Genomic DNA, 57,671 nt, shown 5'->3' on the forward strand with positions numbered 1-57,671 from the left:
GCTGGGGCCGTTCAGCCCCATGCCCAGCCAGAAGGACCGGTCTCCGGGCAGCTCGAAGCTGAATTGCTCCCGAAAGGTCCCCATCTTGTAGCTGGTCCAATGCCGGTACTCCACCCAAAGCAGACCGGCCAGCCGGTCAAGCACCCCCTGTCCCGCCCGGTACTTCACAGCGAAGTCCAGGAGTAGCTTGTCAATGCTGTAGGTGCTGCCGTCCTTCGCCGTGGTTTTCCAGGTGTAGACCAGCGCCCCCAAGGGGGCCTTTTTCTCTTCCTTGATGTACATTTGTACACAAGACAAGCCCTATTAGATATTGGGCTTGTCCGGCCAAATCAGGCGGGGGCGGAGCCGTCCATCCCGCTCAGTGAGTCCCACCTGCACAACATCACCGGCAGCACACTCCCGGTTCGAATACAGGTAGCCCACGTGCCCCTGTTCATCGGCCATGTAGACCCGCCACATGACGGTATCTTTGCGGCCCGGCTCCTTTGCGCGGAACACCTCTCGGCTCACACTCAGCACAGTTTTCTCCATCATAGCGATCACCTTTCTGGGGTATGAAAAAACCCCCTCAAATTCTGAGGGGGGTAACGCTATGGAGACTGGCGTACCGTATTTCCCTAAATCGTCCTTTTTGCAAAGCGCGGCGCGCTTCGCAAAAGTCCTGTATTTTGCGAAATACTATGTGAGCCAAAAATATGGGCCCCTGCCCTGCATCTCTCGCAGGCTCTGGCCCGTCGCTGTCTTTAACCATACTTGCTGTCAGTCCCTCAAGTTTCTAAATTGATTTTTGTTTCAGTGGCGCCGGCAATACATATCTGCATTCCGGCGCCGCTGATTCTTTTTGTTATTTAATTGCCTGAATGGCATCCCGGATATACGAAACGCCGACCAGCTCCATATCCGAAAACTCGCTGAGCTCCAGCTGCTTCAAGCTGTGCTTCGGCACGATGGCTTTTGTGAAGCCGATTCGCTGTGCCTCTCTCAGCCGGTTTTCCAGAAACGTTACGTTGCGGATTTCTCCGGCCAGACCAACCTCGCCGATGGCGATGGTCTTGTCCCCGATGGGCTTGTCCATCAGCGCCGAAGCCATTGCCAGACAGACCGCAAGATCACAGGCCGTTTCATTCAGATCCAAACCGCCCACAATATTGATGTAGACGTCCAGATTCGCAAAGAAGTACCCTGCCCGCTTTTCCAGTACCGCAAGCAACAGATTTGTCCGGTTGAAATCAAAGCCACTGGCGGCACGGCGCGGCGTGCCGAATCCGCTTTTCGTTACAAGGGCCTGTACCTCGCTCAGAATGGGCCTGGTGCCTTCCATGGTACAGGCAACGCAGTTTCCGCTGATGCCCAACGGACGGCCATCCAGAAGCAGCTGAGAGGGGTTCTCGATCTCAGTCAGACCGGTTCCCGTCATATCAAACATACCGATCTCGTTAGTGGAGCCATAGCGGTTTTTTACGCCCCGCAGAATTCGATACGGAAGGGTCTTATCCCCTTCGAAATATAGCACGGTATCCACGATGTGTTCCATGACCTTGGGGCCTGCAATTGCGCCATCCTTGTTTACGTGACCCACAATGAAAGTCGGGATCTCGCAGCTCTTTGCCACAGCCAGCAATCTGGCGGAGCATTCCTTCACCTGAGAAACACTGCCCGCAGACGAAGATACATCTGAGCAGTGCATTGTCTGGATGGAGTCGATCACCACCAGATCCGGACGCATCTGTTCGATCAGCCCACAAATCTCATCAATCTCTGTCTCTGCCACCAGACTGATGTTTTCCTGGGCAACACGCAGCCGGTTGGCACGCAGCTTGATCTGGCGGGTGGATTCCTCGCCGGTCACATACAAAACATGGTGGCTGCCAGAAATCGCACCGCACAGCTGCAGGAGCAAAGTGGATTTACCCGCGCCGGGCTCACCGCCCAGCAGAACCACACTGCCCAGAACGATACCACCGCCCAGAACCCGGTCCAGCTCATGAATTCCGGTTACAATGCGGCTTTTTTCCTCATCGGTGCTGATATCCGCCAGGCGGTCCGCCTTGAGGGAGGTTTGTCCCTGCACACGGCCGGTCGCCACACTTGCGCTTCGCTTTGACGCTGTGGATTTGCTTTCCACCATGACCACATCCTCGGTCATGGTATTCCATTCACCGCAGGAGGGGCAGCGCCCCATCCAGCGGGGACTGGTTTCCCCACAGTTGGAGCAGACATAAATGGATTTCAGTTTACCATCCTTCATTTGCCGGTATTCCCTCTCTGCTTAATATCCGAACACACCTTCCAGGGATTCATCCTGATCGATCCAGTCCTGCACCTCAATCACCCGATATTCATCCTTGGTGTCACGAATATAGACCCGCTCAATGCCCGCGTTGATGATCATTCGCTTACACATGGAACAACTGTTAGCGCTTTGTACATAGTCTTTGGTGGCCATATCGATGCCCACCAGATACAGCTGACTGCCCAGCATCTTATCGCGAGGCGCACTGATGATCGCGTTCGCTTCCGCATGTACACTGCGGCAGACCTCATAGCGCTCTCCACGGGGAATCTGAAGCTTCTGGCGGATGCACACGTTCAGATCGCTGCAGTTCTTTCTGCCTCGGGGAGCACCCACATAACCGGTGGAGATCACCTCGTCGTTTTTTACGATCACTGCACCGTAATTCCGACGCAGGCAGGTCCCTCGCTGCAAAACGATCTCTGCAAGATCCAGATAGTAATTGATTTTATCGCGGCGCTCCATTGGCAACCCCTCCCCAATTTATTTAATAGTAGTATTATAGCATAGCTGCCAGTCGGTTAAAAGCACCGGCAGACCAAACCTCTTTTTGCAGGCAACAAAAAATCCCGGCTGCAACTGCAACCGGGATCTCCTGGAGGTGCTGACCAGATTTGAACTGGTGAATGAAGGTTTTGCAGACCTTTGCCTTACCACTTGGCCACAGCACCAAAAAAATGGAGCGGCTTACGAGGCTCGAACTCGCTACCTCCACCTTGGCAAGGTGGCGCTCTACCAGATGAGCTAAAGCCGCTTATAAATGGTGCCTCCGATCGGAATCGAACCAATGACACGGGGATTTTCAGTCCCCTGCTCTACCAACTGAGCTACAGAGGCAAAATTGGCGACCCGGATGGGGCTCGAACCCACGACCTCTAGCGTGACAGGCTAGCGTTCTAACCAACTGAACTACCGGGCCACATGGTGGAAGTTACAGGGCTCGAACCTGTGACCCTCTGCTTGTAAGGCAGATGCTCTCCCAGCTGAGCTAAACTTCCAGACAAAAAAATGGAGCGGCTTACGAGGCTCGAACTCGCTACCTCCACCTTGGCAAGGTGGCGCTCTACCAGATGAGCTAAAGCCGCTTAACGATGTGGTTTTTGTGCCGCTGTCTCTCAGCGACGTTGTTTATTTTACCGCATCTTTCTTCTTTTGTCAACAGGTTTTTGAAAAAATTTTTCGTATTTTTATTATGCCCCGCCGGGCCTTTTCCGGTTGGCCTCGGCGGGGCAATTCTACAATAGAAAACAGCTGTTGCAGCCTGAATCAATCCAGGCTTTTCAGAAGCTTGTTCACATCCACATGATATTTCTTATCGCAGAACTGGCAGTTCACTTCCACCACAGGCTCCTCTGCCGCCAGCTTTTCCAGTTCGGCACGACCCATGCTGATCAGCGCGCGCTCAACACGTTGCTCAGTGCAGTCGCAGCGATATTCCACGTCATACTCATCCAGTACCTGCGGATCAAAGCCCTGCATGACCATTCCCATGATATCCTGCATGGTCTTCCCCTGCTGCAGCAGAGTAGTCACACTGGGAACATTGGCGATGTTCTTTTCCAGCATGGTGATCTCTTCCTCGGTGGCACCAGGCAGCAGCTGAAGCAGATAACCACCCGCGCAGGAAATGGACAGATCGGGATCTACCAGAACACCCAAGGCGCACACCGTGGGGATCTGCTCACTGGTTGCGTAATAGCTGGTGATATCCTCCGCAATCTCGCCGGATACCAGAGGAATCTGGCCCACATAAGGCTCTTTCAGTCCCAGATCGCGCACAATGCTCAGGGTACCATCCCGGCCCACTGCGCCGCCCACATTCAGCTTTCCGTCCGGGCGCAGAGGAATCTCCACCACGGGATTCTCCACATAGCCCTTTACGCAGCCCATGCCGTCTGCCACAGCCAGAACAGTACCCGCCGGGCCTCCGCCGTTTACCCGCAGGGTAATGGAATCCTTACTGTTTTTCAGCATGATTCCCATAATGGACGCTGCAGTCAGCAAACGGCCCAGAGCCGCACTGGTTACCGCGCTGGTTTTGTGAATCTGTTCCATAGTGCGAACCAGATTGGTGGAATCTACACCACAGAAGATCACGCCGCCATTCTCCGAAATGCCGCGAATCATATTTCCCATAATTATCGTTTCTCCATCTGTGTATATTCTTTGATTGCCGTGATGATATAGCGCTGGCTTTCCTCGGTAAGGGGCCCAAATGTCTCCCCGTCACACACGGTTTCCATCCGCAAGCCATAACGCCGGAGTACATCTTCCACATATTCCAGAGGATAGGTATACTCCTTGAAATGCTCCTCAAAGTGTTCGTCGGTATCCAGATAATGAATGCCGATCTGAATATCCACTGTCTGCTCTGTTTCGTCGTAATGGTTTTTCCAGCAACAGGTAGCATCCGGCCCCTCCAGATCGAACACATTGTCTGCCAGCACTTCCTTGTGCTTGTAAGGCGTATTCAGATCAAACAGGAAGATGCCGTCCTTTTCCATGAAAAAAGCCGCCTTTTCAATGGCCTTTTCAAAATTCTCCTTCGGACCAATGTGATTATAGGTATCAAAGGTGGAGATGGCCGCACGGATCGTGCCATACAGGTCCAGATTCAGGATATCCTGCCGCAGGAGCAGCAGACGCTCTGAAATTTCCAGCTCGTCTGCCTTTTCCCGCAAAACAGCCAGCATTTCCTCGGACTGGTCCACACCGATCATATCGTAGCCTGCTTGGGTAAGCATCAAAGTCAACTCACCGGTACCGCAGCCCAGATCGACCACGATTCCGTCCAGGATGCCGTTCTTCTCCAGCTGGCTTTTCACATACAGATACAGCGCATCATAGTCCGCCGCGCCATTCAGCTCATCATAGAAGTAGGCAAACTCATTATACGCCATCTTCCGCTTCCCCCTGCTGAAGGCATTGCTCGAACAGAGCCTGCAGCTCGGGGATTCCTGTTCCCTTTTCGCTGCTGGTCAGAATCACCGCACTGCAGCCATAGCCTTCACAAAGCTCTGCAAACCTCTGCTTTGTGGGCTCGATCTCACTTTTCTTCAGTTTATCCGCCTTGGTGAGCGCCACCACAAAAGGAATCTGCCGGTATTGCAGATACTCCAGCATCTGCATATCATCCGCCGAGGGCATATGGCGGCTGTCCAGCAGCTGCACCAGCAGCATCCGATTGCGCTCTGCATCAAAATAGCTGTTGATCAGCTCATCCCAGCGACGGCGGTCTGCATTGGATACCTTGGCGTAGCCGTATCCGGGCAGGTCCACAAAGTAGGCAGTATCCACCGTATAAAAATTGATGGTAGCTGTTTTGCCAGGGGTAGCACTTACCCGCGCCAGATTCTTCCGGTTGCACAGCTTGTTGATCAGGCTGGACTTGCCCACATTGGACCGGCCGGAAAACACAAACTCCGGCCGGTCGCTGTCCGGCAGCTGGCTGGACAGACCGTAGGACGCCTGAAAGTCCGCCTTATTATAATTCAGCATTTGCACATTCTCTCCTTACTGCTGCACCACATTTTCCATCGGATCGTTTCGGTCTCCACCTGCAATGGGTGCCGCCGCTTTTTTCGAACGGCTCTTCTTTTCCGCAGCCTTCGGCCACACCAGCGCAGCCTTTAAAACCTGGCCCAGATTGCTCATGAGCAGGAACTCCACTGCCTTCTTCACTTCCTCATCCACTTCGTACAGATCACTCACATTGTCCTTGGGAATCAGAACCGTTTTGATTCCTTCCCGGTATGCGGCCATGCTCTTTTCCTTCAGACCGCCAATGGGGAGCACATTGCCGTGCAGGGTGATCTCACCGGTCATTGCCACATCCGCCCGTACCGGCATACCGGACAGGCAGGACACCAGAGCAGTGGTAAGGGTAACACCGGCAGAAGGGCCGTCCTTGGGAACCGCACCCTCCGGCGCATGAATATGGATATCCGCATTCTTGAGCACCGCCGGGTCAATGTGATATTCCGCACCGTGGACCCGCACATAGCTTACCGCCAGCTTGGCGCTTTCCTTCATTACATCGCCCAGAGAACCGGTCAGCTCGATTTTCCCGCTTCCGTCCGGAATCACCAGTACCTCAATGGGAAGAATCTCTCCGCCCACGCTGGTCCAGGCAAGGCCATTGGCAATGCCCACCGCATTGGTCCGGTTGTAGAAATCCGGCTTTACCCGGCGGGGACCCAGAAGTTCCTCCAGATCGGCAGCGCCGATGGAAATCTTTTCCGCGTCGCCGCTGGCAAGCTGCCGGGCGCATTTGCGCAAAACCTCTGCAATCCGGCGCTCCAGCCGGCGTACACCTGCTTCGCGGGTATAGCCGTCGATCAGGCCGTACAGGCCGCTGTTGGTGATGGTGACCATTCCCTCCATCCCGTTGCTTTTCAGCTGCTTGGGCAGCAGATGACGCTTGGCAATGTTGAACTTCTCCACCCGGGTATAGCTGGGCAGCTCGATCACATCCATACGGTCCAGAAGCGGTGCCGGGATGGTATCCAGACTGTTGGCCGTGGTGATGAACAGCACCTGGCTCAGATCAAAGGGAATATCCAGATAATGGTCCCGGAAGGTCTTGTTCTGCTCCGGGTCCAGAGCCTCCAGCAGCGCTGCTGCGGGGTCGCCCCGGAAATCGCTTGCCAGCTTGTCGATCTCATCCAGCAGCAGCAGGGGGTTCATGCTCTTGGCCGTATTGATCGCACTGATGATTTTACCGGGCATGGCACCGATATAGGTTCTTCTGTGGCCGCGGATCTCTGCTTCATCCCGCACGCCGCCCAGGCTCATCCGGGCATATTTCCGCCCGATGCAGGTAGCGATGGAACGGGCAATAGATGTCTTGCCCACGCCCGGAGGGCCTACCAGGCAGATGATCTGCCCTTTCAGTTCCGGGTTCAGCTTGCGCACAGCCAGAATCTCCAGAATGCGATCCTTGACCTTTTTCAGCCCGTAATGTTCTTTGTTGAGAATATTCTCTGCCCGGCGGATGTCCAGATCATCCACCGTATACTGGCCCCAGGGCAGGCCCAGGCAGGTATCCAGATAGGTGCGGATCACCGCCGCCTCCTGACTGTTGCCGGGCATACGGCTTAACCGATCCATTTCCTTACCCAGTTTTTCCACTGCCTCCTGCGGCAGATTCAGTGCCTCCATCTGCTGACGATAACGGTCCGCCTCAAAGCGGGTGTCCTCGTCTTCGTCCAGCTCCTGAGCAATCACACGCATCTGCTCCCGCAGGTAGTAGTCCCGCTGGTTTTTATCCATCTGGTCATTCACACGCTCGTGGATGTCCTGTTCAATGGCCAAAACCTGATTCTCCCGCTTGAGCAGATCCACCAGCTTCTGCAGGCGCCCCATCAGAGTGCCTTCGTCCAGAATGGCCTGCTTATCTTGGTACTTGAAGAGCAGATTTGCCGGAACGTATTCACTCAGGAATACCGGATCGTTATTTGTAACAATATTGTAGACCACATCCTTGGAAAGGCGGCTGTTCAAGCTGAGATACTGTTCAAACAACCCCTTCAGGCTGCGAACCAGCGCCTCAGCCTCCACGCTTTTTTCCGCCTTTACACCGCGGACCGGCGCAGGCTTGATGGACGCTACCAGCATCTGGTCATTGCTTTCCACTGCCAGCAGACGGGCGCGGGTCTTGCCCTCCACCAGCACCTTAACCAGCTCATCGGATACCCGCAGAATCTGTTTGATCTCCGCCACCACGCCATGCCGATACAAATCGTCCGTGGTAGGATCTTCCGTTTCCATATCGCGCTGGGCGATCAAAAAGATCGGGCTGCTGTTGGCCATGGCCCATTCGATGGCCGCAATGCTCTTGGCACGGCCCACTTCAAAATGTACAACGTTATTGGGGAACAGCACCAACCCGCGCAGCGCAATGGCGGGAAGGCGCTCCACATTGTGCTCCACTTTAATCTTCACACGCTCAGACATATCCAGGGAACCTCCTGCTGCCTCCTTGAAAAAAGAGACGGTTCAATATAGTGTATTTGACTTTATATTATACACAAAAAGTAGAGTTAATTCAAGTAATGCCCGGTGAACATCTAAGGAATGAACGCACCAAAGGGGCCCTCTTACAAGCAGAGAGCCCCTTTCGGCATTCCGGCCCATTACAGGATCGGCATATTGTTCTTATAACGCTTGCGCACTGCGCCGTATTCCAGCTCCGGCTTGCCGCCATTCACCGTATCCTCGGTAATGGTCGCCCGGATGATGGTGGGATCGCTGGGGATCTCGTACATGATGGGAATCAGCATGTTCTCCATCACGCTGCGCAGACCACGTGCACCGCTCTTTCGCTCGATGGTCTTGCGGGCCACCATGCGTAGAGCGTCGTCGGTGAAGTCCAAATCCACATTATCCATCTTGAACAGCGCCTGGTACTGCTTCACGATGCTGTTCTTGGGCTCCTTCAGCACACGGACCAGGGCCTCCTCGTCCAGTGCTTCCAGAACGGTGATCACGGGAATACGGCCGATCAGCTCGGGAATCAGGCCGAACTTCACCAGATCATGAGGCTCCACCTTGCGCAGCAGGGCCTCCCGCTCCTTCTCCTCGCCGCTCTTCAGCTGGCTGCCAAAGCCCAGAACCGAGGTTTCGGTGCGGCGCTGGATGTACTTCTCCAGGCCGTCGAAGGCGCCACCGCAGATGAACAGGATGTTTTTGGTATTGATCTGAATGAACTCCTGCTGGGGATGCTTGCGTCCGCCCTGGGGAGGAACGTTGCTCACGGTGCCCTCCAGGATCTTCAGCAGAGCCTGCTGAACGCCCTCACCGCCCACATCGCGGGTGATGGAGGGGTTCTCGCTCTTGCGGGTAATCTTGTCGATCTCGTCGATGTAAATGATGCCGATCTCGGCCTTCTGGATATCAAAATCCGCAGCCTGAATCAGCTTCAGGAGAATGTTCTCCACGTCCTCGCCCACATAACCAGCCTCAGTCAGAGTGGTGGCATCCGCGATTGCGAAGGGAACGCCCAGCATCTTGGCCAGGGTCTGCGCCAGCAGAGTCTTGCCCACACCGGAAGGGCCAAGCAGCAGAACATTGCTCTTCTGCAGCTCCACGTCCTTGTCATCGCCGCTGAGGATGCGCTTGTAGTGGTTGTAAACTGAAACCGCCAGCACACGCTTTGCGTCATCCTGCCCAATCACATACTGATCCAGACCCGCCTTGATCTCGGCGGGAGTCAGGATATTGATGGATTCCGTGGCGGCCGGACGGCTCGCACTGCTCCGGGGCTTCGCGGACGGCTGCTGCTGACGAGGCGGCTCCGGCACGCCCTCCTCATCCAGCAGCGAGTGGCACAGTGTGATACACTCGTTGCAGATGTTTACGCCGGGGCCAATGATCATGCGCTCCACTTCGTCCTGGCTTTTGCCACAGAAACTGCAGTGGAGTGTTTTTTCCTTATCTTTTCCGGAATTGATATTTGCCATACAATCAGCTTTCCTTTATCGATGAGTGATCACTGCGTCGATCAGGCCGTAATCCGCAGCCTGCTGCGCAGACAGGAAGTTGTCGCGTTCGGTGTCCGCCACAATGGTCTCATAGGACTGGCCGGTGTACTCGCTGAGCATGCGGTTCATGCGCTCACGGGTACGTACCAGATGATCGGCATGGATCTTAATGTCGGTGGTCTGACCCTGCAGGCCGCTCATCAGCGGCTGGTGGATCATGATCTCGGCGTTGGGCAGCGCCAGGCGTTTGCCCTTGGTGCCGCTGGCCAGCAAAAACGCACCCATGGAGGCAGCCATACCCATGCAGATGGTGGAAACATCGCACTTGATGTATTTCATCGTATCATGGATGGCCATACCTGCACTGATGGAGCCACCGGGGCTGTTGATGTACAGGCTGATATCTTTGTCCGGGTCCTGGCCTTCCAGATACAACAGCTGCGCCACAACCAGGCTGGCGGTGGTATCGTTCACCTCATCGCACAGCATAATGATGCGGTCGTTCAGCAAACGGGAAAAAATGTCGTAAGAACGCTCTCCTCGAGCGGTTTGTTCAATGACGTAAGGAACCAAACTCATGATTCGTCGCCTCCTGTTGATAAAATTAAGCGCCTGCAAAATGACCGATACGAGCAGTTATATTGCGCGTACCGGTCATTTTGATTCCGCTTATGTAAGGGGAAGTGTGCCGAAAGGATTACTCCTTGGTTACCTTCTCCTCGGTGATCTCAGCCTTCTCCTTGATGAAGTCGATGGCCTTGTTCACAGCCAGATCCTTCTTCACCTCGTCGGCATTGACCAGAGACTTCACCTTGTCGATCTCCATCTTGTACTGATCGGCAATGCGCTGCATCTCGTTCTCGTAGTCCTCGTCGCTGGCAGTGATGTTCTCAGCGGCGGCAACGGCCTCCAGAGCCAGGCGGATCTTAACCTGCTTCTCAGCCTGCTCCTTGAAGGAAGCACGGAAGCTGTCCATGGTCTGACCCATGTACTGCAGGTACATATCCAGCTTCAGGCCCTGCTGAGCCAGACGGTACTCGAAGTCACGAACCATCTCGTCCATGCGGTTCTCGTACATTACCTCGGGAATATCACCCTCGATGGTAGCGATCACCTGGTCAACCAGATCGTTCTCAACAGCCAGAGCAGCCTGCTTCTCGTTCTGCTCCTCCATACCCTTGCGGATGTTAGCCTTCAGCTCATCCAGGGTATCGAACTCGCTCACGTCCTTGGCGAACTCGTCGTCCAGCAGGGGCAGCTCCTTGGTCTTTACCTCGTGCAGCTTGATCTTGAAGACAGCAGCCTTACCAGCCAGCTCCTTGGCCTGGTACTCCTCGGGGAAGGTCACGTTCACGTCGAACTCCTCACCGGCAGCGTGGCCAACAACCTGCTCCTCGAAGCCGGGGATGAAGCTGCCGGAGCCCAGAACCAGGTTGTAGTGCTCGGCCTTGCCGCCCTCAAAGGCGACGCCATCCACAAAGCCCTCGAAATCGATATCGGCGGTGTCGCCGTTCTCAGCCTTGCCATCGCGGGTAACGATGCGGCCGTTGCGGGCCTGCATGCGGGCCAGCTCGGCATCCACATCGGCGTCCTCAACAGTATTGACCTTCTTGGTGGCCTTTAAACCAGCGTACTGGCCAACCTTGATCTCGGGTTTCACAGCCACAACTACCTTCAGCACAACGCCGTCCTCCAGGCTCTGGGAAACGATGTCGGCTTCGGGGCGGCCCACAGGCTCGATGCCGGCTTCCTTCACCGCAGCCTCAAAAGCCTCGGGGAACAGATCGTTGATGGCATCGTAGTGGAAGATATCAGCGCCATACATCTTCTCGATCACAGCGCGGGGAGCGTGGCCCTTGCGGAAGCCGGGCACGTTGTACTTCTTGCCTTCGCGCTTGAACGCCTTGTCAATGGCAGCCTTAAAAGCCTCGGCATCCACCGAAAACTGTAACTCATGCATGCTCTTTTCGAGCTTTTCACTTTTTACGAGATTCATTTTATTTCCTCCATACAAAGAAATTCAATTTATTATACCATGCTGTGCATGGAATTTCCATACTTTCGTTAAATTTTATATGGGCAAAATGCCAGTGCATCCGCCGAAATCAGTCGGTATTCAATGCCATCCACCATTCCCTGCACCGCAAAACGGATCGCATTCCCGTGCAGGTGCCCGTAAAAGCAGCGTTTTACATTGTATTCCTTCAGCAGGTCGATCACCTGCTGGGCGTTGGCATTGGGATATACCGGAGGGTAATGCAGAAAGGCAACCCGCTCGGCCCCCTCCGGTGCCGCCTCCAGGCTGGTACGCAAACGGCCCAGCTCACGGTTCATCACCTTTTCGTCGTGGGGCTCTCCCACATCGAACATCCAGCTGCGGGTGCCGCACACGGCCAGGCCCTCGGCCAGAATGGAATTGTTGTGCAGGATATGAAGGCTGTCAAAGCCTTTTTCCTGCAAAAAGCGCTCCATCTTCTTGACGGTGGTCCACCAATAGTCGTGGTTTCCCTTTAAAAGCAGTTTCTGACCGGGCAGGCGCTGCAAAAAGGAAAAGTCCTCAGCAGTATCCTCCAGCTTCATAGCCCAGCTGGTATCGCCCGCCAGCACAACCGTGTCCTCCGGGCGCACCAGCGTATTCCAGTGATGCTCCAGCTTTTCCATGTAGCCCTGCCAGCCCGGAAAAATATCCATGGGTTTTTCGCATCCCAGCGAAAGATGCAGATCCCCGATCGTATAAATTGCCATATATTTCTCCTCATATTCCAGTCGATCCGGCAAACAATAACCTCACAAAGGAGGTTTTGAAAATGGAACACAAAGAACCTGTCATTCGGGGAGTATGCTGTGATGTACGCAACTGCGTCCACAACGACGGCTCGTGCTGCTGCACCGCCGATTCGATCCATGTGAACCGCTGCTCCGACGATCCGGGCAAAACCAAATGTGATACCTTTGCAGAGATCTGATCAAAAACAGTTTCTCTGCTCCGGGAAACAGCAGTGCTGCTTCGGCAAACATGCGAAGCGGCACTGCTGCTTTTTTACAGGATTTTTGCGATCTCGCGGATCTGCTCCGGTTCGATCTCCCGCTCAAAGCGTTCCGGCTGCCCCTGCAGCGAAGCAAGCGCCTGCGGCGCGGGGACATTTGTGTGTGCGGCCAGCTGCCGCATCGCCTCAAATTCGTCCTCCGGCACCGGATGACCCAAAGCCTTCAGCACATCGCCGGGGAACTTAAAGGGGCTTGCAGTGGACAGCACCACCATAGGTGCCCCGGAAGAAGTTTCGTTCTTGTATTCCTGCGCCACGCGGAAAGCCACCGCCGTGTGGGGATCGCACAGATACTGATTGTCACGGAACATAACGCTGATCTCTTCAGCGGCCTGTTCATCATCCGTGCAGCCTGCGGAGAAAATCTCCTGAATCTTCTCCAGGCACTGTGCATCCACCTGATAGTGACCCTGGGTACGCAGCTCTTCCATCCATCCGCTCACCTTTTCGGTGTCCTCGCACATGTGGTACAGCAGGCGCTCCAGATTGGAGGACACCAGAATATCCATAGAAGGCGATGTGGTGCGGTAGAAGGTGCGGCGGGCATCGTAATGACCAGTCTTCAAGAACTCGGTGAGCACATTGTTCCGGTTGGACGCGCAGACAAGCCGGCCCACAGGCAGGCCCATCCGCTTGGCGTAATAGCCGGCCAGGATATCGCCGAAATTGCCGGTGGGTACACAGAAATCCACCGCGTCGCCCATCTGAATGCGACCCTGCTCCAGCAGCTGCCGGTAAGCGGCAAAGTAGTACACGATCTGAGGAGCCAGACGGCCCCAGTTGATGGAGTTCGCACTGGACAGGCACACATTCTGCTCGGCCAGCTGACGGCCCAGCTCCTGATCTGCAAAGACCTTTTTCACACCGGTCTGTGCATCATCGAAGTTGCCGTTCACCGCATACACAGCCACATTATCGCCCTGCTGCGTGGTCATCTGCAGGCGCTGCACCTGGCTGGTGCCGTGGGAGGGGTAAAACACCGCGATTTTCACACCGGGAACATCCTGATACCCGGCCAGAGCTGCCTTGCCGGTATCGCCGGAAGTCGCAACCAGAATATAGGTCAGTTCACTGCGCCCCAGCAGCTCCTTGCCCTTGACCAGAAGCTTCGGCATGATCTGGAGTGCGTAGTCCTTGAAGGCGCAGGTGGGGCCGTGCCAGAGTTCCAGCGAATACAGATCCTCGTTTACCGGGCGAAGGTAGCCGGCTTTGCCTTGAAATGCCGCACCGTAGGTCTTCTCTGTAGCTTCCGCCACAAATTCCTGAGGATATCCCGGAAGGACAAGTCCAAGCACATAGGCCGCCAGGTCTGCATAGCTGCCCTTTTCACAAGCGGTTTTCAGGTCTGCCTGAGGGAAGGATTCCGGTACAAAGAGTCCGCCCTCGGAAGAAAGGCCCTGAACAATGGCCTGAGCTGCCGACACCCGGCTGCCCGCGTTCCGCGTACTGAAAAATTGCATGGTAGTTGTCCCCTTTCTTTTCTGTGGATCTGCAGTCTTACGCCTGAAATGCGTCCTGAATGCAGTGTATCGCAAAACCACCCTGGGGCAGAGTCAGCGCCTCCACCACATCGAACCGGATCGTCTTTTCCAGCAATCCGTTGGTTTGCAGGTAAGCTTGTGCAGCCAGCAAAATACGCTGCTGCTTTGCCCGGGTCACCGCCTCCTGCGGTCGGTACCAGGCATTTTCCGCGCGGGTCTTGACCTCTGCGATGACCACAAGCTCTCCCCTTTGCAATACCAGATCCAATTCGCCCTGGCGGGTTTTGTAGTTGTGGTCCAGCAGCTTATAACCGCGGTTCATGTAATAACGGGCGGCAGCAGCTTCTCCGCGCCGGCCCGTAGCCTGAGCATTCATCCTCAATACCCCAGCTTCTTCAGGAAGGAGCGACGGTAGAAGGGCTGAATGCCGTATTGCTGAATCAATTCATAATGCAGCTTGGTGGGATATCCCTTATGCTTTGCCAGCTGATACTGGGGATACTGCCGATCCAGCTCCAGCATGAACCGGTCCCGGCTGACCTTGGCCAGAATGGATGCCGCACCGATGCTGGCGCTGGTGGCATCGCCCTTCACCTGAGCTCCCGCCGGAATCGAAAGCTCCGGCGGGACACGATTACCGTCCACCAGAACATATTCCGGCCGGATGGAAAGCTGCTCCACCGCCTGACGCATACCGTCCATAGTAGCCCACAGGATGTTTTTCTCATCGATCACCGCAGGCTCCACCATCACAATGCTGTAGGCCAGCGCTTTTTCCAGAATCACATCAAACAGCTGCTCACGCTTTTTTTCACTGAGCTTTTTGGAGTCGTTGATCCCCTCGATGGGATTTTCCGGGTCCAGAATGACAGCTGCACAGCAAACCGGACCGCACAGCGGGCCACGGCCTGCCTCGTCCACACCACAGAAAACACCCTTTTCCCGGCGGAGCTGCTCGTCGAATTCATACAACGCGTTCATTCCTGCACCTCTTGCTCCTGGGCCTGCTCCATCTGATAGGGTTTTTCCAGGGTGATGCGGCTCCACTTGCTGGCGCGGAACTCGTCCACCAGCATGATAGCCGCCCGCTCGGTGTTTACCTCGCCGCCGCTGATCAGCATGCCGCGCTTACGGCCGATGGCCTCCAGCAGTTCCCAGGGTCCCAGCTGCAGCTGCTCCTCGCTGAGCTTGTAACACTCGGCCAGCTTCTCCGGATAAATCTTCTGCATCTGACTAAGCAGGCCCATGGCCAGCTCTTCAATATCCAGAATGTCATCCTTGATGGAACCGATGAATGCCAGGTTTGTGGCAGTCTCCAGGCTGTCGAACTTTTTCCACAGCACACCGGGCATATCCAGCAGGTCGTAGTTGCCCACGGTAACCCACTGCTTGCCGCGGGTCACGCCCGGACGGTCTGCCGCCTTGGCGCGTACCTGGCCCGCAAAGTTATTGATAAAGGTGGACTTACCCACGTTGGGGATGCCTACCACCATGACCCGGATACGGGCGCCGCCCATGCCCTTGATGGCCCGGCGGGCAATCAGGTCCTCCAGTTCCTTTTCAATGGCGGTGCGCACCTGCGCGGCACTGCCCTTCTGCTTGGCACTGATGGCCACGCAGCCGGCGCCGGAAGCCCGGAAATACTTCACCCAGGCATTGGTCAGGGTCGGGTCCGCCAAATCCGCCTTGTTCATCACATACAGGCGAGGCTTCTGCTCGGTGATTCGCTGAATCTCCGGGTTCAGGCTGCTCATGGGAATGCGGGCATCCAGCAGCTGCAGAACCGCATCCACATTCTTGATATTTGCCTCCATCAGCCGCAAGGTCTTCATCATGTGACCGGGGAACCACTGGATATTGCGGCGGTTGATCATATCGTTGCTCATTCGATCCTCCCAAATGCGTTCAGCGGGAAGATGCGCCACAGCACCTTGCCCAGAATATCCCGTTCATCGATCAGGCCCACACTCACAAAGCGGCTGTCGGTGGAATGCTGCCGGTTATCACCCATCAGAAACAGCTGTCCCTCCGGCACCGTCAGCGGGAAGCCGATGTTGCCTTCAGTATAAGTGGGCTCGGCGGTATAGGGCTCGTCCAGGGCTTCGCCGTTTACATACACGATACCCTGCTCTGCGTCGATATCCACCGTATCACCGCCCACGGCGATCACACGCTTAACCAGCGGTTTACCGTAATTGATGTAGCCATCCACCACAACCACATCCCCACGCTGGGGTTTGTAAAAAGTGCTCTGCACCAGCAGACGGTCCTGCTCATGCAAGGTGGGCTCCATGGAATGGCCATCCACCACTACGATTCGTGCGCAGAACGCAAAGATCAGAACCAGGGCGGCCAGCGCGAACACTAACGCGTCGTACCAGTCCAGCAGGTCCACATTTTTGCGGAAACGTTTTTCTTCCATTGGGTACATCCTCTTTCCAGGGATTTACAGAACGCATTTCACATTTTACCATATAACGAAAAAAGGGGCAATATAAATTGCCCCTTTTTTGTCGATTATCAGATCTGCTCCTTAACCTTGGCAGCCTTACCGGTGCGGCTACGCAGGTAGAACAGCTTCGCACGGCGAACCTTACCGCAGCGAACAACCTCAACCTTCTCAACGAAGGGGGAGTTCACGGGGAACACGCGCTCTACGCCAACGCCGTAGGAAGAACGGCGAACGGTGAAGGTCTCAGCCACGCCGCCATGCTTCTTGGCGATTACAGTGCCCTCGAAGGCCTGAATACGCTCACGCTCGCCTTCCTTGATGCGAACGGAAACGCGAACGGTGTCGCCAACTTCGAACTTGGGCTTGTTCTCTTTGATCATGCCCTCGGTGATAATCTTCATTGCGTCCATTGTAAAATCCTCCATTTTTATCGACGTTCGTACCCGTGCAATGGCCGCACAGCAGAGGACCGCCTGTTTTAATGATATACATTAACCCCGCTGGTTGGAGCCAGCGAACACTAACGCCTAAATATCATATCACAGCCTTGTGCGTTTTGCAAGGTCTTTTTATCGAAAATCCGTTTGATCTTCCAGCAAAAGTGCGGTACGCAGCACCGAAACATCGGTGGGGTTGAGTCCGCAGTGCTCCTGCATGAAATTCAGCCAGAGCGAGGGATTCAGATTGTTTCCCTCTCCTGCAGTCAGAAGCAGTTCTGCCTGCAGTTCATTCTCCTTCTGTTCAGTCTCGATGCGGGGCAGCGCCTGCTTCAGGTCGATCTCCTTATGGCCGCGCTTGGTCTTTTTCTGAATGACCGCGCTCTCCAGCTGATTGTAGGCATCCACACTGGCTTGGGCACTCAGCGGCATGCGCAGCTGATAGCGCGCAAAACAGATTTTCTCTGCCTTGTACTTGGGAAGTGTGACCCGGGTCACCTTGATGCCCAGGGGCATCACCCGATCCAGAGCCTGCCGCCAGTCTTCCAGGGGAACCTTCTCCAGCTCGGTTTTCACATCCACGCTTTCCACCAGGCTCTCCTGGCCCAGCGGCAAGGGGTTAGCAAAGGTCATATAGATATGGGGATTAAAGCCCATGGTATACCACACCGGAATGCCGCTGCGCTTGATGGAGCGCTGCATAACACGCTGCAGGTCCAGCAGCGAAATGTAGGAGGCCTCCCCTGTCTTAGTGAACCAGATCCTTACTGTAGTCAAAGCAGGCACCTCCCAACAGTTTATTTGCTCCGCAGGCACTGCATACCCGATTGCAGGGCTGCGTGGTCTGCGCCATGGTAGCTTTCTTATATTCCCGCACCAGGAACTCGTGGCTTACACCGTAATCCAGATGACTCCAGGGAGTAAGCTCGTCCAGTTCGATGAACCGGTTGGCGTAGAAAGCGGTATCCATATTGAACTCCCGGAAGGTCTCCAGCCAGGTATCGTACTGGAAGCACTCATCCCAGCCGTCGAAGAAGCAGCCCTTGCGGTAAGCAGCCTCGATTACCGGAGCCAGACGGCGGTCGCCCTTGGCAAACACCGCCTCCAGAAAGCTGGTTTTGCTGTCGTGATAGTTCACATGAATCTTCTTGCTGTGAACGCTGTGCAGCAGGTGCTGCTGCTTTTCCCGCAGCATCTGCTCGGTATCCTGGGGAACGAACTGGAAGGGAGTGTGCGGCTTGGGCACGAAGCAGGCACAACTGATGGTCACCTGAACGCCGCGGCCCTTGGGCTTATTGGGGTTGGCGTAGTACAGCTCCACGATCTGCTGAGCAGTTTTGGCAATCCCCTCAATGTCCTCCAGCGTCTCGGTGGGCAGACCCATCATGAAGTACAGCTTTACCGAGGTATAGCCTGCGTTGAAGGCCAGGGTGCAGCTCTTTTCGATCTCATCCCAGGTAATGTTCTTGTTGATTACATCACGCAGCCGCTGGGTACCTGCCTCCGGCGCAAAGGTCAGACCGCTCTTGCGCACCTTGGTGGTTTTCTCAATCAGGCTCTCGGTGAAGTTATCAATACGCAGCGAAGGCAGCGAAATGCTTACATGCTCTTTCTCAGTCCAGGGAGCCATGTCGTCCAGCAGGGTTTCCAGCTGGCTGTGGTCCGAAGTGGACAGACTGGTCAGGCTGATCTCTTCGTAGCCGGTGTTGGCGCACAGATCCTGCGCCGCCCGGTTGAGCAGCTGGGCATCCCGCTGGCGCATGGGCCGGTAAATGAAGCCCGCCTGGCAGAAACGGCAGCCTCGCACGCAGCCTCGCAGCACCTCGATCTGGGCACGGTCATGCACCGCACCTACCATGGGCACCACAAAGTTGGTGGGCAGCTTCTGGGTGTTCATATCCTTGATGATCGCCTTATGGATCACCGCCGGGGCGCAGTCCTCATTGGGGGTGATAGCCTGGATGCGGCCATCCTCTTTGTAGCTCACATCGTAGAAGGAAGGCACATAGCAGCCTTCGATCTTGGCCAGACGGCGCAGAAGCTCCTTCTTGCTGATGCCCTCCTTCTTGGCCTGCTCCACAGTGGCGCACACCTCGGGCAGCTGCAGCTCACCCTCGCCCAGCATCATCATATCGATGAAGTCGGCAATGGGCTCAGCGTTGCACACACAAGGACCACCGGCCACCACCAGAGGCCAGCTCTCGTCGCGGTCCTTGCTGTACAGCGGGATTCCCGCCAGATCCAGCATAGCCAGGATGTTGGTGTAGGACAGCTCGTACTGCAGGGTAAAGCCCACAATGTCAAATGCAGTCAGCGGGTCTTTGCTTTCCAGCGCGTAGGTGGGGATGTGCAGCCGCTCCATCTCCTGCTTCATGTCCAGCCAGGGCATGAAGGCGCGCTCGCACCACCAGTTGGGGCGCTCGTTCAGCAGCTCATACAGAATCTTCATGCCCAGAAAGGACATGCCCACCTCGTAGGTGTCCGGGAAGCAGAATGCAAACCGGAGGTCCACATCCTCTTTGTTTTTTATAATGCACCCGGGCTCGCCGCCGGTATAGCGGCCGGGCTTCTGTACCCGTGCCAGGGCCTCCTTCAATTTCGGATCAAACACTTGCTTCATTCCTTTGCAATTTGAATGTTACAGTTCATTTTAACCGATTTGCGCCGGAAATGCAATTTATCCGCCAAAGAAATTATTCCAGATCCGTTTGCCGTCCAGTGGACCTACCGGCAGCAGGTTGAATCCTCCCACCAAAAGGTTGGTTCCCAGGAAAAACCAGCCCCAGTAGCTGGCGCTATACAACATCCACAAATACGCCATTCCGGCTGCAATTAGATTGACCGCCGGGCCGGCAGCAGCCAGAATTCCCTCCTTGCAGGGAGACAGCCGGGCGTTTCCCAGGCATAGCCCGATCCCGCCGGGTGACAGCTCCAGCATCGGCAGTGTTCCAGTAAAAACGATCCAGGCTGCAATGTGCCCACTCTCATGAAGCAGCGAACACAACAGACTGATTCGCAGAATGCCCAAGGGATCGTGCGTCAGCCCGAACCACAGCCCGAACAGCAGCAGCTCTGGCTGCCGCAGCCGGATCAAGTGCCCGCCTCCAACGCCTTGGTGGGATCACAACGCACATCATTGCAGAAAAGCTCGAAATGCAGATGCGGTCCGGTGGCAGCCCCCGTCTGGCCCACCGTCCCCAGAACATCGTCCAGACTTACCCTCTGTCCCTGCCGTACAAAGATATACTGCATGTGGCAATACCGGGTAACCAGACCATTTTCGTGAAGGATCTGCACATAGTTTCCGTAGGAAGAATTCCATGCACTCTTCTGCACTATGCCGCTCCAGGCCGGATGAATAGCAGTCCCCTCCGCTACTGCCAGGTCAATCCCGGTATGAAAATCAGCTTTTCCGGTAAAGGGATCACTGCGCCAGCCGTAGCCGGAGGTGATCACATATCCCCGTACGGGCAGCGAGAGCGCATTTTCCGGCTCCGGCGCTTCCAGAGAACTGCCCTCCGGCGCTGCCCGGCGACTCCATCCGCCCGCACCGTACCCCAAAGTCAATGTGTTCTCTCCCGAAAGCTGCCCGATCGTCTCCACAGCCTGTACGCTCAGATCATGGATCGCCGCGCTTGCAAATTTCACCAACTCTTCCTCACCGGACAAAGCAATCCCCTGGTACCGCAGCTGACGGTATCCATCCTGAAAGGATTCGTAAAGCTGCGGCGACACCGAGCGAATGTACACAACGCAAAGCAGAATCAGCCCGCAGATCAGAATCTGCAAAGAAAGCACCGGGTTTTTTCGTTCCGAATTCTGCTGCCGGACCGGCGGCGGACGCAGCAGCTGTTCCACTTCCTGCCGACTGGCAAACACAGGGGGGGTCATCGTCTCGTTGGTTTCCACATTCCACATGGGCCTTCCTCCTTTTTGCGGCTGTGCATAAAAGCGCTACTGCATTTCTATGCCGTTTGACTCCGAAATAGGTCTTTTCCGTAAAAAACTCCCCTGCCCGAAGCAATTGCCCAGGCAGGGGAGTTCCATGTTTACTGTTTACTTTTTCCTGGCACGAAGCAAGCCGGTGATTTTCTGCAGCAGACCGGGCTTCGGTGCGGGCGCCGGAGTCACCGGGGGTTCCGGCAGCACGAAGCCGTCACGGAAGGCATCGTACAAAGCCATCTGGCTGTCCACACGGGGTGCTCCCGGCTCCGCCTTCACCTTGGAATAGCTGCCATCCGGCTTCATTTCCCGAGCGTTCACATTGTCATTCAGCTGCAGTTCCAGAATCTGACGCAGCTTATTGGCAAGCGCACGGTCCGGCACCTTCAGGCCAACCTCCACCCGGCGCTCGGTGTTACGGGTGAGGAAGTCACCGGATGCGATGTAGATTCGCATATCGTCGCCATCACCGAAGCAGTAGATGCGGGAATGCTCCAGATAGCGGCCCACAATGCTGCGAATCCGCAGATTATCGGTACGACCGGGAATCCCGGCAGTCACGCAGCAGATGCCGCGCACAATCATATCCACCGAAACGCCGGCGCAAGACGCTTCCGACAACTTTTCAATCACGTTTTTGTCGCTGACCGAGTTGTTCTTCAGGATAATGCGGGCGGGCTTACCTTCTTTTGCTTTCTGAATCTCCCGGTCCATCTCCTCCAACAGAACGCTCTTGAAGCACAGCGGAGCCACCAGCAGATACTTGGTGTTGCTGGTCAGCCGCTCCACCGCCAGATTGTTGAATACCGCAGCAGCCTCTTCGCCGATTTCGGTACAGGTGGTCACGTAGGAAAGGTCGGTATACTGCTCACTGGTCTTTTCGTTGTAGTTGCCGGTGCCGATCTGGGTGGTATAGCGATACCCTTCCTTGGTGCGGCGGGTGATCAGGGTCAGCTTGGAGTGAACCTTGTAGTCATCCAGACCATACAGTACCGTACAGCCGGCCTCTTCCAGCTGCTTGGACCAGTCGATGTTGTTCTGCTCATCGAAGCGAGCGCGCAGCTCCACAACTGCCACTACTTCTTTTCCGTTTTCCGCCGCGGCAATCAAAGCCTGTACAATCTGGGAGTCCCGCGCCATCCGATACAGCGTCATCTTGATGGAGATGACCTCCGGGTCAAACGCCGCCGCCATCAGCATCTTGATGAAGGGGCGCATGCTCTGATAAGGGTATGCAATCAGCACATCATTCTTCTGCACCGCCTCGCTCAGCTTATATCCGTGAGGTGCCTGCATCGGCTTGGCCGGTGCATAGAACAGTTCACTGTGGCCCTCACTTTGCAGCCGGGCCGTAAGCTTGAAGCAATAGGAAAGGTCCAGAGGACTGCTCTGGTTAAAACACTGATGTGCAGGCAGCACCAGCTTTTCGCACAGGTAATTCTTTACCTCCTGCGGGGGCTGGTTCCAGAACTGAATGCGCACCGCCGCCAGCTTACGCCGCTTTTTCAGCAGCTCGCTCATCACCTGACGGTAGTCGATGTCCTGGTCGAACATGCCTTCCTTCACATCAATATCCGCGTTGCGGGTCACCCGGAACAGGCACTTTTTCTGCAGAATCGGGAAAACCAGCTCTGCATAGTGGTAGATCAGCTCCTCCACCAGACCGTAGTACACCGCATCGTCCTTTTTCAGATACAAAACCCGCTCAAATTGGTTCCCGATTGGGATCAAACCGAAGGACAGGTTGGCATCCCCCTTTGCCTTCAGGGTAGCGCACAGATAAATCTCCTGATTTCGCAGGAACGGGAACGGATGCCGGTGGTCGATAATCTGGGGAGAAAGCACCGGGAACAGCTCGCTCTGGAAATACTTCTTCCAGAACTTTTCGTCTTCCTTTTCCAGATTTTCAAAATCGATCTTCCGGTAGCCGATCTGCGCCAGATTATCCCGCAGCTTGGTCACGTATTTGTCACATTGGTCCTGCAGCAGAGCAGTTTTGGGCATGATGGCCGCCAACTGCTGAGCAGCCGTCATATTGGTCTTATTTTCAGTAATCTCGTTTTTCAGCAACGTCCGGTCATACAGCGAACCAACACGCACCATAAAAAACTCATCCAGATTACTGCCGTAAATCGCTGCGAATTTCATCTGCTCCGCCAGGGGAACCGTTTTGTCCTTGCTCAGAGCCAGCACACGCTTATTGAAATCAAGCCAGCTGAGCTCGCGGTTGATGTAGATGTTGTTCTCTGTCATCACGATCTATCTCTCCTCTTTTTGCATCTCGTCCGATTCGATGTAAAGCCTTGAACGCCAGGCCTCAATGCTCTTTGCAGATATGCCATCGACCTGATCCAGCTCCTCTATGCCGGAAAACGGCCCGTGCTCCTCTCGATAATCCAGGATGGCCTGCGCCTTTTTCTCACCGACACCGGGGAGCGAACACAACTCCTCCAGTCCCGCAGAGTTCAGATCAACCAGCATCATCTGCTGTACATCAAATTCCTCCGAGGCAACGGTCCGATAGCCCGGCTGCCAAAACGGCACACTGAACCCGACTGCTCCCGCCAGCAAAAGTACAAACGCAGTCACGCAGCTCAGCAGCACCTTCCCGGTCGTCCGATCCCCTTCCATTTCGTGCCGCACCCTCTTTGTTCGACCGTATTCTCTGATCGTTTTTGCCGAACACGGTCTTTTTTCTATTATATCACAAATCCCTGGCAGTGTTTGTAAAGATATACAAAAATCTCCCGTTCCGATATTCCATCGGAACGGGAGATTTCAAACCACAGATAAGAATCAGCGGGCCACGCGCTCGCGCACCTTCTGAGCAATGGCCTCAGCGGTGAGACCGTAGTGCTTCAGCAGGTCATTGGCAGGGCCGGACTGGCCAAACGCGTCCATGATCGCAATGGGAGAAACCGGGCAGCAAACACCCGCACCCACCATAGCTTCACAAACCGCACTGTACAGGCCGCCGATCACGCTGTGCTCCTCAGCGGTCACAATGCAGCCGGTCTCCTTTGCGGCGTTCACCACAGCCTCCACATCCAGAGGCTTGATGGTGTGCATGTTCACCACACGCACCTGAATGCCTTCCTGAGCCAGCTGCTCCGCAGCCTCCAGAGCACGGGCAACCATCAGACCGGTAGCAATGACCGTCGCGTCCTTACCCTCGCGCAGGGTAACTGCGCGGCCCAGCTCAAAGTGGTAGCTTTCCGGATCATTGATCACGGGCACTGCCAGACGGCCCAGACGCAGATAAGCCGGGCCCTTATAATCAGCCAGAGCATAAACTGCCTGGCTCGCTTCGGTATCGTCAGCGGGATTCACCACGACCATGCCGGGGATACCGCGCATCAGAGCGATGTCCTCCACGCACTGGTGAGTCGCGCCGTCCTCGCCCACAGAGATGCCTGCATGGCTGGCACAGATCTTCACGTTCAGATGGGGGTAGCCCACCGAGTTGCGGATCTGCTCATATGCACGCCCGGTGGCAAACATGGCAAAACTGGAAACAAAGGGAATCATCCCGGCAGCAGCCATGCCAGCCGCAATGGAAACCATGTTGCCCTCCGCAATACCGCAGTCAAAATGGCGCTCAGGGAATTTTTCCTGGAACATGCAGGTTTTGGTGGACTCTGCCAGGTCCGCATCCAGCACAACGACCTTATTGTTTTCCGCGCCCAGCTGCGCCAGGGTGCGGCCATAGCTCTCACGGGTAGCGATCGGTTTTGTCTGCATCATCGTTATTATACCTCCAGTTCAGCCGCCGCGGCGCGCAGCTCTTCGATAGCCTGTTCATACTGCTGCTGATTGGGGGCCTTGCCGTGCCAGCCAGCCTGGTTTTCCATAAAGGATACGCCCTTGCCCTTTACCGACTTCTGTACGATCACGCTGGGCTTGCCCTTCACCTGACGCGCCGCGCTGAACGCAGCGTCCAGGCTCTCGAAATCATGGGCATCCGCAGTAAATACTTCCCAGCCAAAGGCGCGGAACTTCTCATCGATGGGGTACACCGAACAAACATCGCTCACATTGCCATCGATCTGCAGGCCATTATTATCCACCACAGCGATCAGGTTATCCAGCTTGTGGTGTGCCGCGAACATGGAAGCCTCCCAAACCTGGCCCTCCTGCAGCTCACCGTCACCCAGAACCGTGAACACACGCCAGTCAGCGCCCTGAGTCTTGGCAGCCAGCGCCATACCCACAGCAGCAGAAATGCCCTGACCCAGGCTGCCGGTGCTCATATCCACACCGGGGGTACCTTTCATATCCGGATGGCCCTGCAGCATCGCGCCCAGGTGACGGAACTTCTTCAGTTCCTCCCGGTCAAAGAAACCCTTCTGCGCCAGAATCGAGTAGAGTGCGGGGCAGGTGTGACCCTTGGAAAGCACCAGACGGTCACGCTCCTCCCAGGAAGGATTCTTGGGGTCTACCCGCATCTGTACCTCGTAGATATAGGTCAGAGTGTCGGCTACCGACATCGATCCGCCCGGATGACCGGAAGCGGCGCTGTACACTTCGCTCAGAACGTCCTGCCGCACCTGATTTGCCATACGCTTCAGATGGTTCATCGTTTGTTTGTCCATGCTGTTCCTCCGTTATTTTCCCTCTTGTTTTTTAACCAATGCATACAGGTACTCGCCCACACCTCCGTCTGTGCAGCGGGCCACCACCTCATCGGCGGCATTCTGCACCTCCGGCGGCGCGTTGCTCACGGCCACCGAATATCCGGCGGCGGCCATCAGCTCCAGATCATTGAAGTAATCGCCGATCACGATGGTATGTTCTATAGGGATGAGTTCCCTGCGGCAAAGCTCTTTCAATGCGGACGCTTTCGAGACCTGCTCCGGCATGATCTCGAAGTAAATAAAATTGGTAGGCACAAATTGCAGCCCGGGGTAGCTTTTGTCCGCGAAATACTGCTGCACCTTGAACAGGGCAGCAGGATGCGCTGCAAAAACCACCTTGGCCCAGTTCGCCGGAACCTGCTCCAGCGGACAGAGCACACAACCCATTTTTTCGTCCTTCATATGTGCGGTGGTGTATTGGTTGGCTCGCACCACATACGGCCGGCCCTCCTCCACCATGATTTCCACACCCAGATCCGGAAATGCAGCCATTGCTTCCTCAATGGCTCGCACAGCGGATTCCTGGTTTAGGAAATGCTGATCCACGGCTTCATTCGTATGCAGATCGTACAGCACCGAACCGCCGCACGCAATGGCTGGGCAGGAAAGCTCCAATCCCTGCAGCGCCGCCTGAATCGATTCCGGCGGGCGTCCGGTGGCCACCGTAAAACGCCCTCCCATAGCCATAAACAGCCGGATGGCTGCCAGATTGCAATCCGGGATGCCCTCCTTGGCGGTGAGCAGGGTGTTATCCATATCGCAAACCACAAGATAATTTTTCAGTGGTTCCATTCCTCCTGCTCCTTTCCCAGCGAGCGCAAAAAGCGGTTAAAATACTCCGGCAGCTCGCTGTCGAATTCCAGATACTCGCCGGTGATCGGATGCACAAATCCCAACGTTTTTGCATGCAGGCATTGCCCCTGCAGGCTCTTGATCACATTTTTCGGTCCGTAAACCGGGTCACCGGCCACCGGATGGCCGATGCTGGCCATATGTACCCGAATCTGATGGGTCCGGCCCGTCTTCAATCTGCACTCCAGATGGCTGAATCCCTGATAGCGCCCCAGCACATGATAGGCCGTGTAGGCATATTTGGAGTTCTGCTCCGTAACTGCCATCTTTTTCCGGTCGATTTTATGGCGGCCGATGGGCGCTTCCACAACCCCCTCATCGTTTGCAAAGCCCCCGTACACCACCGTCTGATACACCCGGTTGATGCTGTGCACTGCCATCTGCTCCGACAACCCGGTATGGGTGGCATCATCTTTTGCCACCACCAGCAGACCGCTGGTATCCTTGTCGATGCGGTGGACGATGCCCGGGCGCACCACGCCTCCAATACTGGAAAGACGCCCCGCGCAATGATACAGCAGCGCGTTTACCAGCGTACCGTCCGGATTGCCGGGTGCCGGATGGACCACCATGCCCTTGGGTTTGTTCACCACCAGAAGGTGTTCGTCCTCATATACAATATCTACCGGGATATCCTGGGGCACCGCATCCAGCGGCTGCGCCTCCGGAACCTCTACACAGACAGTAATTCCCGGCTGGATCTTCTGATTTTTCGCAGCAGGCTTGCCAGCATAAAGCACGCCTCCCTGTTCCATCAACTGCTGCAGTGCGCTGCGGGAAAGTCCGGTTTGGGTGGCCAGGAACCGGTCGAGCCGTTCCCCCGCTTGCTCCGGCTGCACCACAAATTCAAATCGTTCCATCCGTTTTTTCTCCAGAAACCTTCTTTTTGGCAGCCAGTTCCTCCAGAATCAGATTCAGGACCAGCAGGCCGATTCCTGTGCAAACCAATACATCTGCCAGGTTAAAAATCGCAAAGCGGATAAAGAGAAAGTTAATGTAATCCACAACCTGATGATTGAACACCCGGTCGATCCAGTTGCCGATTCCGCCTGCCAGAACCAGAACCCAGGCCCAGTATTCCAGTTTCCGGTCCGGACGCTTGATCAGCAGATAGGCCGCAATGGCTACCATCGCCACGCTTGTGAACGCAATCAGGAAAAACTGCTGACCGCTGAAGCTGCTGAAAGCAGCACCATCGTTCAGATAATAGCGAAGCTCCACCACACCGGGGATGAGCGGCATTGCCCCCACAGGTGCAAGCACCGCCGTCGCCCACAGCTTAACGAGCTGATCCAAAATCACAAGCAACGCCACCACGGCGGCGGTAATCAATACAGTTACCAAAACAAATGTTCTCCTTTAATCTTCCGATTCGCAGCAAAGGCGGCGCCTTTTTTCAAAACGCCGCCTTCCCTAGTGCCTTATTCCGATCAATCGGTGAACTGGATTCCCTTGAATCCCTGGAACGCAGGAGCCTGCTCAGGCTGCTCTTCCTGCTTGGGCTCCTCGGCGGGCTGCTGACTGAAGGTCTGTGCAGAGAAATCCTCCTCAAAGAACTCCTCCACAGTATCCAGCATATTGCCGGCCGGCTCACCGGACTGCTCCCCGTAAAGCTCGGACAGATCGGGGAACTGCATAGTCTCCGCCTTCGGCTCCTCCATGGCGGGAACCTGCTCAGGCTGTGCTTCTTCGGGCTGGGATGCTTCTTCCTGTACCGGCTCCACAGTTTCCACCACGGGCTCGATCTCCTCTGCCTCCTCATCACCGGGCAGACCGCTGATCAGCTCGATGTGCTGCTTATACATGGCCAGCAGAGTGTTTTTGAAATGAGCCACCTCTGCCTTGACGCGTTCCAGCTCCTGCTGCTGCTCCTCGCTCTGCTCCTGAGCCACCCGGGTAAGCGTATCGGCCCGGATACCAGCCTCACGCAGCAGAGACTCCGCCTTCTGCTTGGCTTCGCGGATCACGCTTTCGCCCATCCGCTGTGCGTTCAGCAACGCAGTCTTCAGGTTGTCTTCGTCCCGGCGGTATTCTTCGATCTTCTCCGCAAGGATGTACAGTTTCTTTTCCTTGTCGGCGTTGTCCGCGGCCAGCTGCTCCATATCCTGAGCCACCTGCTGCAAAAAGGCGTCCACGTCCTCCGGCCGATATCCACGCATGACCTTATCGAACGTGACGCTGCGGATTTCCTGCGGTGAGATCATAATCTAATTCCTCCAGTGCTTCTGGTATCAGTATTGAAAAAATGTAATAAATTGGCGATCTTTTTTGCTTTTACCGCCGATTTCTTCCAAACGAAAACGACCGCTCCCTCGCACCGTGAACAGGTCGCCCTGATACACCGGTGCATGCGGGTTGCTCACAGCCACATGGTTGATTTCCAGCCGACCGCCTCGCACAAGATCAGCAGCCTGCCCGCGACTGCATCGAAGCATCGCCGCCAGGACCGCATCCGCCCGAAGGGACGAAACTGTAGCGTTCTGCCGAGTCCTCTCCGGCTCCTGCACCGGAATCTCGCCATAAAAACGCTCGGTGTGAACGGAATATCGACCCACACTGGCCAGCTCATTGCAAAGCAGCTCCGCTGCCGGCTCCAGTGCAAATACATAGGCCGTACCGGGCGCCTGCGGGTCCGGTACGATGTCGCCGATGCTGGACCGATCCAACCCAAGGCCCAGGACCGCACCCAGATAGTCCTTGTGGGCAGGCACATCCTGCGCGTGAAAGCACTCCACCCGGACACAGGCAATGGGCGGGGTCCCGCAGGACCCCACCGGTTCGATGCACAGAATCTTTCGCTCCGCAAAGGGATAGCCCCCATCAAAGGAATATTCCTCGCAGCTTTCCCGGTTCAGCGCGGCCTGCGCCAGTGTCTGTTCCCGGTCGCTCAGAAAAGAGCTATAGCGCGCGATTCCCTTTCGCATGGCGATCCCGCACAGATCCTGAACCCGGCGCATCACCAGACGCTCCTGATCGTTCTGCGGCGGAACAAAACCCCGCTGGGCAGCCGAATCAGAAGAATACGCCATTGCTCTCCAGCTCGTCCAGCAGATCGCCCATAATATCCACGTTATAGGGGGTGATGATGAAGGTGCTGTTGGCCACACGCTTCATCTGGCCGTTGTTGGCATAGGCCACGCCGGACAAAAAGTCCACCAGACGGCGGGAAACCTCTTTGTTCGTGGACTCCAGATTCAGCACAACGGTGCGCTTGGCGTTCAGGTGATCCGCCACGGTGCTGGCATCGTCAAACCGCTCGGGCTTGACCAGAACCACCTGCAGCTGAGTGGTGGCATTGATGTTTACCACCTTATTGCGCTTGCCGGTATTTTCCGGCGGATAATCCTCTTCCGGGGCAGCGCCGCCGCGGGAGGGATTGATGAACATATCGTCAGTATCGTAGTAATCGTCTTCGGCTTCGTCACCCACGCCCAGCATGCTTTTCACTTTATCAAACATCTTTCATTGCTCCTTCCAATGTGCATTGACAAGATTGCCCTTTTTCATGCAAGAAAAATATAAAATCAGTTAGTATATATTATCGCCGTTTTTCGGCAACCTGTCAACAAACAAAATTATTTTTTTGGCTTCTTCCATAAATTTTCACGCAGCTGTGATCAGCTCAGGATCTTTCCATCCCGCAGGTCCGTTCCTTCCACGATCACTTCATCAAACATACGCAGTTCGTTGTCGGTGCCGACCTTTCCGTCCTCTGCCACCAGCATATACTCCTCGTTCTGGTAGACGATCTGGATTTTACGCCAGCGGGCCAGGTTGCCGTACTTTACATACACGCCCTTTTCACCATCCACAATATGCAGAGCGTCAGTGTCCACACGGAGACCTTCGTATGATTCAAAGTCGATCTTCGCCTCCTCCAGGGAAAGGCCCAGCACATCAGCACCGATGTATTCACAGTGCAGCACGAATTTGGCAAGGCCCTGCTCTTCATTCAGCTCAACGGACTCTACCGTGGCCGGAAGCGTTTTCTCCGCCGCGCCCGGGAAGCTGATCTGTACACTGGATACATTCTCAAACTTCTTGCCCTCTTCCAGGCTGCAGGTGGCGTAGAAATACCAGGTATAGCTGGTCACAATTTTACCTGCACCCTCCAGAGGCTGTACTCCATCGCCATTTTCAATGGACTGCGCCAGCGTGGCCGCGTCCATTTCATTCAGCTGTTCCCGGGTGAACGAGAGCAGATCGGCCGAATCAGAGGCCACGAAATAGCCGCCCACCGATGCAGAAATGGTTGCAGGCTGACCCAGCTGAACTTCCACCTGCTCCTTTTGTGCCTGCAGCTCCTGTTTCGCATGATCAAAATTTCTTACCGCACCGGTCATAATCTGGATTTTGTTCGCTGCCAGAAGGTACTGATTGCCTGCTTCTTTCACCCGATCATAGGCTTGCATGTCGATGCAGTCCAACAGATCGTACAAAGCATTCTGCTGCTGCTTATAGAGCATATCCACATCGGTGCCGCTGGTGTTTTCGGATTTTTCCAGCAGACTGAGCTGGGTCTCCAGCTCCTCCAGTTGACGGCGGCTCTGGGCCTGCTCGGCACTGGTATAAACCTCCGCCACCGCGGTACCCGTAGCCACACGCTCACCGTTCTCCACCAGGTAGCCCAGATCCCCGCTGCCCTCTACGGTGGTCTGGTCGAACACCACATATCCGTTAGCGAAAACGCTGTCGGACATGGTGTATTCCACCGCCGTTTCGGTACGGTAGGGCCGGTTCAGGATGGCAAACAGCTGAACCCCCAGATACACGGCCGGCAGCACGAGCACCGCCAGCACCACCGCTGTGATGATTTTTTGTTTGGAGCTTCGCATGCTTCGCTCCTCCTATTGCAATGAATTTGAGCTGAAGCCGTCCGCCGGACGGCCCTGTATTTCCCGTTGTGATCTGGCCACAGGTTCACAGTCCGGCATCCGGCCGCGGCCAGCGCTCCTGAATAAAGGCCCAGGCCTGCTCTTCCAGATTTCCCCGCATGCCATCCAGCCAGATGGTCTGGGGCATCCGCCTAAACCAGGTGAGCTGCCGCTTGGCGTAATTGCGGGATGCCTGCTTGAGTTTTTCCACACAGGGCTCAAGCGTGCTCTCCCCGCACAGATACGGAAAAAATTCCTTGTATCCAATGGCCTGCGCCGCAGTCCGGTAGGTACCCCGGTGATCGTAGACCAGCTGTGCCTCCTCGAGAATCCCCTGCTCCAGCATCAGATCCACCCGGCGGTCGATCCGCTGATACAGAACACTCCGGTCCTCAAATCCGATGCAGAACAACAGACTGTCATAAGGTGGCTGGGCCGGTTTTGATTCCGCCCGCTGCCGGGTCATGGTAACGCCGGTCACCTGGAACAGCTCCAATGCCCGCAGCACCCGCCCCACATTGTTGGGATGGACTGTAGCTGCGTACTCCGGGTCGATCTGTGCCAGCTTTTCGTGCATGGCATCGGCCCCCAGCCGTTCCGCCTCTTCTTCCAGCTGCCTGCGCACGGCTGGGTCGGTCTTTTGCTCAGCAAAGCGAAGGCCGCACAGCAGGCTTTCCATATAAAGGCCGGTTCCGCCCACCAGCACCGGCAGCTTGCCCCGGGCGCTGATGTCCCGGATGCACCGGTCTGCAAGCGCGACAAAATCTGCCACGCTGAAGGCTTCCTCCGGCGCAAGGAAGCCCACCAGATGGTGGGGTACTCCCTGCATCTCCTCTTCGGTCACCTTGGCGGTGCCCACATCCAGCCCCCGGTAGATCTGCATGGAATCCACACAGACCACCTCGCCGTTCAAACGCTTGGCCAGCTCCACCGACAAAGAGGTCTTGCCGGAAGCTGTGGGTCCGCCGATGGCGAGAACTCTTGGTTTATCCAATCCGCCCAAACTGTTTTTCCAGCTCCTTCTTCGTCAATTTCAGCACCACCGGTCTGCCGTGAGGGCAGAAGGGCGGCACCTTGCCGTCCAGAATATCCTGCGCCAGATGCATCAGCTCGGCGCTGGCAGTGCGGTCGCCTGCCTTGATCGCTGCCCGGCAGGCGATGGAATGCAGCACCCACTCGGTCTTTTCGCTCAACGCATCCCGGCTGCCCCGTGCCAGTTTTGCAGCCAGCTCACAGATCAGGTCTTCCACGTCCGGAGTCTCCACATCGGCCGGGACCGAACGGACCAGCACCGTGCTGCCGCCGAAATCCTCGGTTTCCACACCAGCATCCCGCAACAGGACCTCATGCTCCAGAATGGCGTTTTTCTCTTCGGCGGAAAGATTCACCGTGACGGGAGCCAGCAGCAGCTGGCTGCTCACCTTGCCGTAATCCGCGGCCAGCCGTTCATACAGAATGCGCTCGTGGGCTGCGTGCTTGTCGATCAGGCACATCTCCTGCCCGCGCTGGGTGATGATGTAGGTTTTAAACACCTCTCCCACGTATTGCAAGGACTGGCTGGTCTGCTCCGGCTCCATTGTCTGCTGCCGGGGCTCCTGAGACTCTGCCGCAGGCTGAGTAAATGCAGTCTGTTCAGCAGACTCTTCCGGTTTCGCCGGTTCTGGCCGCGGCACGGGCTGTACTGCAGCCGCGCCCCACTGACCGGCCGGTTCTTCTTTGAGCTCCTCCGGCTCGGAATATTTTGCCAGCGGCACCGGCTCTGAATGGAATCCTTCTCCCACCGGCTTCGCAAAGCTGCTCTGACTGTTTTGCCAAACGCGAGAGAGGCGCGGGGCGTCCTCTTCATCCGGCACCGTGACGATGGGCTCCAACGGCTCTTCCTTTTTGGGCAGAACCGGCCAGATTCCACTGATTTCCGCCTTTTTCGGTTCCATTTTGACTGTAAAGTCATCTTGCTTCACAGCAAAATTAAATATTTTTTTCGTTGCTTCCGGCTGCGCCGCGGACTGCTTGACCGGCTCCTTTTCGGGCGATTGACCGGCAGCGAACTGGAACTGCTGCTCCCCGCTGCCGGGCTGACCCAGCGCGTTTTTCACCGCGCCGTAAACTGCATCAAACACATCGTTCTCCCGGGCAAAGCGCACCTCGGTTTTAGCGGGGTGCACGTTCACATCCACCAGCTGTGCGGGCATATCCAGCATCAGCACACAGCCCGGGAACTTGCCCTGCATCAGAGTTCCCCGGTAGGCGTTCTCCATGGCGGCCATCATGGTGCGGTTCTTTACGAACCGCCCATTGATGAAGAAGAACTGCATACCCCGGCTGGCCCGGCAGGCTCGGGGCGGAGTGATCAGGCCGGACACGGAATAGTTGCCCATGCTGCTTTTTACCGCCAGAAGGTCCCGGGCAAACTCCTTGCCCAGCACCGCATAGACCGCGCTGCGCAGATCTCCGTCGCCGGGAGTCTTGTAAAGCAGTTTACCTTCACGGACAAAAGACACGCTCACCTCGGGGTGAGACAGGGCGATCCGGCTGACCGTCTCACCCACAAAGGTGCCCTCGCTGGAATCCTTCTTCAAGAACTTCATCCGGGCGGGGGTGTTGTAGAAAAGATCCCGTACCGAGATGGTGGTGCCGATGGGCCGGGCCCCCGGCTCCATGCCAAGCTCATCCCCGCCCTCGATGCGGTAGCAGCATGCAAACTCGTCCGGCTCGGTGCGGGTGAGCACCTCCACCCGGGCCACGCTGGCAATGGAGGCAAGCGCCTCGCCGCGGAAGCCCAGGGTGTGGATGCTTTCCAGATCCTCCTGGGTTTGAATTTTGCTGGTGGCGTGGCGGATAAACGCGGTGGAAATGTATTCCGCCTCGATGCCGCTGCCGTTGTCCGCCACCTGGATCAGCGAAACGCCGCCCCGTTCAATGGTGACCGCAACCTTGGTGGCTCCGGCGTCGATGGAATTCTCCAGCAATTCCTTCACCACGGAAGCAGGCCGCTCCACCACCTCACCGGCGGCGATCAGCTCTGCGGTATGCTTGTCCAGAATATGTATGACCGCCAAATCGGGTCACCTCCCTGAAAACGCCGCCTTATTGCAGCGCGTTTTTGATTTCACACAGGAATTGCAGCCCCTCGATACCGGTCAGCGTGTTCAGATCGGTATCCCGCAGCTTGTCCAGAATCTCGCTGGGCAGCGCCGGGCTGCTCATCTCCTCCACCACGCCGAAGTCCAGCTGCTCCACCTGCTGCTTCTTGGGCGCGGATGCCTCCAGTGCACGCAGCACTTCTTTGGCCCGCTTGGTCACACTGTCCGGCAGACCGGCCAGCTTCGCCACCTGAATGCCGTAGCTGTCGTCGGCCGGGCCGCGCACGATCCGCCGCAGGAAGGTGATGTCGTCCCCCCGCTTTTTCACTGCGATGTTGTAGTTCTTCACGCAGTCCATGGCGCTTTCCAGCTCGGTCAGCTCATGGTAGTGGGTGGCAAACAGGGTCTTGCAGCCAATCTGCCCGGCGATGTGCTCCACCACTGCCCGTGCAATGCTCATTCCGTCGAAGGTGGAGGTACCGCGGCCGATCTCATCCAGAATGACCAGACTGCGCTTGGTGGCGTATTGCAGGATCTCGGCCACCTCGGTCATCTCCACCATGAAGGTAGACTGGCCGGCGGCCAGATCGTCCGACGCGCCCACGCGGGTGAAGATAGCATCCACCACGCCCACCCGGCATTCCTGCGCCGGGACAAAACTGCCGATCTGCGCCATCAGGGTGATGAGCGCATTCTGGCGCATGTAGGTGGATTTACCGGCCATGTTGGGGCCGGTGATGATGAGCATGTTGTTTTCCCCGCAGTCCAGCAGGGTGTTGTTGGGCACGAACAGGCTACCTTTGAGCATCTGCTCGATGACCGGATGGCGGCCTTCGGTGATAATCAGCTCGTCGCCGTCGTCCACCACCGGGCGCACATAGTTGTTGTTTACCGCAACCTGGGCAAGCGCCGTGAACACGTCCAGCTGAGCCAGGGCGGAGGCGGTGTTCTGCACCCGCAAAATCTGGGCGGAGAGGTCCTGCAGCAGGTCCTCGAACAGCTGCCGCTCCAGTGCCAGCAGCCGCTCGCTTGCCCCCAGGATCTTGCCCTCCAGCTGCTTGAGCTCCTCGGTGATGTAGCGCTCCGCATTGGCCAAGGTCTGCTTGCGGATAAAGTTCTCCGGCACCTGATCGGTGAAGGACTTGCTGACCTCCAGATAGTAGCCGAACACCCGGTTGTAGCCAACTTTCAGGGTACGGATACCGGTCTCCTCCTTCATGCGTGCTTCCAGCTGGGACAGATAGCCCTTACCCCCGTGCACGATGTCGCGCAGCTCGTCCACCTCAGCGTTGTAGCCCTGCTTGATGACACCGCCGTCCTTCAGGGTGGCGGGGGTCTCCTCATCCAGTGCGGCAAAAATCCGGTCCCGGATATCCTCCAGGGGATCAATGCGCTGGGCCAGATCCTCCAGCTCCGGGCAGCCGCAGCCGGCGGCCAGCTCCCGGATCAGGGGCAGCTGGGTGCAGGTGCTGGCCAATGCGTAGATCTCCTTGGGGGTGGCGGAGCCGTAAACCGTGCGGGTCATCAGCCGCTCCATGTCGAACACGTGGGACAGCGCCTCGCTCAGCTCGGCCCGCTGGATGTTCTCGCTGTAAAGGGCCTGCACACAGTTGAGCCGGCGGTTGATGGCCGCCGAGCTGACCAAAGGCTGCTCCAGCCAGCTGCGCAGAAGGCGCTTGCCCATGGCAGTCTGGGTCTTGTCCAGCACCCAGAGCAGGGTGCCCCGCTTTTCCCGGCCGCGCATGGTCTCGGTCAGCTCCAGATTGGCGCGGGTCACCGGGGAAAGCTGCATGTACTGGGCCTCGGCGTAGCTGTGCACCAGCTTGAGCCGCTCCACGCCCTTTTTCTGGGTGCGATGCAGATAGCCCAGCAGTGCGCTCAGCGCCGCGTGGGCATTGCCGTCCCGGGAAAGGCCGGTGGCCTTGGACCAGTCCGCGCCAAACTGCTCGGTCAGCAGCCGCTCCACCTCATCCGGGGCGTAGCACTCGTCCTCCATCAGCTCCACCGAACAGGTCATGTGCTGCTTGATGTAGGCAGTCACATCCTTGAAATCCAAAAGGGCCGTGTTGAACAGCAGCTCACTGGGATTGTAGCGGCACAGCTCCGCGATCAGCTGGGTGGAGAGCTTCTCCCCTGCCAGCTCGGTGGTGTGGGCGCTGCCGGTGGAAACGTCGGCAAAGCAGACGCCGATGCTCCCGTTCTTTAAGTATACACTGCCGATGTAGTTGTTTTTGTCGTCCTGCAGCATGCTGCTCTCGATCACGGTGCCCGGAGTGATCACTCGGATGATATCCCGCTTGACCAGGCCCTTGGCAGCGGCAGGGTCTTCCATCTGCTCGCAGATGGCGACCTTATAGCCCTTTGCGATCAGCTTCGCCACATAGTTTTCGTAGCTGTGGAAGGGCACGCCGCACATGGGGGCCCGCTCCTCCTGCCCGCAGTCGCGGCCGGTGAGGGTAAGCTCCAGTTCCTTGGACGCCAGAATCGCGTCGTCGTAGAACATCTCGTAAAAATCGCCCAACCGGAAGAAGACGATCTCGTCCTTATGCTTCTTTTTAATTTCGAAGTATTGCGCCATCATGGGCGAAAGCTGTGCCAACGGTTATCACCTCTGCATTTTTTCAAACGGGAAAGAGTGCGGCCCAAAGAGCACTGGAACTCAGCACCCTCCGGGCCGCACGAACGCTTTTATGGCAAATGCCTTTTAGTGGCAGCCGGAGCAGGAAGAGCAGCTGCCGCTGCAGCCGGCCTGTGGCTCCTGTACGGTCATGGGATCGCCGCCGTTCATCGCGGTATTGATGATGGCGTCGATGTAACCGATCAGGGCTTCAGCCTCAGCCTTGGCCTCGTTGTAAGCAACCATGCTCTCGCTGTTCATAATGTCGGTGTACAGCTGGTTGACCTTGGCGTTCAGCTCAGCTACCTTTGCCTCGTCGCGCTCGTCCTTGGCGATCTCGTTGTTCAGATCCAGGCGGGCCAGGTTGAACTCGCCGATCATGTTCTGCAGGTTCTCGTCCGCATCGTTGGCTTTGCGGGCAGCATCCAGCGCCAGGTAACGAGCGTCGGTCTGCAGGGCAGCGGCGGCTTTCTTAAACAGGTCGATAACGTCCATGATAATTCTCCTTTGATTGGAACAATTTTATAATAAAAATATTATACCACAAAATTACAAAAAACAGCGGCTGGCGCAGTTTTTTCACACAAGCTCGCCTTTGAGCACCGTGCCGCGGGAACCGGTCAGGTGCACCATGGCATAGCTGCCCACCAGAGTGGGCTCGGCGGCAAACTCCACTACCAGGTTGTTGGTCAGACGGCCGGAAAGGGTGCCTTCGTCCCGCCCGGGGCCTTCCACCAGCACCCGCTGGGTCTGGCCGGTCATGTCTGCCACCAGCTTGCGGGCGATCTCGTCCTGCACGCTGAGCAGCCGGGCCATGCGGTCGGTCTTCTCCTTGCGGGTAATGGGGTCCGGCATGGTGGCGGCCTTGGTGCCGCTGCGCTTGGAATAGATGAAGGTGAACAGCTGCATGTAGCCCACCTTGCGGATCAGCTCCAGCGTACCCTCAAAATCCTCCTCGGTCTCGCCGGGGAAGCCCACGATGATATCGCTGGAGAAGGTGATTCCGGGGATCTTCTCCTTGGCATAGTCCATCAGCTCCAGGTACTGGGCCACGGTGTAGTGGCGGTTCATCTGGGCCAGAATCCGGTCACTGCCGCTCTGCACCGGCAGATGCAGATGGTTGCAGATCTTGTCCTGGGCGGCGATGGTGTCGATCAGCTTGCGGCTGGCATCCTTGGGATGGCTGGTCATGAAGCGGATGTGATAATCGCCGGGCACGGTGCACAGCAGGTTCAAAAGATCGGAGAAGTCGATCTGCTCATCCAGACCCTTGCCATAGGAGTTCACGTTCTGACCCAGCAGAGTGATTTCCTTGTAGCCTGCGTCTACCAGCTCCTTGAACTCGGCCAGAATGTCCGCGCTGCGGCGGCTGCGCTCCCGCCCGCGCACATAGGGCACGATGCAATAGGTGCAGAAGTTGTCGCAGCCGTACATGATGGGCAGCCAGGCCCGGAAGTTGGAATCCCGGCGGATGGGGGTTTCCTCCACCACCTCGGCCCGCTCGGTGGGCGTGAGCAGGATGCGCTTTTTGTTGCCGGCGATCTTCTCGCACAGCAGCTGCGGCAGGGTGTCGATGCCGTTCACACCGAACACGATATCCACAAAGGGATAGCTTTCGCGGATCTTGTCCACGATGCTCTGCTGCTGGGCCATGCAGCCGCACAGGCCGATGATCAGGCCGGGCTTGTCCTTTTTCAACCGCTTGAGCGCGCCCACGTTGCCAAAGACCCGCTGCTCCGCATGCTCCCGAACCGCGCAGGTGTTGAAGAGGATCAGGTCCGCCTCCTCCACCGAGTCGCACATACCGTAGCCGATGTCTGCCAGAACGCCCTTGATCTTCTCGCCGTCATTCACGTTCTGCTGGCAGCCGAAGGAATGCACATAGGCCAGCGGGGGGCTGTCGTACCATTTGGCCACCAGCTCCGCCGCCTGTTTGTTATGTTCAAAATGAATGATCTCCAAAATTTGAGCTCCTTCTGAAAATAGCTTGGTTTCAATACACCGTTTTAGTATACAATACTTTTGCCCGTTTCACAAGCCCTTTGCGTCGGATATCCGTGCCTCCGGCAGTAAAATTGCAGGCACGCAAAAGCCCCGGCCGCCGAAAAGTATTTTTCAGCGGCCAGGGCCTGTTTTCTATCGTATTCTTCCGGTTATTCCGCCTGCCGCATCCGCTCCACCACTGGCTGCCCGGCTCCGAAGTGCAGCGCCAGCCGCGGAACCAGCAGCCCCAGTCCCGCCAGCACAGGAACCGCCGCCAGAAGCGGCCAGACCACAAACCGGTAGCTGGTAAAGAACAGGCCATCCACCAGCGGCTTCACGCACAGCAGCGAAACGCCGACCCCTACACCCAGACTGCACAGGACGGTGAACAGCGCATAGCAGCTGCCCTCCAGTGCCACCATCGTCTGAAGCTGCCGCCTGGTCATGCCGATGGCCTCCATCACGGCAAATTCCCGGCGGCGTGTGATGATACCCGTCAGGATGGAGTTGACAAAGTTCAGCACACCGATCAGCCCGATCACCAGCGAAAGTGAGCCGCCCACCGCCACGAACAGAAATTGCATCCCGGTGTATTCCTGGATATAGCCGTCCCGGGAGCGGTAGTCCATCAGCGGGTCGATCTGATTGGTGTAGAGGTTCAGGTATTGCTCCATGGCCTCCACCGACTCCGGCTCCACCTCGAAGGCGTAGTTCATCTTGTTGGCGGTGTTGCACATTCCCGCATACACATCCGCCGTGGTGTAATAGACGAATTCGGAAAAGCTGGCCTGCGCCGTCTCACAGTAATAGGCGGGATTGATCACCGACAGGACAGTGAAAGTGCGCCGGGCGCCGTCTGCATCGTACAGGGTAACCACATCGCCCGCTTTGTGGCGCTGGTCCGGTTCCAGCTCGCCCTCGTCGTTCACCTGGCCCGCAAAAAGGATGTATTCACCGGTGGAAAGCTTCTGCCGGATCGTTTCCGGGTCGTGCTCCCCTTCCATCACCTGCAGATTGTTCAGAATGAAATCATCCGCTCCATAGATTACGGTAAGGGGATTCTTTTTCTCATCCACCGCCTGGGGCCGGTTTCTCCCGTCATTCCGGCAGGGGTTCCCCACTTCATCCCAGATGGTATCCTCCGGCCATTGGTACTCCTCCGCCCAGGAATAGATGTCGCACCAGATCGCGCCGCCCTGCACAAAGCCCTCCTGCGCCTGCACATTGGCAATCAATGTATCGCTCACCGCATCCTCACCGTCCAGTGCGCGGAAGGAATCGATTCCCCAATAGCGTGCGTTGGCCACCACAAAGTCCGTTTTGATGAAGCGTGCCAGATATTTGTCCATATCGAAGCTGCCCGCCAGCGTGAACACACTGTTCATGAGTACCAAAGAAAGGCTCATGGAAAGGACCACCAGCACGGCACGGCGCTTGTTGCGCCCCACATTGGACAGGGCCATCCGCCAGAGTTTCCCGCCGCCGGTGGAGCGCTTCGTCTTTTTAGCGGTTCTGCCGTTTCCTTCGGTATACCGGACAGCCTCCACCGGGGAAACCTTTGCGGCAAGCCGGGCGGGCTTACGCATACTCAGCAGCACCGTGATCACCGAAAAGGCCGCAGCCCCCAGAAAAACCGCCGGGTTCAGCGCCAGTTTGACATCGTCCACCGTATTGACCATCTGCAAAATGAGCGGTGTGAATGCCGTGCCCAGCAAAAAGCCCAGCACCAGCCCCACAGGGATGCCAAAGCCGCACAGCACCAGCGCCTGGCGGCGCAGAATCCGCCGGATCTGCTTTGCGGTGGTTCCGATGGTTTTCAGCAAGCCATAGTAGCGGATATCCTGCATGACGGAGATCTGAAAAATATTGTAGATGATCAGATACCCGGTGAGCATGATCAGCAGAAGAAGCCCCGCAACCGCGCCGATGCTGGCCCAGTCAGTGATCCCGGCGCCCACATAAGCCCAGTTCTCGTTCCATTCCACCTCTTCGGCAAGGCCCGCCTTTTCGGCCATGGCTCGCAGCTTACCGCTGATGTTGAAGCTGCCAGAAAAGGTCACATCACACTGAATCAATCCCACCTGGCTGCCAGTCTGTTTGCTTGCCTCGGTCAGTTCATCGGCATGCTCCGCAAGATAGGCTTCGCTCACGATACCGAAGCCCGTGTTCATGATATCGCTGTAGCCGAACCAGCCCACCAGTGTGAACCGGCGCTCGATCACCGGCTGGTCGTAGTCCAGCTTGAGCTGCAGCGTAATGGTCTGCCCTTCCTCGGGAGTGATTCCAAGCAGCTCCAGACTTCGCTCATCCATGGCGATCTCATCCGCCGCCTGAGGTACACGCCCGCCGGTCAGCTGGCAGAACCGGCGCTCGTAGGCATCCGGTTGCTGATACCACAGCTCCAGATGACGCTTTAAAAACTCCGGATTTTCCACCTCATAGGCACAGATGATGTTCCGGTCCAGAATGGCTCCCGCCGGGGCTGCCTGTTTGAGCTGGTCAAACTGCTCCTGGGTAAGGTCCTTGAAGGTGCCGTGAGCACTGCCGCCGGACTGAAGCATGGTGCTGTATTGAAAGGAAGCAATCAGGTTGCCGCCAATGGAAAACACACTGGTGAACAGGATGGTGGTGAGCATAATTGCCAGAATGGCAATCAGATTGCGGCCCCGGTTTGCCCGGAAGCTTTTGTCCGCCAGGCGATGCAGGGCCTTGCGGTTGTCGATCTTCAGCACAGCCCATCACCGCCCTTCCCGGATACGGCCATCCTCAATGCGCACGATCCGGTCCGCCAGCTGGGCAATCTCTTCGTTGTGGGTGATCATCACAATGGTCTGCCCGAATCGCTCGCTGGTCACCCGAAGCAGGCTGAGCACATCCTGGCTGGTCTTGGAATCCAGGTTGCCGGTGGGCTCATCCGCCAGAAGAATGGCGGGCTTTGTGGCCAGAGCACGGGCAATGGCCACCCGCTGCTGCTGGCCGCCGGAAAGCTGACTGGGCAGGCTTTGCAGCTTGTTTTCCAGCCCCAGCGTGGCGATGATCCGACTCACAAAGGCCCGGTCCACCCGGTTGCCGTCCAGTTCTATGGGCAGCACGATATTCTCATACACGTTCAGCACCGGCACCAGGTTATAGCTTTGGAACACAAAGCCGATCTTGCGGCGGCGAAAGATGGTAAGCGCATCCTTTTTCCGCTGGAAGATGTCCTTGCCCTCCACCAGCACCTTTCCGCTGGTGGGTTCATCCAACCCGCCCAGCATGTGCAGCAGGGTGGATTTTCCGCTGCCGCTGGTGCCCACGATGGCTACGAATTCCCCTTCCTCCACGGTAAGGTCCACCCCGTCCAGGGCGCGCACCTGGGTCTCGCCCTCGCCGTAGTATTTTTTCAGCGCTCTTGTTTCCAGAACGTTCATACCTCCAAAACCTCCCGATAAAAATAGTCTGTGCAGTAAAGATTGCGCGAACGCACTTTTCTTTACAGCACAGACTATACCAAACAAAGCTTACCGCAGCCTTACAGGCAGCGAGGCAAAACGAACAGTTCTGTCACATTTGCGCTTCCAGGGGCAGATACAGCGAAAACTCGCTGCCCTTGCCCGGTTCCGATGCCAGCTTGATGTAACCACCCTGCAGCGTGGTAATCTGCCTTGCCAGGGCCAGTCCTACTCCGACACCCAGGCTTTTTGACGCAGCGCTGCCCCGGTAGAACCGGCGGAACACCGCCGCCTGCTCCGCTTCCGGAATGCCGGGACCGTCGTCCTGCACGGTAATACGGCAGAGCATGGCGTACTGCTCACAGGCAACGGATACATGCCCGCCCGCCGGGGTGTACTTGATGGCGTTGTCCACCAGGTTGCCCACCGCCTCCTGGGTCCACTTACAGTCAAAGCAGGCCCGGGCACCCGTGGACAAAACCCGCAGCGAAACGCTCTTTTGCTCTGCCACGGGCCGGAAGGAATGTTCCAGCGCCCGCAGCAATGGTTCCAGCGCTTGAACCTCGGTCACAGGTTGAACAACTCCACTTTCCAGACGGGACAGCTTGACCAGCGCCTCAATCAGAAACCGGAGTTTTTCGGCCTCGGTGTTGACCTGAGCCAGCATGGGGCGGGCGGCTGCGGGCAATGGCTGCTCATCCAGCAGCTGTCCATAGAGCAGGATATTCGCCAGCGGGGTCTTGGTCTGGTGGGAGATGTCCCCGATCAGGGACTTGATTCGTCCCCGGTCCTCCTCGATTGCTTTGCGGGAAAGCTGACTGGAGTGCAGAAACCGGCTCAGCTTTTCCTCCAGGCGGGAAAGCCGGGCTTCGCTGTAGTCCCCCTGTTCAAAGCTGCCCGCAATGGCCTGCTCCAGCATCTGTTCCAGGCGGCGCATGGTGCGCCGAGTGTGCCAGCCATAAACGGCCACACAGATGCCTGCTGCCGCAACTGTCAGCGTGAGCAATCCCAGCAGCAGAGCCAACTGCCCGGGGGTGACACCAAAAAACCAATCATTCATTGGCGTTACCCTTCCAGATATAGCCCACACCGTAGACCGTTTGGATATAGCTGGGGCGACGTGGGTCCTCTTCCAGCTTGGCGCGCAGGCGGCGCACTGCCACGGACAGGGTGTTTTCGTCCACGAATTCACCGCCATCCCACACTTGATCCAGCAAGGTGTCCCGGGGAACGACCTGTCCCCGGTTTCTCACCAGCAGCTGCAGCAGGCGCTGTTCGGTGCGGCTGAGTGCCAGCTCAACACCCTGCTTTTCAAACTGGAGCCGGGCAAAGTCGAACCGGAAAGGGCCGATCTCCACCAGCTCCGGCCCGGCGGGTGCGCGGCGGCGCAAGGCGGCAGTGACTCTTGCCCGCAGCACCGCAAGACTGAAGGGCTTGGTAATATAGTCATCGCCACCCGCTTCCAGCGCCGCCACCTCGCTGTACTCGGTATCGTTGGCGGTGAGAAAAAGCACTGGAACCGGGTCCCGCCGGTCACGCAGCTGGCGGCAAAGCTCCAGCCCGCTGCCGTCCGGCAGGCCCAGATCCAAAAGGATCAGGGAAAACGCCCGCACCTGCAATGCCTGCCGGGCCTCGGCCAGCGAGGCACAGCGAACAAATTCATAGGGCTGCTGGCTGAATGCCAGAGTAATTCCCTCGCTCAGCGCCGCATCGTCTTCCACCAACAGGATGGTTTCCATGGAATCCCTCTTTGCTTTCTTATTCGGTCACCCGGTCCCGCTCCAGGATGGGGCCCAGGTATTTGCCGGTGTAGGAGGCGGGCACCTTGGCTACCTCTTCCGGGGTGCCGGTGGCCACGATGGTGCCGCCCTCGTCGCCGCCCTCGGGGCCCAGATCAATGATATGATCCGCCCGCTTGATGATGTCCAGATTGTGCTCGATGATGACCACGGTGTTGCCCGCGTCCACCAGACGATCCAGCACGGTGATTAGCTTGTGCACGTCCGCCACATGCAGGCCGGTGCTGGGCTCGTCCAGTACATACACAGTCTGGCCGGTCTCCCGCTTGGCCAGTTCCAGCGCCAGCTTTACGCGCTGGGCCTCGCCGCCGGACAGGGTGGTGGCACTCTGGCCCAGCTTGATGTAGCCAAGGCCCACGTCCAGCAAAGTCTGCAGCTTGCGGTGGATGCGGGGAATGTTGGCAAAGAAGGTGCAGGCCTCCTCCACCGTCATGTCCAGCACATCGGCAATGCTCTTGTCCTTGTATTTTACCTCAAGAGTTTCCCGGTTGTAGCGGGCGCCCTTACACACTTCACAGGGCACGAAGATATCCGGCAAAAAGTGCATCTCGATCTGCACGATGCCGTCGCCCTCACAGGCCTCGCAGCGTCCGCCCTTCACATTGAAGCTGAACCGGCCGGGGCCGTAGCCGCGCATCTTGGCGTCCTGCGTCTGGGCAAACACATTGCGGATGTCGGTGAACACGCCGGTATAAGTGGCCGGATTGGAACGGGGCGTGCGGCCGATGGGGGCCTGATCGATGCCGATGACCTTGTCCACATTTTCCAGGCCCTTGATCTCCTTGTATTTGCCGGGGCGGCGCTTGGCGCCGTTCAGCTCCATGGCCAGCGCCTTATAGAAGATCTCGTTGATCAGGCTGGACTTGCCGCTGCCGGACACACCGGTCACACAGATCATCTTGCCCAGCGGGATATCCACATTCACATTCTTCAGATTATTTTCGGCTGCGCCCACGATGCGCAGCTTTTTGCCGTTGCCCTTACGGCGGGTGGCGGGCACCTCGATCCGCTTGCGGCCGGACAGATACGCGCCGGTGATGCTGCGGGGGGCCTTGCAAATATCCTCCACCGAGCCCTCGGCCACCACCTCGCCACCGTGCACGCCCGCACCGGGGCCGATGTCCACGATGTAGTCCGCCTGACGCATGGTGTCCTCGTCGTGCTCCACCACCACCAGCGTGTTGCCCAGATCCCGCAGACGCTTGAGGGTAGCGATCAGCTTGTCGTTGTCCCGCTGGTGCAGGCCGATGCTGGGCTCATCCAGCACATAGAGCACGCCGGTGAGGGCGCTGCCGATCTGGGTGGCCAGCCGGATACGCTGGCTCTCGCCGCCGGACAGACCGGACGCACCGCGGGAAAGGGTCAGGTAATCCAGACCCACGCTCTGCAAGAAGCCCAGCCGCTCGCGCACCTCTTTCAGGATGCCGTCGCCGATGCGGTGCTCCTGATCGGTCAGCTGGATGTCGTTGATGAAGTTCAGCTCCTGACGCACGCTCATCTCGCACAGGTCGCTGATGTTCACCCCGCCCACAGTAACCGCCAGACTGGAGGGCTTGAGCCGCTTGCCGTGGCAGTCCGGGCATTCCACGCCGTTCATCACGGTGGCGATCTCTTCCTTCATCCACTCACTGCTGGTCTCCCGGAAGCGGCGTTCCAGATTGTTCACAATGCCCTCGAATTCGTTCAGGTAACGGCCAGAACCGAACTCGTTTTCCCGGTGCATCTCGATGCGTTCGCCGCCGGTGCCGTAGAGGATGGCGTTCACCGCCTCGGCGCTCATCTCCCTGATGGGAGTGTCCAGCGTGAAGCCGTATTTTTTGCCAAGGCCCTTGTAGTACATCTCGCTGATCGAGCCTTCGGCGTAGTACCAACCGCTGGCCTTGATGGCTCCCTCCCGGATGGACAGGTCCTTGTTGGGGATGATCAGCTCCGGGTCCACCCGCATGAAGGTTCCCAGACCGGTGCAGCGTTCGCAGGCGCCGAAGGGATTGTTGAAGCTGAACATGCGGGGTTCCAGCTCGTCGATAGAGATACCATGATCCGGGCAGGCATAGCTCTGGCTGAACTGCATCTCCTCCCCGCCGCTCACGTCGATGGTCACCAGACCGCCGGTGAGAGCGATGGCCGTTTCCAGCGAGTCTGCCAGACGGCTCTGCACGGTGTCGTTGATGACCAGACGGTCCACCACGATCTCCACGGTGTGCTTTTTGTTCTTTTCTAGACTGATTTCTTCGTCCAGATCATAGAGGTTGCCGTCGATGCGCACACGGGCGTAGCCGCCCCGCCGGGCTGCCTCCAGCTCCTTCTGCTGGGTGCCCTTGCGGCCCCGCACCACCGGAGCCAGCACCTGGAACTTGGTACCCTTGGGCAGCGCCAGAATGGCGTCCACCATCTGGTCCACCGTCTGCTGGCTGATGACCCGGCCACAGATGGGGCAATGGGGCACGCCGATGCGGGCGTACAACAGGCGCAGATAATCGTAGATTTCGGTCACGGTTCCCACGGTGGACCGGGGGTTCCGGTTCGTGGTCTTCTGGTCGATGGAGATGGCCGGCGAAAGGCCCTGGATGTCGTCCACATCCGGCTTTTCCATCTGGCCCAGGAACTGGCGGGCGTAGCTGGAAAGGCTCTCCATATAACGGCGCTGGCCGTCCGCGTAGATGGTATCGAAGGCCAGGCTGGACTTGCCGCTGCCAGACAGGCCGGTCATCACGATCAGCTTGTCCCGCGGGATAGTCAGGTTTACATTTTTCAGGTTGTGCTCGCGGGCACCCTTGATGACGATTTTATCGTTATTCAATGCTCAGAACTTTCCTTTCCTCTTTTTCGGCTTTGTTTCGTTAGCATCGTCGCTGGGATTCTCGCCCCGGCGCAGCTTTTCAATGCGGTCACGCAGGAAGGCCGCGTGCTCGAATTCCAGCAGCTTGGCCGCCTCCTTCATCTCGCGGGTCAGGCGGGTGATCAGCTGCTCCCGCTCCGCCTTGCTCATGCGGCGGGTGCCAAGCTTTGCGTTCTCCTTGTGGTCGCTGATTTCAATGCTGTCGCGGATGCTCTTCACGATGGTCTTCGGGGTAATGCCGTGGGCCTCGTTGTAGGCCATCTGGATGGAGCGGCGGCGCTCGGTCTCGGTGATGGCCTTCTCCATGCTGGGAGTGACCTCATCCGCATACATGATAACGATGCCGTCCGCATTTCGGGCGGCACGGCCGATGGTCTGCACCAGACTGGTCTCGCTGCGCAGGAAACCTTCCTTGTCCGCGTCCAGAATCGCCACCAGCGAAACCTCCGGCAGATCCAGGCCCTCACGCAGCAGGTTGATGCCCACGATCACGTCGATGGTGCCGGTGCGCAGATCCTTGATCAGCTCCATCCGCTCGAAGGTATCCACCTCGTGGTGCATGTACTTGACCTTGACCCCGTGCTCGGTGAGGAAGTCGGTCAGGTCCTCGGCCATCTTTTTGGTCAGGGTGGTCACCAATACCCGCTCGTTTCGGGCGGTGCGCTGGTTGATCTCGCCCAGCAGGTCCTCGATCTGGCCCTCCACCGGTTTGACGATGATCTGGGGGTCCAAAAGGCCGGTGGGGCGGATCACCTGCTCGGCCACCCGCACGCTATGCTCCCGTTCGTATTCGCCGGGCGTTGCGCTCACGAACACGATCTGGTTCAGCTTGCTTTCCACCTCCTCGAATTTCAGGGGGCGGTTGTCGAAAGCGGAGGGCAGGCGGAAGCCGAAGTCCACCAGAGTTTTCTTGCGGGCGTAGTCGCCGCCGTACATGGCCCGCAGCTGGGGCAGCATCACGTGGCTCTCGTCCACAAAGAGCAGGAAGTCTTTGGGGAAGTAGTCCAGCAGCGTGGTGGGAGTGGAACCGGGCGCACGGCCGGAAAGCACCGCGGAATAGTTCTCGATGCCCTTGCACATGCCCACTTCCTGCAGCATCTCCATATCATAGTTGGTGCGCTGGGCAATGCGCTGGGCCTCCAGCAGCTTGCCCTCCTCGGTGAACTTCTTCACCTGCCGATCCATCTCTTCCCGGATGCTCACAAGGCCCGCCTGCATCTTTTCCGGAGAAACGATGTAGTGGCTGGCCGGGAAGATGGCCACGTGCTTGACCACGTTCTTCCGCTCGCCGGTGAGGGGGTTCATCTCGCTGATGCGGTCGATCTCGTCGCCGAAGAATTCCACCCGGATGGCCACGTCGTTCATGTAGGCCAGATTGATCTCCACCGTGTCGCCCCGCACCCGGAACTTGTTGCGCACAAAGTTGATGTCGTTGCGCTCGTATTGCAGCTTCACCAGCCGCTTGCACAGCTCGTCCCGGTCCATCTGCATGCCGGGGCGCAGACTGATCACCATGCTCCGGTAGTCGATGGGGTCACCCAGACTGTAAATGCAGGACACACTGGCCACGATGATCACATCCCGCCGCTCGGACAAGGCCGCCGTGGCGGAATGGCGCAGCCGGTCGATCTCGTCATTGATGGCGCTGTCCTTTTCGATATAGGTATCGGTGGACGGAATATAGGCCTCCGGCTGGTAATAGTCGTAATAGGAAACGAAGTATTCCACCGCGTTCTCCGGGAAGAATTCCCGGAACTCGGTGCACAGCTGGGCCGCCAGCGTCTTGTTGTGGGCCAGCACCAGTGTGGGCCGGTTGACCTTGGCGATCACATTGGCCATGGTAAAAGTCTTTCCGCTGCCGGTCACACCCAGCAGGGTCTGAGCCTTATCGCCGTTCAGGATGCCCTGGGCCAGTGTTTCAATGGCCTGGGGCTGATCGCCTGTTGGCTGATAGGGCGCTACAAGTTTAAACTGATCCATTCGATCATCCTTTCTGTTCGCGGGCAGGGCCGCGTGTTTCTGCCGGCGGCCTCAGGTAAACAGGCTCTGGAACCGGTCGCTCTGCCGCAGGGAGATATAGCCGTCCGGCGCCACGATCACATGGTCCACCAGCTTCAAGCCAAGGGTCCCCAGCTTCTGGCGGATCTGGCTGGTCAGGTTCATATCCTCACGGGAGGGCAGCGCGAAGCCTCTGGGGTGGTTGTGGGCCAGCACCAGCTGGGTGGCGCCCAGAGTGATCATCCGGCTGCTGAGCACGTTCACAAACACTGACGAGGCGTTCACCGTGCCCTCGAAGCACTTTTCCACCTTGAGGATGTGGTTGCGGTCGTCCAGATACATGGCGTAGACCTGCTCCACCCGGGCGCCGTAAAACAGCGACTCCATGTGCTCGCCCACCTCTTCCAGGCTTTTCACGGTGCGCACCGGGCGGGTTTTGTGCTGGTGGTAGCGCCGGTCCACCGCCAGAAACAGGCAGATCAGCCGGGCGGTGGCAGGACCTACGCCCTCCACCTGGGTGAGCTCCTGCTCACTGGCCTCCAACACCCGGTCCAGCCCGCCGAAGTGATTCAGCAGCGCGTGGGCAACTGGGTTCACATCTTTGCGGGGAATGGCATGAAACAGGATATATTCCAGCACCTCATGGTCGGAAAAGCCGTCGAAGCCGGTCTCTTCAAACCGCTTACGCATGCGCTGGCGGTGGTTTGCGTGGATCTGCTGCTGTGCCATGCCGTGTTCCCCGTTCCCTTCAAAATTACGCTTTACGCGCTATTCTTTATATTATATACTATTTACAGGTTATTGGAAAGAGAGGAACCTTTTGAATGAAACGCTTTACCGCGGGTACCAACGAGGAGGGCGTACGCCTTTCCCGTTTTGTGCAAAACGTTACTGTTAATCTGCCTAACAGCTTGCTGTACAAGAGTTTCCGGAACAAACGCATCAAGGTGAACGGCAAAAAGGCCGACGCGGATTACCGCATTCACGCCGGAGATGTGCTGGAGCTTTATATCAACGATGAGTTCTTTTCCGCCGCGCCTGCACCCAAGGCCCCGACCCGCCGTCAGCCATCGGTTCAAGTAGTCTACGAGGATGAGAATCTGGCGGTGCTGTACAAGCCTGCGCACCTGCTCTGCCACTCGGACCGCACCGGCGACGCCAACCTGGTGGATGCCTTCACCGCTTATCTTACCCAGAAAGGCGAATATATTGCCGGGCAGGAGCACACCTTTGCCCCCGCGCTGTGCAACCGGCTGGACCGGGGCACCGAGGGTCTGGTGGTGGCCGCAAAGAATTATGCTGCACTGCGAGACATGAATGAGATCATCCGCACGGATTCCGTGCGCAAGGAGTACCTGACCATCACCTTCGGCAAGCCGCCCAAGGGCCGCCACACCGCCTGGCTGCGTCACAATGAATCCAACAACAAGGTACAAGTACGCGCCGACGCAGCCGAGGGCTACAAGGAGATCATCACCGAGGTGACCCCGGAAAAAGTGATCGGCCCCTTCACCCTCTGCCGCATCGGACTGGTGACTGGCCGCACCCATCAGATTCGCGCTCATCTGGCATTTCTGGGCGCGCCGGTTCTGGGCGACATCAAATACGGCAACCGGAAATGGAACGAGAAGGCTGGCCTGAAAACCCAGGCCCTGTGCGCGGTGCAGCTGACCTTCGGCCAGATCCCGGAGGAAAGCTCGCTGCATTACCTGAGCGGCAAGCAGATCCGCCTGGAACAGCCCCAGATCCTGACCACCTTCAATGATCTGGCCAAGCTTGGACCTCGTTAAATTTTTTCGGCGAGCGAAGTGCATATTTTTGCATTTCTCTTGATTCCACTGCAAATTTTCCCATTCTAGCCGAAAAAATGGCCCTCGACGAAAAAGATTTTCACGCCCGTCACGTTTTGTGACGGGTATTTTTTGTATTTCCTACTCTCGTGCGCCATAATAAAAAGAGCGAAACGCGTTTCACGAACACGTTTCGCTCTTTTGTTTGAGATTTCTTTTCTCGCCTGCTGCGTCAAAAGGCATGCTGCGAGAATCAAACACTCAGAAGAAGCTCACCTGGCTGGTATCCGGCAGACCGCCCAGTGCACCCACATTTTTCAGGTTCTCCATCACAGCGCTGGAAACGCCGGTGGCCTGCTGAAGCTCCTCGATGGACAGGTATTCCTGCCCGTTAATGGTGGCACGCTCCAGCGCAACGGCGGCGGACTCACCCACGCCCTTCAGCGAGGTGAACGGCAGACGAACCTTGCCGTCCTCCACCACATACTGGGTGGCCCGGCTCTTGCCCAGCTGAATGGGCAGAAACTCATAGCCCCGGGCCAGCATCTCATTCACCAGCTGCAGCGAAACCTGAATGTCTTCGTCCTTGGCTTTCCGCTCCTCCCGCAGGCGGGCGTTTACCTCTTTCAGATGCTGCTGGGCCACCTTCACACCGCCCACCGCTGCTTCGTAGTCAATGTCGTCGCCGCGGACGGTGAAGTAGGTGGCGTAGAACGCCTGGGGATGGTACACCTTGAACCACATCAGCCGGATGGCCGCAATCAGGTAGGCCACGGCGTGGGCCTTAGGGAACATGTACTTGATTTTACGGCAGGAATCCATGTACCAGTCCGGCACGCCGCACTCCTTCATGGTCTCCTCTGCTCCCGGCGGGAAACCGCCTTTTGCCACCTTGCCCTTTCGGGTCAGCTCCATGATGTTGAAGGCCAGCTTGGGCTCCAGGCCTTTGTGCAGCAGGTAGGTCATAATGCTGTCACGACAGCCGATCACGTCGGAAATGGTGCACACGCCATCCTTGATCAGATCCTGTGCGTTACCGTTCCAAACGTCGGTACCATGGGAAAGGCCGGAAATCTGAATCAGGTCGCTGAAGTTCTTCGGCTGGGCTTCGATGAGCATCTGCCGCACGAAGGGGGTACCCAGCTCCGGGATGCCGAAGGTACCGGTCTGGCTGTCGATCTGCTCCGGGGTAACACCCAGCGCCTCGGTGGATACCAGCAAGCTGATCACCTTGGTATCGTTCATGGGCACCTTTTCCATGGGGATGCCGGTCATGTTCTCCAGATACTTGTACATGGTGGGCACATCATGGCCCAGCTCGTCCAGCTTGAGCAGGGTATCATGGAGGTATTTAAATTCGAAGTGGGTGGTAAGCACACCCTTTTCCTTATCGTCGGCGGGGTGCTGGATGGGACAGAAATCCTGGATCTCGTGCACATCCGGCACAACCACCATGCCGCCCGGGTGCTGGCCGGTGGTACGCTTCACGCCGGTGCAGCCCTGGGTGAGCCGGTTCTCCTCCGCACGGTTCACGATGCGGCCCCGCTCCTCCAGATATTTTTTCACGTAGCCGTAGGCGGTCTTATCCTGTAAGCCGGACACGGTGCCTGCCTTGAACACGAACTCCTTGCCGAACAGCTCCTCGGTGTACCGGTGCACAAAGCTCTGGTACTCACCGGAGAAGTTCAGGTCGATATCCGGCTCCTTGTCGCCGTCGAAGCCCAGGAAGGTCTCGAAAGGAATGTCGTGGCCGTCCACGATCAGAGGCGCGCCGCAGCAGGGGCAGTTTTTGTCCGGCAGGTCGAAGCCGTCGGCCACGCTGCCGTCGGTGATAAACTCGCTGTACTGGCAGTTGGGGCACAGATAATGGGGCGGCAGGCTGTTTACCTCGGAGATTCCCGAGAAATGGGCCACCGCAGAGGAGCCAACCGAACCACGGCTGCCCACCTGATAGCCATTCTGGTTTGAAAAGGCAACCAGCTTTACAGCAATTACATACAGAACCGCAAAGCCGTGGCCGCAGATGGAATCCAGTTCCCGCTGCAACCGGGCCCGCACCAGCTCCGGCAAGGGGTCACCGTAGTGCTTCTTGGCAGTGTTCCAGGTGGCATCACGCAGCTGCTGTTCGGCGCCCTCGATGGAGGGCGGGAAGGTACCCTTGGGAATGGCCCGCACTCCCCCGTCCACCATGTCGGCGATCTTGTTGGGGTTGGTCACCACGATCTCAAAGGCCTTTTCCTTGGGCAGGTAGTTGAACTGGTTGAGCATATCCTCGGTGGTGCGGTAGTACAGTGGAGCCTGATTATCTGCGTCCTTAAAGCCGTTTCCGGCCTGCAGCACCGCTCGGTAGACCGAGTCCTCCGGGTCCTGGAAATGCACGTCGCCGGTGGCCACCACCGGCTTGTTCAGCACCTCGCCCAGCTTGATGATAGTCCGGTTGAAGTCCTGGATCTTGTCCATGGAATCCACCAGATGCTCCCGCACCATGTATTCGTTATTCCCCAGAGGCTGAACCTCCAGAAAATCGTAATATTCCGCGATCTGGCACAGCTTTTCGAAGCTCTGGCCCTCCACGACAGCCCTGTAAAGTTCACCTGCTTCACAGGCAGAACCGATCAAAAGTCCGTCCCGATACTTGTTCAGAATGCTGCGCGGCACCCGGGGCTTCTTAAAGAAGTAGTTGGTGTGGGCCTCACTGACGATCTTGTACAGGTTTTTCAGGCCCACCTGGTTGCGCACCAGAATAATTAGGTGATAATACTTCTTCTTGATGACCTCTTTGTTGCCGCCGCCCAGGCCGATGTTGATATCCTCCAGCCGCTCGATCTTCTTTTCCGTCAGATCCTCCAGCATCTTGCAGAAGATCTTGGCAAGCGCCATGGCGTCATCCACCGCCCGGTGATGATTGAAGGGCTCAATCTCCAGATGGTCGTTGATGGTATCCAGCTTATAATTGCGCAGGCCCGGATACAGATTCTGGGCCATGGGCAGGGTATCGATGTAGGCGTTTTCCAGCTCGATGCCCGCCCGCTTGGCAGCAATGTGCATGAAGCGCATATCGAACTTGTGGGCATTGTGGGCGATGAGCACCCGGCCCTTCGCAAATTCCGCAAACATACGCACCGCCTCGTCCGGCGTGGGGGCGTCCGCCACCATGCTGTCGTTGATGCCGGTGAGCTCCACGATCTTGGGCGGGATGGGCTTGCCCGGGTTCACAAAGGTGCCGAAGGTTTCGGTGATCTGGCCGTTCTCCACCACCACCGCGCCGATCTCGGTGAGGAACTCGGTGTTGGGGTCCAGACCGGTGGTCTCGGTATCGTACACCACAAAGCTGCCGCTCATGGGGCCGGTGGCTTCGCCGTACAGCACCGGAATCATATCATCCACAAAGTAGGCTTCAACGCCGTAGATCACCTTGAAGTCCGGGTCGCTTTTGCGGATGGCATCTGCCGCCAGCATCGCTTCCGGGAAGCCCTGTACCACACCGTGGTCGGTGATGGCAATGGCCCGGTGACCCATGCGGTGTGCGGTGCGCACGATCTCGCCCGGGTCGCAGAAGCCGTCCATGCTGCTGAGCTTGGTGTGCAGATGCAGCTCCACCCGCTTCTGGGGGGCGTTATCCTCCCGCTTGCGACGCTCCACCTGCAGCACGTCGTAAGGATAGACCACATAGTCGTGCTCGTATTTATCGTAGGTGCATTCACCCTTCAGCACCAGGGTGGTACCTTTTTTCAGCTCCTCCCACTTGCTGAAGTCCTCCCCTTCCCGGCTGCGGAGCTTCAGGTTGATGGAACCGGTATAGTCGGTGATGGAGACGATATAACTCTTCTGGAAGTTGCCCTTCACCTCCACCGCGAACACGTCGCCCCAGATCATCACGCGACCGCCGTCGCCGCCCAGCTCCTTCAGCGGGGTCAGCTCGCCGGGCTTGAAGTTCTTGCCATGGAACAGCTTGACCGGCTTGTCGGTCAGGTCCAGGCCGGGAATCTTGATGGGCGGCAGGCCCTTCTTCTCCTCAAACTTGACGGTGGGCACCTTCTGCAGCACCTTTTTCTCCCATTCCTCTACTGTGGCGGTCTTGCCGGTCTGGGCAAGCTCCACCTGGGGCAGAGTTCCGGTGCGCTGCTCGATGCGCTGGGCCAGCGCCTGCGGAAACTGAATCTCCTCCAGAATCTTTTTGCCCACCTTGATGTGCAGCCGGATCAGCTGGCCCTCGATGTCGATGGCGGCATGGTCCAAAAAGCCGTTGACCGGATAATCCTCGTCCCGCAGTTCACCGATCAGCTTCTGGATGCTCTCCGGCGTGATGGTTTCGTAGGGAAAGCTGTTCTGGATCTCCACCTGAAAGCCGTCGAACAAGGGGCTGAGCGAGGTGCACAGGCGGTCGCACAGATTCACCGGCAGCGGCGCGCCGCTGCGCAGATGGATGCGGATCTTCCGGCTCAGGCGCAGCATCTCCACATGCTCCACCAGCACCCCCGCAAAGCAGCGGGCAAAGGTCTCGTCCACCGTGAACTGGGGCCACAGTTGTGTTACCAAAGGTTTCAATGGGGTTGTCTCCTTTTTCTTACAAAGCAATGGCCTGCGGGCAGGAAAATCCCGCCCGCAGGCTCAAAAACACATCACAGCTTATAGATCTCGTCCACCAGCTGGCCCACAATGTCGCCCCGCAGCATCCGGATCTTTTCACCCCGGATGAACAGCAGCGCCTCATCCTTGCCGCCGGCAATACCGATGTCTGCCTCACGGGCTTCACCGGGGCCGTTCACCACGCAGCCCATTACAGCAACCTTGATGGGCTTTTTGTAACCCTTCAGGCGCTTTTCCACCTCGTCGGCAATCTGAGCCACCTGAATGTTGGTGCGGCCACAGGTGGGGCAGCTGATGATTTCCGGGCCGCCCACCGCATGACCGGCAGCACGCAGGATATCGTAGCCAGCCTGCACTTCCTTCTCCGGATCGTCGGTCAGGGAAACTCTCAGGGTATCACCGATGCCCTCCAGCAGCAGACCGCCGATGCCCATGCCGGACTTGATCAGACCCATGCGATAGGTACCTGCCTCGGTCACGCCCACGTGCAGCGGGTAATCGCACTTCTCGCTGAGCAGACGGTAGGCCTGCATCATGGTGGGTACGTTGCTGGATTTGATGGAAATCACGATGTTGTTGAAGTCGTGCTTTTCCAGCAGGGCCACATGGTACATGGCGCTTTCCACCAGAGCCTCCGGCACCGGCGCGCCGTACTTGGCCAGAATCTCCTTCTCCAGGCTGCCCGCATTCACACCAATGCGGATGGGGATGTTCTTGGCGTTGCAGGCCCGGGCCACTGCGCGCACGTTTTCGTCCGCGCCGATATTGCCGGGGTTGATGCGGATTTTATCCACGCCCGCATCCACACAGGCCAGGGCGATCTTGTAGTTGAAATGGATGTCGGCTACAAAGGGCACATCCACTGCGTTTTTCACGGCCTCCACGATGCGCACGTCCTCCAGGCTGGGGACACTGGCCCGCAGAATCTGGCAGCCGGCTTCCACCACCCGCTTGGCCTGGGCCACATTGCCCGGGATATCCGCCACAGGTACATTCAGCATGGTCTGGACCGCCACCGGGTTGTGCCCGCCGATGACCAGATTGCCGATTTTCACTTCACGTTTGACCTTACGCATGATTGCTTATCCTCCTGCTTTTAAAACAGACGAATGATGTCGTTGAATGTGGCGAAGAGCATGAGCCCGAACAAAAAGCACATGCCTGCCGCATTCACCAGAATCTCGAATTTCTTGGGAATCGGCCGCTGGAAGATGCCCTCCAGCACCAGAAAAACCAGCTTGCCGCCGTCCAGCGCAGGCACCGGCAGCAGGTTGAACACGCCCAGGTTCACGGTGAGCAGCGCCAGCAGGGACAGCACTTCAGCCACACCCATGCTTGCCGCCTGCCCGATGGCAGACACAATGCCCACCGGGCCGGAAAGCTCGTTCACGCTCACCCGGCCTATCACCAGGTCGATCAGAGAACGGAAGACCAGCCGGGCGTAGAACAGGGTGTAATTGAAGGCCTGCGAGACCACGGTCTTCACGTTCTTTTCCAGTGCATAGACCTTGAAGCCGATGTTCATGGTCACGGAATCGCCGTTTTCCACCAGATCAAAGCCCACGTTATCCAGTTGAATGACCTGGCCATTCCGTTTCACGGTCAGGTCCGCGCTCTGGTCCGGGGTACGCTGCAGCTCATACAGCACATCGTTCATCACAAAGCAGTGATGGCCGTTTACTGCCAGGATTTCATCTCCCACCTGCAGACCAGCAGCCTGCACCGGGGAGCCTTCCTCCACAAAGCCTACGGTTTTGCTGGCACCGGGATCGCCAAAGGCCATCATAACCAGCAAAACCAGAAAGCCCAGGATCAGGTTCATGATCGCACCAGCCGCCACCACGATGATCCGCTTCCAGACCTTTACCTTTGGGAAGGGCAGGCCCTTGGGCTGTTCCTCCTCCGCCGTATCAAGTTCCTGCAGTGCATCGCCGGTTTCCGGCTTCTCCAGCTCCTCATCTTCCCCTTCCATGCTCACATAGCCGCCGATGGGCAATGCACGCACGCTGTAACGGGTGCCGCCCCGCACCGTGGTGAACAGAGCAGGC

Annotated in this window: 50 protein-coding genes and 6 tRNA genes (2 of these 56 cut by a window edge); 2 read left to right on the forward strand and 54 right to left on the reverse strand. The window is 57.4% G+C overall.

Features of this window, described 5'->3' with window-relative positions; genetic code table 11:
• From B5F28_RS03780 to B5F28_RS03865, 18 genes are all read right to left on the reverse strand, one after another.
• On the reverse strand, positions 1–282 hold the beginning of the coding sequence (locus B5F28_RS03780; protein ID WP_087293540.1) for a hypothetical protein. It extends 672 nt beyond the left edge of the window; only the first 282 of its 954 coding nucleotides appear in the window; it begins with the start codon at positions 280–282; the stop codon falls past the left edge of the window.
• A 21-nt stretch (positions 283–303) separates the two neighbouring features.
• Entirely contained in the window at positions 304–534 is a 231-nt protein-coding gene (locus tag B5F28_RS03785; RefSeq protein ID WP_143424678.1) for a hypothetical protein, read from the reverse strand.
• A gap of 310 nt (positions 535–844) precedes the next feature.
• A complete protein-coding gene (gene radA, locus B5F28_RS03790) occupies positions 845–2,248 on the reverse strand; it encodes a DNA repair protein RadA (protein WP_087293544.1) in 1,404 nt (467 codons plus the stop codon).
• A 21-nt stretch (positions 2,249–2,269) separates the two neighbouring features.
• Positions 2,270–2,758: a deoxycytidylate deaminase gene (locus tag B5F28_RS03795; protein WP_087293546.1), complete on the reverse strand. Its 489-nt coding sequence runs from the start codon at positions 2,756–2,758 to the stop codon at positions 2,270–2,272.
• 131 nt (positions 2,759–2,889) lie between these two features.
• Positions 2,890–2,964 (reverse strand) — tRNA-Cys (locus B5F28_RS03800).
• 7 nt (positions 2,965–2,971) lie between these two features.
• Positions 2,972–3,047, reverse strand: a tRNA-Gly gene (locus B5F28_RS03805).
• Positions 3,048–3,054: 7 nt separating this feature from the next.
• A tRNA-Phe gene (locus B5F28_RS03810) sits at positions 3,055–3,130 on the reverse strand.
• A gap of 5 nt (positions 3,131–3,135) precedes the next feature.
• Positions 3,136–3,212 (reverse strand) — tRNA-Asp (locus B5F28_RS03815).
• A 3-nt stretch (positions 3,213–3,215) separates the two neighbouring features.
• Positions 3,216–3,291: transfer RNA gene (locus tag B5F28_RS03820), tRNA-Val, on the reverse strand.
• An 11-nt stretch (positions 3,292–3,302) separates the two neighbouring features.
• Positions 3,303–3,378 (reverse strand) — tRNA-Gly (locus B5F28_RS03825).
• A gap of 181 nt (positions 3,379–3,559) precedes the next feature.
• Complete coding sequence (gene hslO / locus B5F28_RS03830) at positions 3,560–4,429, reverse strand: Hsp33 family molecular chaperone HslO (RefSeq protein ID WP_087293548.1); 870 nt, start codon at positions 4,427–4,429, stop codon at positions 3,560–3,562.
• A 2-nt stretch (positions 4,430–4,431) separates the two neighbouring features.
• Positions 4,432–5,193 (reverse strand): class I SAM-dependent DNA methyltransferase, encoded by a 762-nt coding sequence (locus tag B5F28_RS03835; protein WP_087293550.1) that lies wholly within the window; start codon positions 5,191–5,193, stop codon positions 4,432–4,434.
• Positions 5,183–5,788, reverse strand: coding sequence for a ribosome biogenesis GTP-binding protein YihA/YsxC (gene yihA, locus B5F28_RS03840; protein ID WP_087293691.1), 606 nt, complete (start codon positions 5,786–5,788; stop codon positions 5,183–5,185). The genes B5F28_RS03835 and yihA overlap by 11 nt, the downstream gene beginning before the upstream one ends.
• 18 nt (positions 5,789–5,806) lie before the next feature.
• Positions 5,807–8,248 (reverse strand): endopeptidase La, encoded by a 2,442-nt coding sequence (gene lon / locus B5F28_RS03845; protein WP_087293552.1) that lies wholly within the window; start codon positions 8,246–8,248, stop codon positions 5,807–5,809.
• Between the two features lie 179 nt (positions 8,249–8,427).
• Positions 8,428–9,753, reverse strand: a complete 1,326-nt coding sequence (gene clpX / locus B5F28_RS03850) for an ATP-dependent Clp protease ATP-binding subunit ClpX (RefSeq protein ID WP_087293554.1) — start codon at positions 9,751–9,753, stop codon at positions 8,428–8,430.
• A gap of 15 nt (positions 9,754–9,768) precedes the next feature.
• Positions 9,769–10,353 (reverse strand): ATP-dependent Clp protease proteolytic subunit, encoded by a 585-nt coding sequence (locus B5F28_RS03855; protein WP_087293557.1) that lies wholly within the window; start codon positions 10,351–10,353, stop codon positions 9,769–9,771.
• Between the two features lie 118 nt (positions 10,354–10,471).
• A complete protein-coding gene (tig, locus tag B5F28_RS03860; protein ID WP_087293559.1) occupies positions 10,472–11,770 on the reverse strand; it encodes a trigger factor in 1,299 nt (432 codons plus the stop codon).
• A 68-nt stretch (positions 11,771–11,838) separates the two neighbouring features.
• A complete protein-coding gene (locus tag B5F28_RS03865; RefSeq protein ID WP_087293561.1) occupies positions 11,839–12,519 on the reverse strand; it encodes a metallophosphoesterase in 681 nt (226 codons plus the stop codon).
• Between the two features lie 62 nt (positions 12,520–12,581).
• Here B5F28_RS03865 and B5F28_RS03870 point away from each other — a divergent pair, with 62 nt between their 5' ends.
• Complete coding sequence (locus tag B5F28_RS03870; RefSeq protein WP_087181463.1) at positions 12,582–12,740, forward strand: DUF1540 domain-containing protein; 159 nt, start codon at positions 12,582–12,584, stop codon at positions 12,738–12,740.
• 74 nt (positions 12,741–12,814) lie between these two features.
• Here the strand turns inward: B5F28_RS03870 and thrC are convergent, their stop codons facing one another.
• The 33 genes from thrC to B5F28_RS04035 form a co-directional block, all read right to left on the reverse strand.
• A complete protein-coding gene (gene thrC / locus B5F28_RS03875; RefSeq protein ID WP_087293563.1) occupies positions 12,815–14,281 on the reverse strand; it encodes a threonine synthase in 1,467 nt (488 codons plus the stop codon).
• 37 nt (positions 14,282–14,318) lie between these two features.
• Entirely contained in the window at positions 14,319–14,678 is a 360-nt protein-coding gene (locus B5F28_RS03880) for a YraN family protein (RefSeq protein ID WP_087293565.1), read from the reverse strand.
• A gap of 2 nt (positions 14,679–14,680) precedes the next feature.
• Positions 14,681–15,283, reverse strand: a complete 603-nt coding sequence (rnhB, locus tag B5F28_RS03885) for a ribonuclease HII (protein ID WP_087293567.1) — start codon at positions 15,281–15,283, stop codon at positions 14,681–14,683.
• A complete protein-coding gene (gene ylqF / locus B5F28_RS03890) occupies positions 15,280–16,188 on the reverse strand; it encodes a ribosome biogenesis GTPase YlqF (RefSeq protein WP_087293569.1) in 909 nt (302 codons plus the stop codon). Before ylqF ends, rnhB begins: the two co-directional genes overlap by 4 nt.
• Positions 16,185–16,724, reverse strand: a complete 540-nt coding sequence (gene lepB, locus B5F28_RS03895; protein ID WP_087293571.1) for a signal peptidase I — start codon at positions 16,722–16,724, stop codon at positions 16,185–16,187. Before lepB ends, ylqF begins: the two co-directional genes overlap by 4 nt.
• Before the next feature lie 98 nt (positions 16,725–16,822).
• Positions 16,823–17,164: a 50S ribosomal protein L19 gene (gene rplS, locus B5F28_RS03900; RefSeq protein ID WP_164474883.1), complete on the reverse strand. Its 342-nt coding sequence runs from the start codon at positions 17,162–17,164 to the stop codon at positions 16,823–16,825.
• A 159-nt stretch (positions 17,165–17,323) separates the two neighbouring features.
• On the reverse strand, positions 17,324–17,968 hold the full coding sequence (locus tag B5F28_RS03905) for a TIGR03936 family radical SAM-associated protein (RefSeq protein WP_087293575.1): 645 nt from the start codon (positions 17,966–17,968) through the stop codon (positions 17,324–17,326).
• Positions 17,940–19,811: a TIGR03960 family B12-binding radical SAM protein gene (locus B5F28_RS03910; protein WP_087293578.1), complete on the reverse strand. Its 1,872-nt coding sequence runs from the start codon at positions 19,809–19,811 to the stop codon at positions 17,940–17,942. The genes B5F28_RS03905 and B5F28_RS03910 overlap by 29 nt, the downstream gene beginning before the upstream one ends.
• Before the next feature lie 57 nt (positions 19,812–19,868).
• The gene (locus tag B5F28_RS03915; protein ID WP_087293580.1) at positions 19,869–20,285 is read right to left on the reverse strand and encodes a zinc metalloprotease; all 417 of its coding nucleotides are present in this window, start codon (positions 20,283–20,285) and stop codon (positions 19,869–19,871) included.
• The gene (locus B5F28_RS03920; protein ID WP_087293582.1) at positions 20,282–21,109 is read right to left on the reverse strand and encodes a M23 family metallopeptidase; all 828 of its coding nucleotides are present in this window, start codon (positions 21,107–21,109) and stop codon (positions 20,282–20,284) included. Before B5F28_RS03920 ends, B5F28_RS03915 begins: the two co-directional genes overlap by 4 nt.
• Positions 21,110–21,247: 138 nt before the next feature.
• Positions 21,248–23,386, reverse strand: coding sequence for a polyphosphate kinase 1 (gene ppk1, locus B5F28_RS03925; protein WP_087293585.1), 2,139 nt, complete (start codon positions 23,384–23,386; stop codon positions 21,248–21,250).
• A 6-nt stretch (positions 23,387–23,392) separates the two neighbouring features.
• Complete coding sequence (locus B5F28_RS03930) at positions 23,393–23,764, reverse strand: ComEA family DNA-binding protein (RefSeq protein ID WP_087293586.1); 372 nt, start codon at positions 23,762–23,764, stop codon at positions 23,393–23,395.
• 165 nt (positions 23,765–23,929) lie between these two features.
• Entirely contained in the window at positions 23,930–24,877 is a 948-nt protein-coding gene (locus B5F28_RS03935; RefSeq protein WP_087293588.1) for a transketolase family protein, read from the reverse strand.
• 5 nt (positions 24,878–24,882) lie between these two features.
• Positions 24,883–25,725, reverse strand: coding sequence for a transketolase (locus B5F28_RS03940; protein ID WP_087293590.1), 843 nt, complete (start codon positions 25,723–25,725; stop codon positions 24,883–24,885).
• A 12-nt stretch (positions 25,726–25,737) separates the two neighbouring features.
• Positions 25,738–26,559 (reverse strand): HAD family hydrolase, encoded by an 822-nt coding sequence (locus B5F28_RS03945; RefSeq protein WP_087293592.1) that lies wholly within the window; start codon positions 26,557–26,559, stop codon positions 25,738–25,740.
• Complete coding sequence (locus tag B5F28_RS03950; RefSeq protein ID WP_087293594.1) at positions 26,547–27,479, reverse strand: RluA family pseudouridine synthase; 933 nt, start codon at positions 27,477–27,479, stop codon at positions 26,547–26,549. Before B5F28_RS03950 ends, B5F28_RS03945 begins: the two co-directional genes overlap by 13 nt.
• The gene (gene lspA / locus B5F28_RS03955; RefSeq protein ID WP_087293596.1) at positions 27,466–27,963 is read right to left on the reverse strand and encodes a signal peptidase II; all 498 of its coding nucleotides are present in this window, start codon (positions 27,961–27,963) and stop codon (positions 27,466–27,468) included. The genes B5F28_RS03950 and lspA overlap by 14 nt, the downstream gene beginning before the upstream one ends.
• Before the next feature lie 86 nt (positions 27,964–28,049).
• A complete protein-coding gene (locus B5F28_RS03960; protein ID WP_087293598.1) occupies positions 28,050–28,823 on the reverse strand; it encodes a DivIVA domain-containing protein in 774 nt (257 codons plus the stop codon).
• A gap of 27 nt (positions 28,824–28,850) precedes the next feature.
• Entirely contained in the window at positions 28,851–29,648 is a 798-nt protein-coding gene (locus tag B5F28_RS03965; RefSeq protein ID WP_087293600.1) for a YlmH family RNA-binding protein, read from the reverse strand.
• On the reverse strand, positions 29,632–30,078 hold the full coding sequence (locus tag B5F28_RS03970; RefSeq protein WP_087181445.1) for a cell division protein SepF: 447 nt from the start codon (positions 30,076–30,078) through the stop codon (positions 29,632–29,634). Before B5F28_RS03970 ends, B5F28_RS03965 begins: the two co-directional genes overlap by 17 nt.
• A 158-nt stretch (positions 30,079–30,236) precedes the next feature.
• Positions 30,237–31,454, reverse strand: coding sequence for a biotin/lipoyl attachment domain-containing protein (locus tag B5F28_RS03975; RefSeq protein ID WP_087293602.1), 1,218 nt, complete (start codon positions 31,452–31,454; stop codon positions 30,237–30,239).
• A gap of 85 nt (positions 31,455–31,539) precedes the next feature.
• Entirely contained in the window at positions 31,540–32,487 is a 948-nt protein-coding gene (miaA, locus tag B5F28_RS03980; protein WP_247643395.1) for a tRNA (adenosine(37)-N6)-dimethylallyltransferase MiaA, read from the reverse strand.
• Positions 32,480–34,552 (reverse strand): DNA mismatch repair endonuclease MutL, encoded by a 2,073-nt coding sequence (gene mutL, locus B5F28_RS03985; protein ID WP_087293606.1) that lies wholly within the window; start codon positions 34,550–34,552, stop codon positions 32,480–32,482. Before mutL ends, miaA begins: the two co-directional genes overlap by 8 nt.
• Positions 34,553–34,580: 28 nt before the next feature.
• Positions 34,581–37,175: a DNA mismatch repair protein MutS gene (gene mutS / locus B5F28_RS03990; protein ID WP_087293608.1), complete on the reverse strand. Its 2,595-nt coding sequence runs from the start codon at positions 37,173–37,175 to the stop codon at positions 34,581–34,583.
• A 105-nt stretch (positions 37,176–37,280) separates the two neighbouring features.
• Positions 37,281–37,688: a YlbF/YmcA family competence regulator gene (locus tag B5F28_RS03995; protein WP_087293610.1), complete on the reverse strand. Its 408-nt coding sequence runs from the start codon at positions 37,686–37,688 to the stop codon at positions 37,281–37,283.
• 84 nt (positions 37,689–37,772) lie between these two features.
• Positions 37,773–39,155: a tRNA (N6-isopentenyl adenosine(37)-C2)-methylthiotransferase MiaB gene (gene miaB / locus B5F28_RS04000; protein ID WP_087293612.1), complete on the reverse strand. Its 1,383-nt coding sequence runs from the start codon at positions 39,153–39,155 to the stop codon at positions 37,773–37,775.
• Positions 39,156–39,346: 191 nt separating this feature from the next.
• A complete protein-coding gene (locus B5F28_RS04005; protein WP_087293614.1) occupies positions 39,347–41,908 on the reverse strand; it encodes an ABC transporter permease in 2,562 nt (853 codons plus the stop codon).
• Between the two features lie 6 nt (positions 41,909–41,914).
• Entirely contained in the window at positions 41,915–42,586 is a 672-nt protein-coding gene (locus tag B5F28_RS04010) for an ABC transporter ATP-binding protein (protein WP_087293616.1), read from the reverse strand.
• Positions 42,587–42,719: 133 nt separating this feature from the next.
• Positions 42,720–43,667 (reverse strand): sensor histidine kinase, encoded by a 948-nt coding sequence (locus B5F28_RS04015; protein WP_087293618.1) that lies wholly within the window; start codon positions 43,665–43,667, stop codon positions 42,720–42,722.
• Positions 43,660–44,346 (reverse strand): response regulator transcription factor, encoded by a 687-nt coding sequence (locus tag B5F28_RS04020; protein WP_087293620.1) that lies wholly within the window; start codon positions 44,344–44,346, stop codon positions 43,660–43,662. The genes B5F28_RS04015 and B5F28_RS04020 overlap by 8 nt, the downstream gene beginning before the upstream one ends.
• Before the next feature lie 19 nt (positions 44,347–44,365).
• Positions 44,366–47,206, reverse strand: coding sequence for an excinuclease ABC subunit UvrA (uvrA, locus tag B5F28_RS04025; RefSeq protein WP_087293622.1), 2,841 nt, complete (start codon positions 47,204–47,206; stop codon positions 44,366–44,368).
• 3 nt (positions 47,207–47,209) lie between these two features.
• Positions 47,210–49,225: an excinuclease ABC subunit UvrB gene (uvrB, locus tag B5F28_RS04030; RefSeq protein WP_087293624.1), complete on the reverse strand. Its 2,016-nt coding sequence runs from the start codon at positions 49,223–49,225 to the stop codon at positions 47,210–47,212.
• Between the two features lie 51 nt (positions 49,226–49,276).
• Complete coding sequence (locus tag B5F28_RS04035) at positions 49,277–49,972, reverse strand: JAB domain-containing protein (RefSeq protein WP_087293626.1); 696 nt, start codon at positions 49,970–49,972, stop codon at positions 49,277–49,279.
• 95 nt (positions 49,973–50,067) lie between these two features.
• Between B5F28_RS04035 and B5F28_RS04040 the strand changes: the two genes are divergently transcribed.
• Positions 50,068–51,033 (forward strand): RluA family pseudouridine synthase, encoded by a 966-nt coding sequence (locus tag B5F28_RS04040; RefSeq protein WP_087293627.1) that lies wholly within the window; start codon positions 50,068–50,070, stop codon positions 51,031–51,033.
• A gap of 261 nt (positions 51,034–51,294) precedes the next feature.
• Here the strand turns inward: B5F28_RS04040 and B5F28_RS04045 are convergent, their stop codons facing one another.
• The 3 genes from B5F28_RS04045 to rseP form a co-directional block, all read right to left on the reverse strand.
• The gene (locus B5F28_RS04045) at positions 51,295–55,581 is read right to left on the reverse strand and encodes a PolC-type DNA polymerase III (RefSeq protein WP_087293629.1); all 4,287 of its coding nucleotides are present in this window, start codon (positions 55,579–55,581) and stop codon (positions 51,295–51,297) included.
• A 74-nt stretch (positions 55,582–55,655) separates the two neighbouring features.
• The gene (gene ispG, locus B5F28_RS04050; RefSeq protein ID WP_087183966.1) at positions 55,656–56,699 is read right to left on the reverse strand and encodes a flavodoxin-dependent (E)-4-hydroxy-3-methylbut-2-enyl-diphosphate synthase; all 1,044 of its coding nucleotides are present in this window, start codon (positions 56,697–56,699) and stop codon (positions 55,656–55,658) included.
• Between the two features lie 20 nt (positions 56,700–56,719).
• Positions 56,720–57,671, reverse strand: partial view of an RIP metalloprotease RseP gene (rseP, locus tag B5F28_RS04055; protein WP_087293631.1) — the 3' portion only. It continues 131 nt past the right edge of the window; 952 of the gene's 1,083 nt are visible here — the last part of the coding sequence; its start codon lies beyond the right edge, outside the window; the stop codon is at positions 56,720–56,722.

The sequence above is a fragment of the Gemmiger sp. An194 genome (assembly GCF_002160145.1).
GTDB lineage: Bacteria > Bacillota > Clostridia > Oscillospirales > Ruminococcaceae > Allofournierella.

Excerpts from the sequence above, each read along its gene's own strand:
- clpX (WP_087293554.1), bottom strand. The coding sequence starts at position 9,753 with ATGGCAAATATCAATTCCGGAAAAGATAAGGAAAAAACACTCCACTGC.
- B5F28_RS03935 (WP_087293588.1), bottom strand. The coding sequence starts at position 24,877 with ATGATGCAGACAAAACCGATCGCTACCCGTGAGAGCTATGGCCGCACC.
- B5F28_RS03960 (WP_087293598.1), bottom strand. The coding sequence starts at position 28,823 with ATGATCTCACCGCAGGAAATCCGCAGCGTCACGTTCGATAAGGTCATG.
- thrC (WP_087293563.1), bottom strand. The coding sequence starts at position 14,281 with ATGCAATTTTTCAGTACGCGGAACGCGGGCAGCCGGGTGTCGGCAGCT.
- rplS (WP_164474883.1), bottom strand. The coding sequence starts at position 17,164 with ATGGACGCAATGAAGATTATCACCGAGGGCATGATCAAAGAGAACAAG.
- rnhB (WP_087293567.1), bottom strand. The coding sequence starts at position 15,283 with ATGAACGCGTTGTATGAATTCGACGAGCAGCTCCGCCGGGAAAAGGGT.
- uvrB (WP_087293624.1), bottom strand. The coding sequence starts at position 49,225 with ATGGATCAGTTTAAACTTGTAGCGCCCTATCAGCCAACAGGCGATCAG.
- B5F28_RS03970 (WP_087181445.1), bottom strand. The coding sequence starts at position 30,078 with ATGTTTGATAAAGTGAAAAGCATGCTGGGCGTGGGTGACGAAGCCGAA.
- tig (WP_087293559.1), bottom strand. The coding sequence starts at position 11,770 with ATGAATCTCGTAAAAAGTGAAAAGCTCGAAAAGAGCATGCATGAGTTA.
- B5F28_RS04015 (WP_087293618.1), bottom strand. The coding sequence starts at position 43,667 with ATGAATGATTGGTTTTTTGGTGTCACCCCCGGGCAGTTGGCTCTGCTG.
- B5F28_RS03870 (WP_087181463.1), top strand. The coding sequence starts at position 12,582 with ATGGAACACAAAGAACCTGTCATTCGGGGAGTATGCTGTGATGTACGC.
- B5F28_RS03995 (WP_087293610.1), bottom strand. The coding sequence starts at position 37,688 with ATGGACGTTATCGACCTGTTTAAGAAAGCCGCCGCTGCCCTGCAGACC.
- B5F28_RS03940 (WP_087293590.1), bottom strand. The coding sequence starts at position 25,725 with ATGGACAAACAAACGATGAACCATCTGAAGCGTATGGCAAATCAGGTG.
- B5F28_RS03975 (WP_087293602.1), bottom strand. The coding sequence starts at position 31,454 with ATGCGAAGCTCCAAACAAAAAATCATCACAGCGGTGGTGCTGGCGGTG.
- B5F28_RS04010 (WP_087293616.1), bottom strand. The coding sequence starts at position 42,586 with ATGAACGTTCTGGAAACAAGAGCGCTGAAAAAATACTACGGCGAGGGC.
- lepB (WP_087293571.1), bottom strand. The coding sequence starts at position 16,724 with ATGGAAGAAAAACGTTTCCGCAAAAATGTGGACCTGCTGGACTGGTAC.
- B5F28_RS04035 (WP_087293626.1), bottom strand. The coding sequence starts at position 49,972 with ATGGCACAGCAGCAGATCCACGCAAACCACCGCCAGCGCATGCGTAAG.
- B5F28_RS03930 (WP_087293586.1), bottom strand. The coding sequence starts at position 23,764 with ATGGAAGGGGATCGGACGACCGGGAAGGTGCTGCTGAGCTGCGTGACT.
- B5F28_RS03835 (WP_087293550.1), bottom strand. The coding sequence starts at position 5,193 with ATGGCGTATAATGAGTTTGCCTACTTCTATGATGAGCTGAATGGCGCG.
- ispG (WP_087183966.1), bottom strand. The coding sequence starts at position 56,699 with ATGCGTAAGGTCAAACGTGAAGTGAAAATCGGCAATCTGGTCATCGGC.
- B5F28_RS03920 (WP_087293582.1), bottom strand. The coding sequence starts at position 21,109 with ATGTGGAATGTGGAAACCAACGAGACGATGACCCCCCCTGTGTTTGCC.
- B5F28_RS03785 (WP_143424678.1), bottom strand. The coding sequence starts at position 534 with ATGATGGAGAAAACTGTGCTGAGTGTGAGCCGAGAGGTGTTCCGCGCA.
- B5F28_RS03950 (WP_087293594.1), bottom strand. The coding sequence starts at position 27,479 with ATGGAACGATTTGAATTTGTGGTGCAGCCGGAGCAAGCGGGGGAACGG.
- B5F28_RS03945 (WP_087293592.1), bottom strand. The coding sequence starts at position 26,559 with ATGGAACCACTGAAAAATTATCTTGTGGTTTGCGATATGGATAACACC.
- B5F28_RS03910 (WP_087293578.1), bottom strand. The coding sequence starts at position 19,811 with ATGAAGCAAGTGTTTGATCCGAAATTGAAGGAGGCCCTGGCACGGGTA.
- lon (WP_087293552.1), bottom strand. The coding sequence starts at position 8,248 with ATGTCTGAGCGTGTGAAGATTAAAGTGGAGCACAATGTGGAGCGCCTT.
- B5F28_RS04020 (WP_087293620.1), bottom strand. The coding sequence starts at position 44,346 with ATGGAAACCATCCTGTTGGTGGAAGACGATGCGGCGCTGAGCGAGGGA.
- B5F28_RS03855 (WP_087293557.1), bottom strand. The coding sequence starts at position 10,353 with ATGAGTTTGGTTCCTTACGTCATTGAACAAACCGCTCGAGGAGAGCGT.
- ppk1 (WP_087293585.1), bottom strand. The coding sequence starts at position 23,386 with ATGACAGAGAACAACATCTACATCAACCGCGAGCTCAGCTGGCTTGAT.
- hslO (WP_087293548.1), bottom strand. The coding sequence starts at position 4,429 with ATGGGAAATATGATTCGCGGCATTTCGGAGAATGGCGGCGTGATCTTC.
- B5F28_RS03965 (WP_087293600.1), bottom strand. The coding sequence starts at position 29,648 with ATGGCGTATTCTTCTGATTCGGCTGCCCAGCGGGGTTTTGTTCCGCCG.
- radA (WP_087293544.1), bottom strand. The coding sequence starts at position 2,248 with ATGAAGGATGGTAAACTGAAATCCATTTATGTCTGCTCCAACTGTGGG.
- B5F28_RS03880 (WP_087293565.1), bottom strand. The coding sequence starts at position 14,678 with ATGAATGCTCAGGCTACGGGCCGGCGCGGAGAAGCTGCTGCCGCCCGT.
- B5F28_RS03865 (WP_087293561.1), bottom strand. The coding sequence starts at position 12,519 with ATGGCAATTTATACGATCGGGGATCTGCATCTTTCGCTGGGATGCGAA.
- ylqF (WP_087293569.1), bottom strand. The coding sequence starts at position 16,188 with ATGAGCAACGATATGATCAACCGCCGCAATATCCAGTGGTTCCCCGGT.
- B5F28_RS03795 (WP_087293546.1), bottom strand. The coding sequence starts at position 2,758 with ATGGAGCGCCGCGATAAAATCAATTACTATCTGGATCTTGCAGAGATC.
- B5F28_RS04040 (WP_087293627.1), top strand. The coding sequence starts at position 50,068 with ATGAAACGCTTTACCGCGGGTACCAACGAGGAGGGCGTACGCCTTTCC.